The sequence below is a fragment of the Streptomyces sp. 3330 genome (assembly GCF_031456635.1).
GTDB lineage: Bacteria > Actinomycetota > Actinomycetes > Streptomycetales > Streptomycetaceae > Streptomyces.
Window position 1 is genome coordinate 1 of record NZ_JAVDVA010000041.1, and the last position, 53,424, is coordinate 53,424.

Consider the following 53,424-nt stretch of genomic DNA (forward strand, 5'->3'; position numbering starts at 1 on the left):
ACGGCCGCGTACGAACCGGCGAAGCCGATCCCGGCGATGACCACGGCGCCGGTCACGACCACGCCGATGAGAACGCGGTGCGTCCGGGTCAGCTGAGGAATGTCGCCGTCAGCCACGCACCGCTCCCCTGCCGCATCTGAGTTCCTGAACAACCATCAGGCTTTCACGTGACTCGGGCCCCCGCGACACCCTTGGCGCCTCCGATCGCGGATTCAAAGGAGGCGCCTGCGGCCGCTCAGCCCGTCCGCTCAACGGTGAACTGCGCCATCGCCTCCGCGAACTTCACTGGATCGCGATCTTGGCCAACCTTGGCAAGGTGGCGCAGCAACTCGAAGAACGCCGGCTCCTCCATCTTCCGCTCAAGGTGCAGCGCGATGAACCACGGATCGTCGTAGGGCAGCGAGCGGGGCTGGCTGCCCTCCTTGTCCACCACCTTCTTGGCCGGTGCCGCTGGAGCGCTGCGCGGTTCCGGTACGCCCTGATCAGACTCCGGCCCGGATTCGGGCTCCTCGTGTGTCTGCTCCGCTTCCGCCGGCGTGGCCGGCACGACCGAGAGGCTGTCGGTTGGACGGTCGCTGATTACGCCGTGATCGTCGCCGCCGTCGCTGCCTGGGCTGTCTTCGGACCTCTCGTCTGCCTCTGCCGTCTGCACGGCCTCCTTACGGACCGGCTGCGAGGCGGCTGCCCGCAGCTGCTGCTCCTTGCGGGCCCGTTCCGCCTTCAGCTCCGCCAGAGCCGCCTCCTGCTGATCGGCCGGCTTGTTACCGACGGCGCGCAGCAGGTCGATGGGCTCCTGCCCGATCCGGGACTGCAGTTCGGGGGTGAGGTTGAGCAGGGCAACGCGCTGCGACACCCAGCCCTGCGAGCGGTGCAGGCGCTTGGCGAGAGCGCGCTGACTGCCATGAATGGCCAAGAGCCTCTGCAGGGCGCGCGCTTCATCGAGCTCTTCGAGGTCCTGGCGGTGGATGTTGGCGACAAGGGCGGACTCCAGGAGCTCCTCGCTGGTGCCGCCTTGCTCGTCACTGACCATGACCTTGAGGGTGGCGAGTCCGGCTTCGCGGGCGGCAGCGAGCCGGCTGCTGCCGTCGATGACCACGTGGGTGACGTCGTGCTCGAGATCGCCTGCCCGGTCGGGGTTGGCCTTGATGTAGGCGTCCCGGTTCATGACCGTGATGGCTTGCTTCTGGCCATGGGTCTTGAGGCTGCCCGCGAGGTCGGTGAGGTCACCGAGGCTGGAACGGGGGTTGTCGGGGTTCGGGCTGATGCGGTGGACGGGGAGTTCCGTCGGAGGCGCGACTCCGTCGGTCGGGACCCCTGTGGCGGCGGCGACGGCTTGCCGGCGTGCGCTGACGCTGCGGGCTGCCCCGCCGAACCTGCCGCTGCCCAGCTGGTCGGCCTTGCTCACAGCACCTCCCTGGCGAGTGCGCGCATGCCGACGGCCTGCTGCGACTTGGGCGCGTAAGACAGCAGGGGCTTCTTCACGCGGACTGCTTCCTTCTGTTCCTTGAGGTCTCCGATGAGGCCGACTACCCGCGGATCCTTTATGTCGACCCAGCCCTGCAAGGACGACGTCGCGATGTAGCCGCGGCGGGAGTCGTAGAGGTTGACGACGATGCCGAGGTAGTCGATGTCGATCTGGAGGTCGTTACGCAGGTCTTCGATCTGGGTGGTGAGGAGCTCGTAGGCGTCGGCGGAGCTGTCCTCGGCTTGGACGACGATGAGCGCCCCGGACTGTCCTGGATTTTCAGTGTCACGGCGGCGGCCGTAGTAGGCAGCGGCGTCCATGCTGAGGCCGAGACTCGGCGGGCAGTCGACGATGATTACGTCGTAATCACCCTCGAGCGGAGCGAGAGCCCGCTCGAGAGCAGCTTCGCGGGCGCGCACGGCGGACAGGCGCACGTCGAGGAGGAAGGCGTCGTTGCATGCGGGCAGCAGGTGAAGGCGACCGTCGAAGCTTTCGTCGTCGACGGCGACGATCAGGTCGCGCAGGTCGCCCTTGGGGTCGCCGGCCATGTGATTGGTGAGGCTGTCGCCGTTGAGCGGCAGCGGGCTGGCGCCGAGCTGGTTGGTGAGGTGGCACTGCGGGTCGAAGTCGACGAGCAGAACGCGCTGTCCGGGCCCGGGCAGGTTCTCGATGTCGAGGGCGCTGTCGTCCAGAACGGCTTCGCCGGCCTCCGTCTCGCTGGCGCGGAGGGCCTTGGTGAGGGCCTTGGCTACCCGCACGGGATGCAGGGAGTCCGCGTCTTCGGCGAGTGCCTCGCCCAGCCCGGCTGTGATGGCGGTCTTGCCGACTCCGCCTTTCTGGTTGCAGACCACGATGCGGCGGGTGATGGCGGGACGCCGGACGCCGGGGGCGGGGTTGGTGTCGAGCCAGAGCTGAACGGCCTGAGCCAGACCCTGGATGAGGGAGACGCCCCTCTCTCCGGCGCTCTCACGGAACTCGTTCCACTGCGCGGCCGGAATCCAGGTGGAGAAGGAGTCCGCGCCTGCGGTGTCGACGGTCGGGGGCGTCGAGGCCAGGGCGCACCAGTCTTTGATGCCCTGTTCGACGGCGCTTTGGATTTCGATACCGAGCTGCGCGGCTCTGATCTTGAGTTTCTGCCGGAGCTGTCCCGGTAGTTTGGAGACGACCTTCTCGCGGTCGCTGGAGGTGGCTGCGGTGCTCATGGTGACACCATACTAACGTCGTAGATCATCTGCCTCAGCGACACGTTACCTAGACCAAGTTGATGCGCAGGCAGCTGCCCAGTGAGTGATTACGACGTAATCACTCCCCCGTCACCACTCCCCCGCCCACAAATGATTACGACGTAATCACCCAGCAGCTCCTCCCACCCCCGCCGCGGCCCCCCGCCGCCAACCCACGCGGCTCGCGCCTGCCCCTCTCTCGCTCCACAGCCCTCAAGGGCGGCGGCAGGCAGCGCTCACGGACCGCAGCACCCTGCGGTCATCAGGAACGGTGCCAGGGCTGGACGCGATGTGAACGAGGCACGGAACCCCGCGCAGGCAACTGCGCAACTCAGAAGAGAGCGGACCGATGAGGCGACTCACGCATGAACAGATGCTCTGGGACGCCTCCCCACGGGCGGACCGTCGACCTGCGCCCCCACTCCCCCGAGCACTCCCCCACCCAGCGGCAGGTTCGGGCCAGCGTCAATCTCCCGGCTCCTGCTGGGCGCACGGGAACCACCGCCCGGATACGTCCCGTCCCCTCCTCTGCGCGGCGCCACCGTGACCGGGATACCGGACTTGTCCGCATGCGAGGTCCCCTGCAGCCTGTTCCCGCAGGACTGCTCCTCTCAACACGCGCCCAGGCTCGAGGCAGCTTCAGGCTCGTCGACCTCAACAGCTACCGCTTCCCCGGCCTCGAACTCCACGGTGCTCGAGCCGACGGAGCTCTTCAGCTCCTCCGCTGCCGAAGCACCCGAACCCCGCTCCTCAGCCGCACCAGCGTGACCGGTACCGCCGACCTGTCCGCCCTCCACGCCTCCGGGACACCTGCCGTGCTGGCCCACAGCCTCACCGTGGACCAGGACCTGATTTCTCCGCGACGCCGACATCAGCGGAGAGGCCCTCATGTAGAGCGCCCGCATCGGCGGAACCTCCGTGATCGAAGGGAGCCGGATCGCCAACTCCCCCGGCGTCACCCTCAACGGCGACGGAATCACCATCGGCAACGAGCTCTTCGGCGGCACCCTAGACGCACCGGCCACCGGACAATTCACCTCGTACGGTCAACTCAGGCTGCAAGACGCCAGGATCTTCCGCTGCTGCGCCCTCAGCGGAAGCCGCCTGCACGACCCCCACGGCTGCGCCCTGCACGCGGACCGCCTCCACGTCGACGGGCCACTCGCCCTCGACGCAGGCTTCACCGCCGAAGCACCGCCCAGCTCGCCGGCGCACTCGTCCAAGGCCCGCTCCTCCTCCAGGACGCCAACCTCTGCGCCACCGGTCGGCCGGCCCTCGACATCTCGCTGGCACGGATCGCCGGAGACCTGCACGCCCGCTCCAGCCTGACGATCCGCGGCCACGCTCTGCTGGAAGAAGCACACATCGACGGCTCCGCCGACCTCACGCAGGCCACGCTGCACCACCCCAGAGACGAAATCCTCTCCGCACGACGCCTGCACGTCAGCGGCCGCCTCTTCAGGGGAACTCTCACCTCCACCGGTCACATCGTCCTTTCCAACGCCCGGATCGGTGGCCAGCCTCGATCTGCCCGGCGCCCAGCGCACACACCCCGGCGCCGAAACCCTGACCGCCTGGGGCACACCGTCGGCGGCACTGTCGACTGCTGCGATGCTTCGTCTCCCAATGCCGCATGTCCTTCACCAACAGCACCATCGCCAGCACGCTCTGCCTTGCCGGAACAACCATCGCCGACGGCCTATCCCTGCGAAGCCTGCCAGCCGGCTCGGTACGCACCGACAGCACATCCCAGCTCCGCGGCCCCATCGATCTCCGGCACGCCCATCTCGACGTCCTCACAGACGCCCCAGCCCGGTAGCCCGGCATCACAAGCCTGGACGGCCTCACCTACACCCACTTGGAGACAGCACCCTTCGGCGACCGCCTGGCCTGGCTCACCCCCCCCGCCATGACTCGTCCCAGCTCTTCGAACAGCTCGCCGCCTTCCACTCAGGCCAGGAGCGCCACGCCGACGCACACGAAGTCCTCCTCGCCAGATGCCGACGACACCGCTCCAGCCAGCCGGCAGGCCTGCGCACGTGGGGCTACCTCCAGGACTGGACCGTCGGCTACGGCTACCGCCCGCTCAGGGCAGCAGCGTGGCTGATCATCCTGCGCACCACTGCCACCCTGGCCTTCGGCATACGCAACCCTCCGGCGCCAAAGCCCGCAGAAGCCCCGCCCTTCAACCCGGTGCTCTACACCCTCGATCTGCTGCTGCCCGCCGTGGACTTCGGACAGCAGAACGCCTTTCACCCCACCGGCTGGCAGCAGTGGCTCGCCGCCTCACTCACCGCCGCAGAATGGTTCCTCGCCACCACCATCGCCGCGGGCCTCACCCGCAGACTCTCCCGCCGGTAGCGCGGGCTGGGCGAGCAGAAGCGTAGGTCCGGCTGCTGGGGTGATTACGGCGTAATCACCCCAGCAGTCCCGCCACCGTCAGCCGCCCGAGACCAGTGCTGCAGCGGCTGCCAGCGCCGCAAGCGCACCCTCACCCATCTCAGCCGTCCGCGCTGCGCGGTCGGCCTTCCTCAGCTCACGCACCACGGCCTCCACGTAGATGCCGAGGCTGACGAACTGAGTGGGCGTCTCGCAGTGGGGGAGTACTGCCTCGATCTGGTCCAGCCAGAACGTCACGTCATCGTCGTCATCCCAAACCGCCCGGTGCTCGAGGAGTCCATGCGCGACGGGAGCCATCAAGGCATGCCGACGGGAAGCTTCGTCTTCCGCACGGCGTTGTGCCGCCGCCTGAGCTGACGCCTGACGCTCGGCGAGCTGAACCGCCTCAGGAGTGCGGCGGACGGGCAGGTCCGGGTCTGCGGGATTGGCCAGGACAGCAGCGCGCAGCCTCAGTGCCTTGTTGTAGGCAGCGCTGGGCGCGTTGACCGCAAGCGCGGAAGCAAGCTGTGCCCACTGCGCTCCTGCGGCCCGCGCGTCGTCAATGGCCCGGGACTGATGGACGTCCGCTTGCTGGCGAAGGTACTCCCACAGCCGGGTGCGGTCGATAGCCGATGCACGCCGTGCAGCCACGCTCTTCAGAGCCCCGGCACGAGCCTCGAGATAGAGGAGGGCACCGAACAGTTCGCCATCCGCTGGCATGCGGTCGACGTCCTCGTCCTCGGCCTCCTCATGCAACTTACGCAACTGCCCGACGACCGCCGCGGTATCGATACGACGGACCCTGACAGGGGGTCTGAGCAGCGGTTTTGTCGGATCCTTCGATCTACGTGCTGTTCGAGCCATACGCTAAAGTGTGCCTCACACAGGGGGATTCACATTCTGTGAAACGGCATCTGACGGCCCTTCTCCCCGTGCATGACCGAGCACCCCACGAGGCAGATGAGCCCGTCGGCATCGCACATGATTACTCGCCCACGCCCGACTCACATTCGGCATCGCCCATCACGCGTTCGACTGCCGGTCGATGAGCCAACGCGTCGAGGCTGCGTTGCCGCTGTCCACGCATCCAGCCAAGGGTCTGGCGTACCCGCTGGCTGTCGCCGTCGCATCGAAGTTGGTCGTACGGCCGTGGACACAAATGCCTCGGTGATCTTGGGCGTCCGCGCTGGCGTCTTCGACCGCCCCGACGCCGCCCAGATCACCGCGCGCCTAGGCACCGGCCTCACCGACGCGATCACGCGTGTCATCGGCGATGACCTCCGCGCCGGCACCATGGTCGAACTCGTGGCGTCGCCGCCAGAGCGTACCTTCGTCGGCGGCAATCTCACCGTGTGACCTTCCATCTGGGCCACTTCACCTCGGGACTGTCGTAGGTGCTGTGCTCTTGCGGATCTCGTCGATCACCGGGCGGACAACCGCATGCTCGATGAACGGCACCGCGTGATCTACCCCAGCCGGTACAGCCATCCAGCCCCCCAGCGCACCCAACCGCGCGACTAGTTCGCTGGACAGAAACCCGAACGACGCGGTTCGGGACGATCAGAACCACGTCGGGAGAGACCGCCAGATTGCTTGGGTGATTACGGCGTAATCAGAGTCGTCCTGACCGTCACCCAAGCACAGCTCCGCATAGCGCTCTGCCCTGTCTCATCCAAGCGAGTCGTCTTCGCCGCACGGAGCCGTCCGACTTTACGTCCCACCGAAATAGGGCGCGTGCCCCCGAGTGTGCCTGCGGCAGCATGGCTGCACCGAACGGGGTGGAGCACGCGGAGTCGGGCGCTGAGGTGTCGCACGTGGACGCGGTTGCCTTTCCGCACACGCACATGACCTATCGAGGTTCGGTGAGGCGGGACAACACGCGAGGCGGGCGCCACCAAGTGATTACGCCGTAATCGCGAAGGACGCTGCGAGCCATCGCCGACAGCGTGGCTCCGTAATGCCTGCGGGCTGCGGACGGCCAACGAGCCTGGACGTAGCCCGAGATCCTCGGCTTCCGATGGTGTGGGAGGCCCCGGGGTTCTGGTGTCGGTGGCTCCGCGTACGGTCTGCGCATCCATGATCGGGTGCATCCTCTAGCCGCGAGGTGATTACGGCGTAATCACCTCGGGCCCCAGGACACGAGTGCGCACGGCGCAAAGTGAATCCCCTGGCCGAGCCCATCGTTACCCCGCACTCCCGTGACTGCTGCTGTGTTTCTCACTCGCCGCACGGAAGGCTCTGAGATCATTCAGCTGTCTCGAGTTTCCAGGCCTCTGCGACGCCGCCCTGCGGACTCCAGCCGTAGCGCTCAAGCTGACCAGCCTCTGCGTCCCGCCCAAGCTCTTGCAGACTCACCACGGCAAGGTGCGCGGCGAGTTCACTGCCCACCGCTACGGCACGCTGGCACCAGGAGAACGCTTCCTCCCAAGCGCCGCGGTCTGCAAGGCGCTGGGCGGCTCACATCAGAGCGCTGGCTTCCCCTTCGCCTGCGGCCTGTTCGGCCAAGGCGAGGGCTTCGGGCAGATGCCCGTCGGTCGCTGCGCGCCGTGCCTTGGCCATCAAGCTGTCGGTGTCCTTCTTCTCTCTGCGCGCCGCCCACGCAGAAACCTCTCCGAGAGGCCCGGTAGGCCCATTGGCCCGTGCAGGGTGTGAGGAATTCCCGTCACCGCGCTCAAGCCATACAGCGGCCTGCCATCCACCAGCGAAGAGGGCCTCACTGCCTTTATGGTGCGCGCGCTCATGCCGGGTAAGGGCGTTCTGACTACGCCAGGCCCTTCTCGCTCGGCTCGCTTCCCCCAGGCGAAGGCTTCATCGACGCGGCCGGCGTCCTGAAGGTACTCGGCCGCCTCGGCGAGCGCGTCCTCGTTGCCGGCAGCGGCAGCCTGGTCGAACCAGGGGAGAGCCTGCGTCAAGCGGCCGCCGTCGGCCAATGCCTCGGCTGCTGCCACCAGGCTGCTGTCGTCACCTGCTCGTGCCGCGGTCTCGAACCAGGCCATCGCTTCATCGAGGTGGCCTTCCTGGGCCATGGTCTCGGCGGTGTGCCGCATGGCCTGTGGCCTGGCCCGGGCGGGCGCGCGCATCAGCCACGGCGACGTCTCGTCCAGCTGGCCTGCTCGGATCAGCCTCTGGACAGCTGTGCGTGCCGCTTCGTCATCCCCTGACTTCTGAGCGCGCTCATACCAAGGCAGTGCTTGGTCCAGCCGACGCGAGAGCCCGGGCCGCCTCGCCGTGGCTGTGTTCCACGGCTGCCTGCCAGAAGAGGTCTGGGACGGGTTGCGCTTGTCGGACGGTGCGGAAGTAGTCGACAAGGAAGTCGGCCAGCAGGTAGGTCGGTTCCGGCGGCTGCGCTGCGGGCAGGGCACCGCCGCGGGGCCGCTTGTTGCGGTGCAGGAGACCGCGGGCGCCCGTCATGGGCCTGATGAGGCGTTTCACTGCCTGCTCGAGCCAATCGTCTTCCAGCAGGTCCCACTCCGTGTGTCGGTGAGGTATCCCTCGGCGGCTGCAGCGAGGAAGGAGAGAGGCAAGCGCGGGGGGTGGCCGAGACCGCGCGCGTCGATGGCGGCGTCGAGGAGCGCCTTCTGTCCAGGCAGAGCGGTGGTGTAGGAGGCAACGAGGTCGAATCCAGCAGCCAGGTATTGGGTGACCATGCCGTCCTTGGCCAAGTGCGCAGCTGCAGCCAGACGTGGGTCGTGCGACCTCCTGCTCACCTCGACTTCGCGGGGTGTGAAGGCGGTGGGTACATGCAGGATCCGCCCGGCCAGCAGATATCGTGCCTGTCCGCGGCAGGTCAGGGCTCTTGGGTTGGTGTGCCGTGGCGGTCAAATCTCCGTGTTCGGAGCTGGCCCGTGGGGGAGTGGTCAGCAGTTCGTCGAAGTATCCGGGTCCCGGCCACATGGTGCCGAGAACCAGAATGGGACCGCGGGTTGTGTCGGTCAGGAGAGTCCGCAGGCTGGCGGCGATCTGTTCACCATGGTCGGGGTGCAGCAGGTAGTGGTGGGCCTCGTTGAGCCAGATGACCGTTTTGGGTCCGACGCTGCCGAGGTGGGCGAGGGCGGCCTGTGGGCGCCCCGGATCGATGGGGTGCCACAGTCGCCAGTCGTCGGGCAGGGCTTTCACGGCTTCGTAGCAGGCTCGGGTCTTGCCCGAGGAGGAGGGGCCGACCAGCATCACCAGGTGACTGGATCCGCCTGCTGCCTCGGTGATGCGGCGCTGCAGCCCGAGGTCGTGATGGCGGCTGATGTAACTCGTCAGCCCTGTGACGTTGCGCCAGGTGATCTCGTGGTGGACCTCAAGGTCATAGGCGTTGATCTCTCTGACGGGCCTTCCGAGGGGCTCGGCGAGTTGGATCTGCCGCCATAGGGCGGCGACTTCGTGTCCAGCCTGCTGGCCGTCGGCACCGGCCATGCGGGCCAGCATGGTCACCACCGCGACCGCGTCGGCCTGTTTTGCAGGGACGGCAGGCTCGCCGATGACGCGCTGAATCGTGTCGCGGGAAGGACTGGCCGTCAGGTCGTCGTCTGCGGCGATGGCCGTCGCCAGCGCGTCGAGAGTGGGGGCGACGGCGTCTACGTAGGTCTCGTAGATCATTGTTTTCAGCGCGCGCAGTGGCCCTGGAGGCAGCTTCGGGCGGGCGATCAGCCTCGACCCGCGCGAGGCTCTGCCCTCGCTGGGCACCTCTCCGTCGCGTCTCATCGCATCATCGTGCCCGCGAGGGACCCTCCACGTCCTTGAACCGCGCTGTTGAGCACAGGAGTTGCCCTGGCGTCGCAGTTCGTAGATCGGCACCCCAAGCCACGGAGAGTGGATAGCGAGCTGGCCAGCCTGCCTCAGTCCACCTCAACCGCTTTGGAGACCACCATGCCGTGCCATCGCGCGCCGCGGTCCAACCGTCGCCGTGACACCGACCTGCGAGACGTCTTGATCGGCTCAGTCGTCTCAGGCGTCGTCCGCTTCTTGCTTGAGCAACTGCGAGGCCTCGTGTGAGTGAGGTATGCAGCCGGGACCGTTCTCTTCGGGCAACGACGACTGTGACGCCGTTCCAACCGAAGCTTCGTCGACCTGGGCGACGCCCTCGGCAGCGGCGGAGGTTCGACCGGGTCGCTGAGAGCGGCCGTGGCCTGACCTTCATTGGGCAAAGCCATCTCGCCGCGACTGGCGCCGCACAGCTGCCGCCGATGCGAACGGGAGAGCCGAGCATAGATCACCTGACCGACGCCGGCCACAAACCGGGCTTGCGTTGCAATCACCATATAAGCGACTCCCAGAAAGGGGTCTCCAGCGGCCGACCTCCGAGGCGGCAATGCGATCCACCTTGAGCCTTGCGGTCGGCCGTTAGAAGGCCGTACAGACCTTTTCGGGCCATCTACGGCAGCCCGAAGTGCTGTGACCGCGAAGGTTCGAGCGCCGGGACCGGGCTGGTGGTGGTGACCGCCGTCGTGCTCTTGTGCAGGATCGATACCTGCGGGGCGTGGCCGTACCGGGCCAGGCAGGCGGCGACGACCGGGCGCGGGTGGAGTCCAAGTGGGGGGCAGCTTCTCGCGGCCCGGCCGCCCGTCACCGATGCGCTGGCCGGGCAGAGACCATTCGATGACGTTGCTGATGGGCTTGGTGACGGGGCCGACGAGGAGGTGCTGCACTGCCGGTGGGGGCAGCAGTACTCGTACTGCACTCCCCACCTCCGACCTTGCGGCGGCGTGGGTTGCGCCAGACCTGGCAGGCTTGGACGGGCCCGCACTCGGGGCACAGGGCCGCCCGGCGGACCTCGAGGTCGTGCAGGTCGCACCCCGAGTGCTTCCAGGCGTCAATGGGTTGCGCCTCTTGCTGTGATCACGTGTGAATTCGAGTCGTGTCGGAGGTCTGGCACGCTGGAGGGTGCCCGCCCCTCGTGACGGAGAAGTGCTGAGGGGCGAGCTCCGCTTCTTACGGTCGTGCCTGCGACCGACCAACGCGGCGACCGCCTCGGAAAACCCGCTATCGCGGGCCGTCCAGCGCACTTGCGGCCGGGACGCTGTGGCAGTCGGCCGTGGTGTCGTCGTGTACCGACCGGCCGTGCGTCGGCGCGAATTGCGCGAGCATTTCGAGCAGCATCTCTTCGCCGTCGAGCGTGATGTCGGTGTAGCGGCCGCAGGTGCACGGCACGATCAGCGTGAGGACGTCGGTGGCGCCGTCGTGCTCGGTGATGCGCAGGGTGTGATGCAGCCACAGGCCGCCGTCCAGCGACGCCGCCGCCGACGGCTTGAAGTGTTGGCCTCCCCGCTCCGTGGCCGGCGATGCCTGCCAGTCTGCGGCCTCCACGGCCTGCGCGAGGGTGTGCGGGTATGCGGCGTAGACGTGGTGGGCGGCGGCGGTCTCCGCGTCGTTGCGCTGCTTGGTCTCGTTGGGACCGTACGCGTCGACGGCCATCTCCAGCAGGAACGCGAGCGGGGAGCCGGGCAGGTACGGGCGGGCCGTGATGGTGTCGGGCATGGGTCAGACCTCCAGGTTCGCTGGTAGTACTCGAAGGGGGCGGGGTCCGGTTCACGTGGCCAGCCGGTGCCCTGCCGGACGCCGGGGGCAGGTAGCTGCTTGGGGTCCACAGGAGGCCCGTCGTGGCACTCCAGGCGGCTTCTCCGAACTACTGGTGAAGCGGCCCTGCCCTGCATGGGTGGCATGCCGTTTACAAAGGCTCCGGCGGTGTGGAGACCGCGGTAGCACGAGCAGCGATCTCGTGGAACATAGGAATTCCCACGTCGACAGACTCCTGCTTCCGGGAGACCTCGGCGTCGAATTGGGCTAACTTGATCTTTAACCTGTGCGGCGGGGTCGTGGGGTGGTCGACTGCTTGGCCCGGGACGTGGTGGTGCCGGTCTTGCGGGGGGTGTGGACGTCGTGGCGTGGGGTGGGCCGGGTGTTCTTTCGGCCGGGTGGCCGTCCCGGTCCGGGGCGGGTGAGTTTCGGTGCTCCGGCCGGGCAGACGGCCGTCGGGCGGATGTGCCGGAAGTCGCGGCGGACACGTGCCGGGGTCAGCCTGTCCGAGGAGACGGGCCTCTCCCACGGACGACGCCGGTCTGCTGCCAGTGGCCGGGCCAGTCGCAGTTGGGTATAGGCCGCCAGGATCAGCCAGGTCCAGCGGTCGGCCGCCTCGGGGGTGCGAATCTTCGGGCAGGTCCACCCGAGGGTCTGTTTGAACAGGCGGAAGGTGTGCTCGATGTCGAAGCGACGCAAGTATGCCTGCCAGAGCCGGCCCGTATCGGCTTCGCCGGCGTCGGTGCCCGACCACCACAGCCAGACCGGCTTCGGGGTCGCTCCGCTGGGCAGGTGATCGATCTCCAGGCGGATCACGGTCCCCTCGACGATCGGGAGGGTGCCGTCGGCCGCAGCCCAGGAAGAACGGTGGGTGAGCTTGGGGTGGAGCCGGTCCCACGAGCGTGCTCGGGCGGTTCCGTAGAGGCGGGTGTCGGTGACGGTTTCGGTGTCCGGGGTGCCCCAGGTGTCGGGCGGCCCGAAGACGAACTCGCCGCCGTGCCGCGGCGGACGGCCCATGGTGTGAGGCTGCCGAGGCGGGACGGCCCGCCGTAGTACTCGGTCCGAACGCATCCGGGCCAGGACCTGCACCGGTAGGTCCCGCAGGAGGTGGGCCAGGCGGGGCGCGTCGTATCCGGCGTCCGCGATGACCAGGACGTCCAGGTCACCGGTCCGCCACTGGCCTGCGGTGATCAGCCGCTCGACCAAATCGCGCAATTGCCGGGCGGTGACGGTGGCGGTGTCGTCCCCAGGCGCCAGGCGCAGAGCGTCCAGCGGGGCGGTCCACGAGCTGCGGCCCGGCTCCAGCGCGCAGACGATCGAGTACGGCCAGCCCGGCACGGGGATGTGCTGGTCCTTGCCCCGGCCGTAGGTGTGACACAGGATCCGATCCGGTGAGGTATGGGCGTCCGGCCGCAGCCAGCAGGTGACATCGACGGCCAGGACCAGCCGCCCGTCGACTGCCCGCGGCAGCGGCACGGAGGCCAGAGCCTGGCGTATCCGGTCCGCGTCGACCCGGCCCTGGGCGAGAGCTGCGTAGAGTCCTCCGTGCCCGCGGCGGTGTTCGCCCACCAGCGACAGCTCGGCCAGCGATCTCACCGGTCCGTCACCGCACAACACCGCGTCGGCAAGCTCGAACAGGGCGTCCGAACGGGCGGCCAGGCAGGAGTAGAACTCGCCCCGGAAGCGTGACAGTTCGGTCAGCGGCTCTCGCCGGGCATCGTGATGCTGCAGACTCATCCTTACGGCCTTCGCACTGGACGTGTGTGTTCCTTGGTCGGAGCACATGTTCAGACGAAGGCCGCTTCCGTGTACGGCGGATACCGGACCGGGTGATCAAGTACGACGCACCGTTCGAGGAGCGGCTTCTACCGGCGCTGCCGGGATCCGGGCCCGCAACGAGTAGACCAGTTGCCGGCCGGTGACAGCCGCTCTCCACTGGCCCGCACGACGACAAGCCTGTCGCCTTCGAAAGCGATTTGATCACCGGCAGCCAGGAAGAACGGGCTCTCCAGCTCGAAGGCGTACCCGTCGTCGGTTTCGAGGTCCTTGACCAGCGTCAACCGCGAGGTCGGCGTGGCTCCGTCAGCTACCAGGCGCATGCTGAGATGGTCCCACGCGGCCTGAGATCACCTCGACCCAATTCAGCGGCTGACCGACGGCCCAGATGTTAAAGAGCAAGCTAAAGCGTGTTGCAGAAAGCCGGAGTGAGCTCGACCGGAGTTGCAGGTCGTCGGAGCGCGGTTCTGCCGGCAGAGGCCACAGTCGGGTAGTTGGGCGTCGTGCGAACGCAGAGCTGCGGAGACTTGTTGAGCCCTGAAAGAATCTATGGAACGAGTGGGCTAAAAGCGACACACAGAAGGGCGCCTCTGGGGCGCTTTCGTAAGAGGGCTGGTGTGATTGGACCTTGGAGCTCTCGAGAGGCCGCCGAGGAGCCGTACAGCCGTTTTCTTCGGCTTGCGACGAGCCCCACCTCCTCCATATGGGCGAAACCAGGCGTGTGACGGCACTCAAAACGCGTCGCGAACCGATTGTCACCCAGCACGAGAAGCACCGCGCAGTGGGCGCTGGCGGCGGCCTGGGCCTGCGACGGAGAAGGATACGGCCACGGGGCTAGTGGTCCTGAGGGGTGAGCAATCTCCAACAGGCGGGCCACGAGCCGAAGAACTTGGAGACGGAGCGTTCAGGATTCCAAGCGCCCAGCGAGTTGAGCCAGGAGCGGATCGGCGGCAAGGCGTTGGCGCGCCCGGTAGAGATGGACCCGCGCCGTGCTAGGGCTGATATGCATCTACTGCGCGATGCGGGCTGGGGGGCGAGTGCCCATAGCCAGGCGGCCTGCCTCATGCGGCGGGGGAGTCGGGCGAGCGCCTCGACCAAGCTGCTGTTGCGGTGGCTGCCGATGGTGATGTCTTCGGGAGCTTCGCTTGTTCCTTACTGCCTAGAAGCTCGCCGGTCGATATCTCAAGCCGGAAGCGCGCTGAGGCGAAGTGGTCGGCCACAGGATTGCGGGCAACGGTGATCAGTCAGGCGCCGAAGTTCCGTCCTTGCCAAGCGAAGGTGTGCAGGTGCGCGAACGCACGGACGAAGACTTCGCTGCACAGGTCCTCGGCCGTCGCTTTGCCTCCGACCCGGTAGAAGACATACCGGTACATCGTTTCGATGTAGACAGAGTAGAGCTGCGTCGAGGCTGCACTGTCGCCAGCCACAACGCTCGACGCCTTGCGAGAAAGACTGACCACGAGTCTGGCGACTGCGTCCCGCGCGAGCTCATGTACGTGAGGTCAATGAGCACCAATCCCGGGATTGGTGCTCATTGACCTCACGTACATGAGCTCTGCTCCCTGGGACTGTTCAGGTTGCGCGACGCAGAGGGACGACAACGTCCTCGCCGGTGCACTTCTCGCTGAGCCGGTAATAGCTGATGTGTGCCAGCCGCTCGGATTCTTCTAGCCACCCGGCTTCCACGACCTGGCGCCGGGTGCGGGAGAACACCGTCGGAGACATGCCCACGAGCCGGGCGAGGTTGGCGCCGGTCTCAACGACGGCGCCGGCCCGCTCGGTGGGGTGCATCGCGTAGAGCATGACGACCAAGCGTTGGTTGGCGGTCATGCCAGCGGTGCGGTGGAGGACATCCAGAAGCTTTCGCTTTTCGTCGTTGTTCGAGAAGGCGCCGAAACCCCCTCGTCCTGGAAGCCGCCGATCATCGTGACACCGAGGCCCCCTACCGCCTGATCATGATGCGGGAGGAAGCCGACGACAGCGAAGGGGCACAGCGCCTCCTCCGGCAGCCGTGGACCACGGCAGCAGGGACGAGATTTTCGAAACACTGTGGCCGCACGGGCTGGACCCGGACGGCACACCGACACCCCCCATGGCAACCGTCGGAATACGCTCCGCCCGAACACCTTGTATCGCCCAGCGCGTCGTAGCGGCCGTCGCAGCGGCACCGGACAGCACAGGCCGAGCGTTGCAGGCGTCAGAGATCCAGGAGGGCCGGGGCATCGATCAACTCCGGCCCTTCTGGCGCGGGGTGTCCTTCTTATCCCTGGTGGCCCAGGCGCACTTACAGCGGCTAACACGATGACGCGGATGGCTTCTTGTGGGCACACCTGCAGGACGAGTTGAGGGTTCGGCTGGAAGTGCGACGACGCCAGTCGGGGACCACTATCCCTCTTCTACGCTCCGCGCCCCGCCATGCCACGGAACTCGTCCATGAGGGAAAAGAACAACTCCATCGGTTGAGTTCCGGCTGCCTCGGCTGCTCGTTCGATCTCGACAGCCCAGCCCAGAGCGCTGGGAACTGCATGCTCAGTCACTTCCACAGCCACTGGGAGAAGGGGCCGCCGTTTCAGAAGTCGAAACGCTCATCGATGTCATGGATCTCGGAGGCGACTGCGTAGCCGATGAGCATGGAGTCCCGATGCTGAAGTGAGCTACGGCGCACCCACATTCCTGGGCGGAGCCTCACCTCGTCGAGGAACTCGTGGACATTGTTGAGCTCTCTCGGCCTCCGCGGCCCTGGCCTGCCGATCACCGGTGCAGTCACACCTGCAGCGTACTGAGATCAGGTAGCACAGGGACTGAATCGGCCGGTGGGTGATGAGGCGGCAGGCGGGCTTGAGAAATGCTTTGTGGATGTCGGCCCTGCGTTCCCAGCGGATCCGAAGACGTCGGAACCCCGTGGAGCCAGGCGAAGGACCGCTCGACCACGCACCGGTAGGTGCCAAGTCCGGTGCCGTGCAGGGTGCCACGGCGGGCGATCGCGGGCACGATGCCGCGGGCCCGGACCTGGTCGCGGTAGATGTCGCGGTCGTAGCCGCGGTCGGCGAAGAGCGAGTAAGGCTTGCGGCGGGGCCGGCCGACCCGGCCGGGGACCGGCGGGATCGAGTCGAGCAGCGGAAGCAGCTGGGTAACGTTGTTGCGGTTGCCGCCGGTCAGCAGGACTGCGAGCGGTGTGACGTGCCCGTCAGTGATCAAGTGGTGCTTCGAGCCTGCCCGCCCCCGGTCGACCGGCGACGGGCCTGTTTGGCTCCCCCTAGGCGTTCTCGGCGTGCTGCTCCACCCCGGGCATGGCGTTCGGCGACAGTTTCACGTCCGTCCAACGATTCCCGGGCGGAAAGGATCACCAACAGTGCCGGCGGTTTCTGCTGGAGTCAGCGGGCTCGGACGACTTCGATGACCGTGTCTGGGCAGTCGTCGAGGAGTTCGGTGAGCACGGCCTGTTCTGCAGGGTCTACGGCAAGCCCCCAGCGGATTTTCACGGTGATCCAGTCGGCGGTGTACGTGCAGCGGTAGTCCTGGGCGGGCGGCTGCCAGGTGGCGGGGTCCTGGTCGGCTTTCGACCGGTTGCTGGTGGCGGAGACGGCGATGAGGGCGCGGGGGTCGTCGAGGTCGTTGGCGTAGGCCTGGCGTTCGGCTGGCGTCCATGCGGAGGCGCCGGAGTCCCATGATTCGGCGAGCGGGACGAGGTGGTCGATGTCGAGGGCGCGGGCCTGGGTGAAGGCGGTGTCGTCGTAGGGCGAGTACCAGGTGCCGCCGCTCAGCGTGCAGTTGGCTCCCTGTTCGGGGGCGGTGAGGGCTTCTTCCAGGAGGACTTCGTTGCGGGTGCTGCAGCCGTCGCGGTCGGCGTCGATCCAGTGCCGGAACTTGGTGCGTTCGTAGCCGGTGCGGTTCTCGTCCTGCACGGTGAGCGCGGCCAGGGCGTCGCGGACCGGGAGGGTGAGGGTGTCACCAGGGGCATGCCGGTGTGATGCCGGAGCGCGGGAGACAGCGTGGGCGGCGGGGGAGAGCAGGGCGGCGAGCGCGGACAGCGCGGCGGCCATGACGCTGGCGGTGCGGGGGTGGCGCACGGAGACGGGTCCTTTCGAAGATCACAAACGGTTGGTGATCTTCGTAGTGGCCGGGTCGGCGTCGTGACGGCTGTTCGGCTCGGGGTTCACCCGCGCGGTGGGCAAGTCACACGATCGCATGAGATCGACAGCGAACACCTCGAGCACTTTCGGGTGGTGCGGCACGCTCGTGTCGGCCGTAAGGCCGGCCGTATGGCTGCTGTCGATGACACGTATGGGGTGGCGAGGTGCAGGGAGACAGGACGCTCGAGGCGCTCAGGGCAGTCCGGGCGGCAGCGAAAGAGGCCGAGCACGGCTGGGTACTGGACACCGTGGCCCCGTCGCCGCAGCGCAGTGCGCGTGCTTTGGCGGGGGAGGGGCTGGTGGAGACGGCCGACCGGGAGACGCGTGCGGAGCTGTCGGCGTGGGAGGGCCGTCCGGTGCGCTGGGCGGTCCGCTTGTCGGCGGCCGGGCACGACCTGCTCGCCTACGCCGGGGTCCGGCCGGCTCCGACGCCCCTGGGGCCGGGGCCGGGGGAGCAGTTGGTGGAGCTGGCGCCGTCCCAGATGACAGCGCTGCGGGTGTTCGTCGGCCTGGCCGGCGAGCTGAAGTCACCGCCGGCGCCAGGCCTTGCCGAGCAAGTCCGTACGGCCGTGTACGACCGGGGCGCAAGGCGGTGGCAGCTGCATCTGACGCAGGAGCAGATGGAGTCGGCGGCATACGGATTCTGGCTTCACCGCCTGACCGGGTCCGCTGCGGAGGCCAACCGCTTCGGCCGCGATTACAAAGTCCAGTTCAACGCCCACCCGGGCCGCAGAGCAACGGGTGGGCTGCCATCTTGTGACAGTGCAGGTGCCGTGACGGCGGAGAGGGTGTCGGAGGCGAGCGCTAGGGTGCGTGGCCGTGGACGCTACTGATCTTGAATACGGGCCCGGACGCGGTCCGGGTGCATCCCGCCCGAGCTGGTCTCGCGGCTACTCGAACGCGGCTACGCCGACGTGGTGGAGCTGTACGCCGGACGCGGGCAGTGGTTCTGCGCGCTGGCGTGGGCGCAGTTGCTGGGGGAGCAGGGCCGGCAAGCCGACGCGTTGGAGGTGCTCACCCGTATCTGGCGACCGGCTGGTGGACGGCTGTCGCAGCCGCGGCCGAGCTGCTGGAGAGCTGGGGCCGCGTCGACGAGGCGATCGAGATGACCCGGGTCCGCATGGAGGCCGGACATCCGATGGCGATGGAGTTCAACGCTCGCCTGCTCGCGCGGCACGGCTGTGCCGAGGAGGCGTTCACTCTGCTGCGCCGGCACATCGGTGAACTGCCCCTCGGCATCTTGGTCGACGTTTCGGGAGCCGCCGGCCGCGACGAGGAAGCCGCCGTGCTGGTCGCCGCCCGGACCGAGCACCGGTGTTCCGACTTCCCGTGGTGCTGCAAAGGCGGCGATCGCGACACGGCATTCGGGTACCTGGCCGTGATCCGCGAGCGCCAGGGCCGCACCGACGAGGCGATCGCCCTGCTGCGCGCCCACAGCATCAGCCTGCTCAGCAACCGTGAGCAGCTGGCCGCGGCCCTGGCGCGGGACGAGCGGCTCGACGAGCTTCGGGCCATGGCGGCGACTGACGACTCTGGGAGCGCAGTTCGGCAGCTCGCGCGGTTGCTGGAGGAGCGCGGCGACGTGGAAGGGGCGATCGCGGCATACCGGCAGGCCGGCGAGGCGGTGGGCGGCACATGTTCGGCGTTCGAGCTTGCGCAGCTTCTGGCCCGGCACGGCCGGGGGAGCGAAGCGATCGACGTGATGCGGGTCCAGGCAGACATCCACAACGGGTACGACTGGGTCCTCCATGCTCTGGCCGAGCTGTGCCTCGATCAGGGCCGCCCGGAGGAAGGCCTGGCACACCTCGATGCCCTCGCCGCCGCTCGCGGGGGCGAGGAGGAGTGGGACCTGTACTGGCTACGGCTGCCGCTGATCGCCGCCCGCGACGGCGTCGACGAAGCGGTCGCACAGGCCCGCTCCCATATCGAGGGCGCCACCCGGTACGCGGCACCGCACATCGCCGAGCTCCTCGCCAGCGCCGGACGTACCGAGGAAGCCGTCGCCGTCCTGGAACAGCACTCCTCCTCGAACTGCTCTGACCTGGCCGGGTATCTCATCGACCTCGGTCGCGTCGAGGACGCGATGGCCATCCTCTTGCAGCCTGCACCCAGCCGGCGCAACCGCGGGCGGCCTCTGGCACGACGAGCCCCCGTTCTGTGACTCAGCCCGCTGTCCGGCTTGCCATGCGGCACCGTTCCGCAGCCGGTGCGGCTGCCACCCTGCCCTCGGTGGATGACGTGAGTTCGGGTACGTGAGGCACGTATGTGCCGCGAAAGGCCGGGGCTTGGCGTGGCCGTTGGACTGAGCGCTTGTGGGATGGCCGGGGGCGCTGCGCGAGCTCAAGGAACTGCTGTACGAGGTGTACCTGGCAGCGGGCGCCCCCAGCCTGGATGCGATCACTGAGGACATCGTCGCCCACCAAGAACTGGAGGGGGCGCCGAGCTGGGACACGGTCCATCGCATCATCACCGACGGCGAACGTCCTGGCCAACAAGCCAACAGGCCGCCGTGGCCAAGGTGCTGGCCCGCCGCGCCGCCTGGCACGCACCAGCTCTGGCGGGGCGCCCTGTGGGGTCTACTGATGCAGATCTTGACGGCGCAGGGCGCGGGATGCCCGATCAGCGAACTCCGCGGCGATGTCCGGCTCGTCTGGCACAGCGGCCAGCGGGTCCACCCGACGGAGCCCGCGACCGATTCGGGATCCTGCCCGCCTACGTCCCCCGGGAGCACGACGCTCGCCTGAAGACGGTGGTCGACGCGGCGAAAGCCGGGTGCAGCTGGTGCTTGCCCCACCCGGCCGAACGTATGGCAAAAGGCCCGGTCAGCACACAAGTTACTGTCCTGCCTCAGCCACGGCGAGACGTTCACGGCCAGAATCAGACGACTGTCCGTCGCCATCGGCCTTCTGTCCGCTGTCCGGCGAACAACTCGACTTCACCCGATCAAGTCAATCGCCGAAGATCCTTCCATCGAGCGGACCACAATCTTTGAACTCGACCAAGCCAAGACTGTCAACCGCAGGCTTCCGCGGTCGTCCCGGTCGAACACCAGGACCATGGGTCCTCGTCGTCAACGACACCTGTCTGACAGCCCCAGCCTTCAATTCTGCGGACTGGATCTGCGGACACACCGTGGCTGACACCACCACGTAGGACTGACGCCACCAAGCTTCCACTCCTCGCCGTCGCTACTGCGGGCGGTCGGACAATCTCAGCTATCGCCGCCTAGAAGCCACTACAGGCTGACCGGGCACAGGCTGACCGGGCACAGGCTGACCGGGCACAGGCTGACCGGGCACAGGTTCTGCAACAGCAGCTATTGCCGCCGCCGCAGCAGCAACCCGTACCGCAGCCCTGTGCTGCTCGATCGAACCATACGGAGACATCAACTGGGGACGAAGGTCTGGCACCGACGCCACGGGGCCATACATCATGCGAGAGATCCCATGAACTCCAGCTTCGACCTCATCAACCCGCTGCTCCAACCGCTTGACCTCATCAGCAACCAGGTCTGCGCTCATGAGATGCCCTCCGTTCAAGGACGACATGATGCGGAACTCAAGCTGCTCGCGCGGGGTCAGCTTATTCCACGCCCCCGTATTGTCCGTCCTTTGATCGCTAAGATAATTAGAGGACTTTCCGTTTCTCGAGGAAAAAACCGAAGCTGCAATTGGCTTTATCTTGTATTCCTGTATGTACCCCCTCAGCAACCGAAGGGCTTCGGCGGTAAGTTCGGCGCGATTGGGCATAGTCGATCTCCCAGGTGTGATGGCAGGGGCCGTCGGGGCGGGCCGGGACGCGGGAGCGTGCCCGGATGAGCCGGCGCCCGGCGTCGGCGCCGCGCTGGACTTCTGTGCCCGGACTGTGGAGACGGATTGCGAGTGGGGAGGGCCGGACGGTGCGGTCCCAGCCGAAGCAGAGGGCCGGGGCCCAGGCAAGGAGGAGCTCGCCGGACCTACGGCCTGGGTGAACCGTGTTGCGGTCGTAGGCGTGTGCGGCGACAACGCCCTCGCGCCACCGACGTTGTCCCAGACATCAAATCCCTTTTTCTTCAAAGCCTGAGCTGCCGCAAGACCCAGCTCACCAGCAGGTCGAGATCCCCCGATGGAGCGCATCCTATGCAGGATCTCTCCAAATTTCATATTGTTGACAATTGTGCTTTGGGTTGGCAGTACAGGGCTTCCCTTAAGATCTGTTTCGAACTGATAATCACGCACGATGGCCGCGACCGCGATATCCTGCTCATCGCGTCTGAACTCGCCTTCCGTCCTCGTGTCGCGCGACAGAGCGTATTGCGTGCCATATCTCACAACGGAAAAACTTCGCCGGGTAAGGGAATTCGCCCGCTCCTCGTCAAGTGTTCTCCTGACGTGACCTTGATCGTCGACCCGGGCGGCGAGCAGGACCTGTGAAAGACCGCTATCGCGGTTTCGGCCTGGTATAAGGGGTCTATTTTGAGAATCTCTTTCGAATTCGAACTCCATTATGAGTTTCGGATAATCTGTCATTGTTGCTCCTTTGCTTTTGGTGATGAGGTTAAAAGGGAGCCGCCCTGGGGAAACCTGCGGCTACGGGACTGGCAGGTTCATCCGGAGACTCGCTAGTGCTACGGGATGCAGCTGGGGTCAAGTTCAATTCGACTGCCCTCTCCTGCGCCAGGGCTTCGACGTAGTCGGGTGATGTCTTATTTGTAATCAAATGAGGCCGGGGGGCGCGGTTGGCGGTTCGTGACAGGTCATGAGGTGAGGCCCGACCGCAGCCGCGCCAGGCCGCGGTGCGAGGCACCGGGCGTACGCAGCGCCGGGCATGATCAGCGCTGGCGCCAGGAACGCAGCCTCTCAGCGATGCCGGACGAGTCTGGACGCGGGTGATGGCGGTGTGCAGGCCCTGCCGGTTTGCGGCCGCGTGCTCAAGTCGGCACCGGTCGCGGTACCGCGGTGCGGGGACGGGCAGGCTCCGGCGTTCACAGATCCGGATGATGGGGTGGGCGCGGGCTGTGGTCGGGTCGCGGGTGCGGCTGGGCAGGGCGGGCGAGGTGTACGGCAGGTTGCCTGCGGGATTCGGCGGTGACCTGCACGGTCACGCCGTGGCGGCGGTGCTGGTGGGAGAAGTCGGCCCGGATGTCGCCGACGCCGTCGCACGCGGCAGGGGTTCCGTCGGGCAGGACGTGCTCAAGATCGGTCTCCCGCAGGAGCCGCGGCAGGCCGGGGACCCGGCGGGCGAGGCGGCCGGCCGCGGCGGTGACGTTCGCGTGGGCGGTGCCGACGGATATCCCGAAGCCGGCGGCGATCTGCGTGAGCGGGTCGTGCCGGCGCTGGCAGACCAGCACGCAGAGAGCACGCTGGTGCGGCCGGAGCGTGCAGCCACGGTCACCCTCCAGGGCGACGATGAGCATCGTGCCACCCGATCAGGACGTGAGGCAGGCCGAGTGAGGCAGGAGGCTCCTGCGCTGATGAGTTGAGACGTCGAAACACCTCCTCCACGGCACAGGAGCTTCATGCGCTGCGGAACACCAGCCAGCCATCCGATCAGTGGCCACACTGACAGTGCTCAGTAAGCGAGATCATGGCCTGGATCGACGGTGACCCTGGACTGCCGAATGATCGAGCTGTGCGGTAGTAGTGGATGACGCTCCAGCTCGGCCCGGATTCGAGGGCACCGGGTGGGCCGTAGCTGCGCCAGCAACCGCCGCGATGGCCGACTGCGGAGCTCGTGGGTCACGAAGCCTTAAATTGGCGTTGTCGTCGAATGTCAACGCCGATTTCGTCACGTCGCGAACTGTTTGGAGCATTCGTCCGTCGGCGCCCAGCAGGTTGACCCTCTGGAGATTCTGCCTATCCACTAGGGGGATATTAGTGACATTTATGTTGTCCTGGGCGGCTTCGGCGAGGTACATCAGGGAGAATGGGGGAACCTGCTTGAAGGCTGAGATGATTGCCTTTACTTCGTCTTCATCCACCGTGGCGCCATTTCCGAGCGTGACAGTCGTGCCCATTTACATCCTTTTCAGGTTCTTGTAAATTTGATAACGCGCAGAGCTGGAGGGGTGAACCTCCATCAATGACACTACGGCAGCGTTCGCGGGAAGGTTCAAAGGCACTGCCATGCGGTTTCGGCCTGGCGTTCTGCGAGTACCGCCCCTTTTGGCGCCGGGACCGGCGGTGGGTCAGTGAGAGCGCCAGCCGCATGCTGATGCGCATGGACGATGGTGGAGTCCACCGCGATGTCCCAGTCGATCTCACCCGCGGCATCGGCCGTGGCCTGGACCTGCTGCAGCAGACGCTCCCACGTGTCGTCCGCCGACCATAGCCGCTGCCGTTCATAGACCGTCTTCCACGGCCCGAACGGTTCCGGCGGATCACGCCACTGCACCCCGGTCCGCACCCGGCGCAGAATGCCGTCGATCACCTGCCGGTGATTCCGCCAACGGCCATAATGCTCGTTGCTGACCGGCAGGGACGGACGCAGCCGTTCCCACTCTGCGTCGCATAGGTCGCCCCGCCCCATGTCCGCATCAACGACCCGAACACGATGCTGTCACGCAATCCGACCCGGCGAGCTCTAGTCGCCCGAGAAGCCGAAGATGCCCAGGTGGGTGGGCCTGTCATCGGAGTAGAGGACGACGTCATTGCCGGTCCACCGAAGCCGGCACTGGCCGAGCAGGCTCCGCCGGTGCTCCTCGTGGCTCGCAGCCTCATTGGCAGCGGTGATGAGCTCCTTGTACTGCTCGACCGTGGGGTGGTCGGTAGCGAAGTGGTGAACCACCCGGCTGAGTGCCAGAGGGCGCAGCGTGCCGTAGTCAGAGGCATGAGACCGGACCGGCGGGTCATCTGTGGCAACGATCCTGTCGATGTCGAGGATCGTATGGGTGCCCTCTGTCCCCATGAACTCCTCATCCTCGTACAGGCCCTCGAGGCTGCGGTAACTCACACCGTCGCTGTACTCCTCCTGAATACGGCGGGCAAGGCCACCGTATTCTCGCTGACCGACTCTGGAGGTGGCGGCAATTCATGTGTTCGTCGGTCAGGCGCTGGTGGGCCGCAAACGCGCGGTTCAGGAAGTGCGGGCGGGGCGTCGCACCTGCAGGGCCCAGTCCAAGACATCGTCCGCAACAGTCTCCCAGCCTATGTGGAGGCAAGTGCCGTGGTCGCGGCCTGCATACTCCTTGTAGTCAGTGAGCGCCTTGGAGCGTCGATAGCGGCGGTGGGTCTCACGGACGACCGCTGCCGGCACGATGTGGTCGGCTGTCCCACCCACCAACAAAAGGGGTGCACGCTCACAGTTGTCGAATCGGACGGCGGTGGCCGCACGGTCGGCGGGGGTGAAGTTGGCGAATCCGGCTTGGAACAGGGGCCTGCCCACGCCGGGCACAGCCCAGCGGGCGCGCTCGGCGACGGCCTGCTCCGGGGTGACGGTGTTGGCGAAGGCATAGTGGAATTGGCGGTCGGTCAGCTCGACGGTGCGGCGGAGGTTGGCGGGATTGCCAAGGACCGGCCAGCTGGCGCGCAGGGTGGACAGCGGAAGACGCAGGACACCCCTGGCCGGAGCGGGGTGCACGGCAACGCCTGCGGCCGCAAGACCGCGATCGAGGAGAACCTGTGTGACCAGACCGCCGAAAGAGTGGCCGATGATGATGGGCTCCTCTCCCAACGTGCGCACGAAGCGCTCGTAATGGTCGGCGATCTCCCGAACGCCCAGGCCAACAGGAACCCGGTCACGGTCGAGCGGCTCGTGCAGTTCCGAGATGCCGGGCCATGCCGGGGCATGGACGGTGTGGCCCTGGGCGCTGTATCGGTCGATCCAGGGCTGCCAGCTGTGCGGGGTGAGCCACAGGCCGTGGATCAGGACGATGGGTTTGGTGGACATGGTCACCACTGCTCTCCCTAAGAGACAGACAGTTCTGTCTCTTAGTAGATGAGCACCTGAACGACGCGCCTGTCAAGACAGACCTGTCTGTTACTTTTGAAGGCATGAACGCCGTGCACGGCATCGCCGCTTCAACGTCCCGGCCGCGGGAGCGGCTGCTTGAAACCGCCTCGCGGCTCTTCTATGCCGAGGGCATCCAGGCTGTCGGGGTAGATCGGCTGATCGCCGAGGGGGGAGTGACCAAGGCAACGTTCTACCGTCACTTCCCCAGCAAGGACGATCTGGTGCTGGCCTACCTCCGCGGCCGCGATGGTGCCATCCGTGCCCAGTTCGCCGCCGGCACCGCGATCGCCGGGTCCCCCGAGCAGATGCTCGACCTGCTCATCGCCGGGATCTCCGACGATGCCTGCGGCGAAGGCTTCAGGGGCTGTCCGTTCATCAACGCCGCCGCCGAATACCCCGACCCAGACCACAACGTCCGCCGGGCGATCGGCGAACACCGGACCTGGTTCCGCCAGGCCCTCACCTCCCTGGCAGCCGCCTGCGGGCATCCTGACCCGCGCGGGGCCGCTGCGACGCTGGTCCTCCTGCGCGACGGTGCCATGGTCGGTGGTTACCTCGATGGGCCAGGCGTCTCGGATGCACTCGCGCGTGCCGCACGCGCAGTCCTGGGGGAGTGCGGGTCCGCTCACTAGTCCTTGAGTCGTCGAAGCCATCCCAAGGTGTCAAGTGTCGGTAGGCAGGTGCACGTCAATGTAGGAAGTTCCGTCGGCGTTCGGTCAGCGACTGAAGACCAAGCTACCCAAAGCCCGTTGAGTCGCTGCTGTCTGTGGGCGAGAACATGCAGGTCAGAGCGATATCCAGGAGCATTCAGCGACTCAAGCGACTCACGTTCGGAGTATATGAACCACCTCGAGACTATTCCTGTGCGTCATACATAGAACCCTTCAGTCGCTTCAGTCGCTGTTCTGTGCCGTGACGGCTCGTCATCTGCGGTTTTCTCAAGCTCAAGCAACAGCGACTGCAGCTATTCAGTCGCTGCCCCGGACTTTTGGCCGCTCCTTGCATCCCTACGATCCCACTAACGCCACGGCAGCAGCGTTCCTTCGCATGTGCTCCACGACCTCGTACCCAACCTTCGCTAGGCCGTGTCCATCGTTGAGTCGCTTGGGTCGCTGATAGGCGGTGCGAATGCCTGTTGAGCTGGGCTTTTACGACAGCGACTCACGGCACCCCGCTCTTGAGTCTCCAGGCGCTGCCACTTTGACCACCGCAAGCTGGTGCGCGCGCCGCGGCTGGCCCGTGCATCCGCTTACTGCCGGCCGCAAGACCCCGGCAGCGAACTGCACCCGCTGCCGAACAGATCCCCACCCTGCCGCGCAGTGCCCCTGCCTTCCGGCAGGACGTTGGTGCCACGGCTTCCACTCTGCCACTCTTGACCAGCGACGAATTACACAGTGGTGGAGTGCCCACCCCGAGTTGGCTGTCGGAGTCGCCTGCGGTCCAGCCGGACTGGTCGTCATCGACATCGATGCCCACCCCGCGCAACCTCCCTCCCGGGAACGGATCCTGCCGGGAATCCCGATCGGCGACCATGTCGATCTGACCGGCCTGGCCAACGGCTTCCACACCCTGGCAGTCCTGGCCGCTCTGCGCGGCGAGCGCTGCCCCGCGGAAGACAACACCACCCTGCGCGTCCGCACCCCCTCCGGCGGCCTGCACGTCTGGTACCGCGCCGTGGACAGGCCACGCTGGCGCTGCTCGGCAGGCTCGAGCCAGGGAGCCGCACTCGCCTGGCAGGTCGACGTCCGTGCCCACGGCGGCTACATCGTCGCTCCAGGCACCACCACCCGCGACGGCACGTGCATCCCGGTTGACCATATCCGTGAGCCGGCCGCTCTCCCCACCTGGCTTGCCCAAGAACTCGAGCGCACCGGCCACCTGCCCGCTCCCAGCATTCCCGCGCCCAGACCGGTCCCACCACGCGCGCACCAAGCCGTGCTCGCCGCAGGCGGAGGGCACGACAGCACCTTCCGCCTGATCGCCAGAGTCCTTGCCCCCGTTGAGACCTGCGGCCAAGTCACCGAAGGCGCAGGGTTCTCCGACACCCTCAACCGCGCCGCCTACACTCTCGGCGGCCTCGTCGCCGCCGGCCGGCTTTTACCGAGGAAGAAGCTCAGCACGCCCTCACTCAGGCCGCTGCGACAGCCCGACCAGGCCAGGAGCGCCGCGCCGCCCAGATCATCAGCAGCGGCCTGGCGGCCGGCCGCCGACAGCCCCTCCACACGCGAAGGGGCCCCGATGACGTCACACGGCAACGAGGCTGAGGCCCTCTTCGACTTCGATCCCGAAGCCGTCGCTGGCCAGATCCGCAAACAGGCACGCCCTGCCCCGGCCACTACCGTGGCTCTGCCCGCCCAAGCCGCCACTTCCCGCGCAGCCGCCGGAGAGGCGACCTCGGCCGGACTGTTGCCCGACACGCTCACCGACCGCGGCAACGCCAAACTGTTCGTCAAGCTGTACGCCAACGACTACCGTCACGTCCCCGGAATCGGCTGGTACCGGTGGGACACCACCCGCTGGCAGATCGACGAGGACGACACCGTCTTGTGGGCAGCCGGCGACCTTGCCGAAGCCATCGCCGTGTACGACCCGCGCGGCCTGTTCACCAGTCAAGCCCTGCAGTCACACCGCCGCCGCGCCTTGTCCACCACCGGCATCAACGCCATGCTCACCCAGGCCAAGTCCGCCCCCGGCATGGTCCTCAACGCAGCGCTCCTGGACGCAGATCCCTACGCCCTGTGCACCCCCGACGGCATCGTCGACCTGCGCACAGGCCTGATCAATGTCCCCGACCCCAACAAACACTTCCACTCCCGCTCCACCACGGTAGGGCCCCAGCCCCTTCCCACTCCTCGATGGCAGCGCTTTCTGACCGACACTTTCGGCGCCGATGCCGAAGACCGGCAGATGATCGCCTACCTCCAGCTGCTACTTGGGTACTCCGTCACCGGCGACGTCGGAGGCCAGGTCCTGCCCTTCCTCTTCGGCTCCGGAAAGAACGGCAAATCCGTTCTCCTCGACGTCCTCATGAAGCTCCTCGGCGACTACGCCGACGCAGCTCCCCCCGGCTTCCTGATGGCTCGCCCCTACGAAGGCCACCCCACCGACCTGGCAGAACTCCACGGCCGGCGAGTCATCGTCTGCTCCGAGGTCAAACACGGCGACAAGTTCTACGATGCCCGTGTGAAGCTGCTCACCGGCGGTGACCGCATCAAGGCACGCCGCATGCGACAAGACTTCTTCAGCTTCGAACCCACCCACAAACTCTGGCTGCTCGGCAATCACCGCCCCGAAGTCGGCACGGGAGGATTCGCCTTCTGGCGCCGCATGCGGCTCATCCCCTTCGAGCGGATCGTCCCCGACCACCGTAAGATCGACAATCTGGCGGACATCCTCGTCACCGAAGAGGGACCAGGCATCCTGGGCTGGCTCATCGACGGCGCCCGCCGCTACCTCGCCGGAGACCGCGACCTCACAGGGCCCGAGCGCGTCCGGATCGCTACCACCGCGTATGCAGAGACCGAAGACCACACCGGCCGCTTCTACGAAGAATGCTGCACACTTGGCCTCGAGCTTCGCGCCGAGCAGACAGCGCTCTACGCCGTCTACCGGACCTGGTGCCAGAATGAAGGTGCACCCGTCATGTCCTCGCGGGCATTCGCCGCCCGCACCCGCGAAGTCGTCGGCCTGGCCTCGCCCAAGCAGATGATCCTGTCCAACCAGCGCAAGCACTACCCCGGCATCGGACTGCTCGCCGAGCAGGAGAGGGACCCCAGCACATGAGCTCCCTGATCGAAGAAGCCGAAATCAGCCACGAAGCCGAGCTGGTCTGGCTCGAGAACGTCGATGGCCTTGATTACGTCCGCCAGAGCCTGGACCGGCTACCCACTCGCAAGGGACGCCCGGCATACCACCGCGACGGGCGCATGGTCGGCTACGCCCTGCTGGCACCCACGGCGAAACCGTCTCGAGCTTCCGGTACCTTCCGCCGCCGCGTCTTCTGGCTGCTGCCTCACGACCGTGACACCAAGCCCGACGGTCTGTATGCGCGGGAGCGCACCCGCTGAAGCCGTGGGCCCGCTCACCCTCGAACCTCGTGTCAAGGGCTATAAGACCGAACGTTCCGAAGGTGGCCCACCCTCCACAGCCATGCAGGAACTCGGCATAACCCTGCCGCTTTGACCAGGAGAACAAGCTGGAAGAGGCTGGGCGGCGGCGGTTGAAGCGGAGGCCTACCATCCTGCTGCTTGACGTGGAGCATTGACGAAGTCACTAGACGACGTAGGACAGTCCGAAGATCAGCCCGTGCCGTCGGCGATGCCGGGTCGCTGCTTCAGCCGGTTGATGTGCGACTCGACCGTATTGCGCTGCTTGTGGGTCTCTCGGTCGATGGCCAGAGGCGGGCCTGCGGCATCCATTGCCCCGTCGCAGCCGATAGCCCCGCTGGTCTGCCGGGCCCGGTATCGCCGCCCGGATGCCGCGCCTGCGCACATGTCCGCGGATCGCGGGCGGAACAGGCCTTGCCGGCAGGGACCATGTCAGCCCGATGCGGGGGCGCCCGCGCGGTCGGGGAATGCGCGAGCGGGCCATGACGCCGGAGGTTCGGGCCAAGCGGGACGAACTCGCTGTCGCCGAAAGGGTCCTTGAGCGGGTGAGCGAGCAACTCGCCGACGAGCGCGCCTCGGCCGCGCCGATGCCCGGGCAGGTGGGCGGACGGGCCGTGATGCCGATCCCGCACCGCGAGCCGGGCGTGGGGGAGACCACTGTCCGCAGTTGGCGCGACGAGCTGATCAACCGCTCGCAGCACTGGCCCCGCGCATGGACCGTGCCCTGAAAAAGGTCGCCAGGCAGGGCGGGGAGGTGGTCCTGATCGACGGCACCCTCATCCCCACCCAGCGCCGCACTAGAAGGGCCAATCGGCGGAACCACTCCGGCAAACACCACCATCACGGCCTTCAGTTCCTCGTTCTCACCGATGAGAAAGGCCACCTGATCTGGATATCAGCCGCCCGTCCCGGCCGCATGCCGTGGGGCCGGGACGGGCGTTTGGGTCAGTGGTCGTGCCGGGCAGCTGTGATGTCGTGGGTCTGGCACGGACAGGAGTCCAGGACCTGCGGAGGTTGGCGCTGGCGCTGGCGCTGCTCAAGAGGCGGCAGGAGGGGAGTACCTGCTTTCGGGGCAACAACCCGGATTGCTCAGAGCCGGAGGAGCTGTGCCCGCCCAGCCGGAGCCTCGGACCCGCGCCAACCGGTTCGAAAGGTCAGTGGGGCGGAGCCGCTCGAGCTCCTCTGCACGCGGCATCCCGTCAGCCTTGCTCACCCCACCCTGGTGGAAATACTTCTGAGTCCTGCCGGTGCCGCTGGAGCGCTGCTCCACCCTTCAGAACTACCGCCCGGACTTCGGTCTCTTCGGTCCCACAGGTTGTATGCCCAGGTCAGGGAGGTAAATCAGTGAACCACGGGACTGACGGGACCGAGAACCCAAGTTGCCTGCTGCGTGGACGGCAGGATTCTTCCGCGCGCGCGACTGCGGAGACGACATCGGCAAGTGATAACTGCAACATTGAGTCCCGTCAGTCCCGCCCTTGGCAGCCCATACGGGCTGACCTGCGCTTTTGTATACGGGACTGAGGACTCGTCCTGGGCAGCGCAAGATCACCGACTGCTCAGAGACTCCCCCGTCAATCGAACCAGCTCGGGGTAGGCCCCACACCGATCGGCGACCTCTCGCACGCTCGCCCCCGTGAGCAGTCGGCCAGTCCGTTGCCTACCCGGCGGGCGAGCGCAGGCTGGTGGCCGACGACACCCCAGAGCAGCGTGGTCGAGACGTCAGACATCTCAATCAACGGCTCGGAGCCCTCATGCGTTGCGCTTCCTCAACCGTCACGTCGTCGGTGGCCAGGGCGAAGAATCGGTCAGACCCCGCCGCTTGCACTCGCATCACACTCTTCCACGGCGGCGCGCAATCAGCGGTCCATCGGCTGAGTAACCGCATTCCGCATGGTCGTCGGGTCGTCAAGGACAGATGTCTGTCTGCCCTGGTACTGACACTCAAAGAAGCGGTCCGTAAGGCATCGACGCAAGCGTTAGTGCCGCCGAAGGAACACTGTTACCGAGCGACCCTATTTCCGCCGACCGCCCTTCTGCGGGCAAGCGCTGGAAGTACGGCCTGGGCCCACTGCGTCTTCGGCACGAAGTTGGCCGACGACGCTATCCCGCAGGTCTGCACGACTGAGGGCTACCGCCGTGGAGCCGACCGGCTGACCTCCGCCATCTGTCAGATCCTGCTGCTCAACCGTAAGTCCCTCCGTCAGGACTTGTCCGGCGAGGTTCTGTCCGCCATCCGCACGCCTCTGACCATGCTCGGACAGTGGGGCAACGATCTCCACGGCATCCACCGAGTGGTCGCCGTCCATGGGTAAGCGGACCCGCCGCCGCGACCCCGCCGCGAGTTCTCTCAACAGACCGACGGCCTCCGCCTTCAGGACCAGATCGGCAAGCTGCTGACGCCCGAGTCGTAGCCCCGCTTCTTGAAGGTGCTACGGGCGTCCTGTATCGACCTCATGGGAGTGGATTCGCGTCGGTTCGATCCCGCTCACGCGCTGCGGCCTGATCAGGTTCAGCGTCCGCTGGATACGGTCCGGCCCGGCATGGCCGGCCTTCTCCGCCAGCGTCCAGCCGTTCTTCCGCAGCAACGCAGCGATCGGGCCCCGCACATAGGCAAGTGCTGACTCCCGAGGTTCCGACCGGCCGAACCGGTGCATGAACCGCCCATGCCCCGAATCCAGTTCACTCGCCCACACCCGTACGTCAACAAGGTCTCCACCCATAACCACACCAACGACCGACCTGGCCAGCAGCCACGGTAGACACCGTTGCGGTATCAATGCCGGATTCCGCTTTGGCTGGACATACGTCCTGGTGGCGGGGTAGTTGCGGGTGCTCGAGGGCGGGTCCTGGGCGTTGGGCTCTGGGCACGGCCGGAGTGTGACGACGACGAGCGGGCCGTCGTTTGCCAGCTGGGGCGGGCGCGGAAGGCGCCTTGGGATGTGGCGACGCGGGCCCGGATGATCGAGTGGAGCTGGACTGCTGCCAGAGAACGGTCCGATCGATGCCGGAGCTGCGCCGCTCCCAACGATCCGGCTTGCAGGGACTCGACGATCTGGGCGGGCAGGGCCGCAAGCGGCGGATCACCGAGGAGGAACGATCTCGGATCATCTCCCTAGTCAAGACCGTGCCGTCGTGGCGGCTGCGGTCGAAGCCCGTCGGGGAACCGTGGGCCTTCGACGAGTCGGGACCCGCCGAGTGGACGCCGTCGGCCGGTCGCAGGCCACTGTAGACTCAATAGCACCGTCGACCGGTCCCTGCGGCGCCGAAACGTGTACCTCGTGTGAGGAATCCAGCACCAGGTACGACGCCAGCGTTCAACCAAATATTTGAAGCCGTTGCGCAGCTGGCGAAGCTCGGACGGTTTCAGCCGCATCTGTTGGCGGCTGTCGGCCCACCAGATCTCGAAGTCGGCAGCGGGCAGCGGTGCGTCCCGCCGGCCAGTCCTCGCTCCCCTCCGGCGGAATCCAGGATTCGCAGCCCGCGGCCGTGCGGCTGAAGGTATGAATAGCCGTGTGTGCACTGGCGTGGCCCGGGGCTCTTGGGGGGATACCGGGCCACGCCATCTACTGGTCTCGACCATGGGCGCCGAGGCCAGCGGGATGCCGCATGAGCTGCCTCCTGTCTGACGGGGGATCGTATAGTCGGCCGCTCACGCTGCACCCACTCATAGCTACGTGGGGCTGCCCTGGATGGTTCTAGTTTTTTGAGATCCGTGGACGATTCGTCATAGGGTCGGCAATCGCCACCGGCGGAGGCGGCCGTCGCTGTGCAGACGTACCGCTGTCGACCTTCGCGCCGCCCGTCGCAGGGACTCCCGCGTCGGGGGTGCTGTCGGCATGCAGACGGACAGTGGGCTTGCAGGTTGCGTAGCGGGAGATCATCTCTGTGTCCTGGCCGGCCGATCCTTTCCCGCAGCGCCCAGGGTATCGCCACCTCTCGCCGCGATTGCCTGACCGCTGTCCCCCTGATCGGCAGCCTGTTGTGGGGTTTCTCGGGTCTGCCAGGGCACGGAGTCTCTCTCAAGGGTGCCGAGGTCACGTCAGTCGCGACATCGTGGGCTTGACCTGCACTCCCGGAAGTTCAGGTGGATCTTGAACGCTTTGCCGGGCAAGCGGCGTCTTTCAGAAAGGAGATGAAACAAGACAAGAGGTAGGTACCTGTGCCCACTGACCGCAGCCAAAGCCAACCCGCGGATGCGTCTCGCGAAGATCTTGAATGGTGGACGACCGCTTTTGAGCAACCACCACGTGCCGCTCCGATCCCACCGTCTCTCAGTCTCGACGCCACAGCAGTGGCTGCGCGACCGACTCCTATCAGGAGCCTTGACGACCTGCCTGCCACGCCGGGCAGCTATGAGAGTGGGCTCCGAAACCGGCTGAGTGACATGCAGAACGCTTCGCTTGCGGCTGCGGCACGTATGAGAGTTCCAGGGACAAGGCCAGGCTCTCGCTGGAGTACAGAGTCGATGGAGGTAGCCCATGTACCCAACGTCCTACGGAAGTCGAGACCGCAGGGCCAGTCGATGTGAACATTTGATCGAATTCTGCCAATGGGGCCTGTACCGTGACCGTGTCGGTACCAGCTCTGCCTGGCAGGCGCAGGACGGGCGGTCGTTCTTCGTCCACTAGGGATCGGGATCGGGTCCTCGCCGGCTGAGTCTGGGGACATGAGCGAGTTGTGCCTCGGAGCGTTGGGGAAGGCATTCGAAGTCCGGGACGTTTCGTCGGCGTTCGTGATCCGGCCCAGGGTGCGTTCGGCTTACCGTCTCCGTGGCAGGACGACGAGATCCTTGGCTACGCGTGGTTAGCGGACCTTCTGACAGACATGTGCAGAGAGTCGCCGGACCAGGCGGTGAGCTGGCCGGCGTAGGCGGAGTCGGCCTGGACCTAGGTGATTTCGGCCGCATGAGGCGACGCCGAGGGGCACGTGTTGCTCTGCAGCCCGGCCCGGCCGGGCAGTTGCGCCGACATCACCCAGACCGACAGTCCGGACAGGCCCGGTTCCTGGCCGACGGCCCGTTCATGGAGATGGAGATCTTTACGGACGCCTGCTACCGGGGCTTGCGCTCTCGGAGCGGCGGCCGCGTGATGACACCACCACATCGCAAGTTCAATCTCACACCTGGTACGGGGAACGGCGCAAGTTCCAGGCCGCAGTGCACCTCTCACGGCGCATCGACATCGTCCAGGCAGTCGCCGGACCGCTCTCACACCACCGGACCGTCACCCGGCCCAGCAGCTCTCGGGTGTGAACCGGGTGGCGGATCCGCGTCCTTCGACGCGACACGGCCAACCGCGCACGAGGTCTTTCGCTGGACGACCGAGGTGATCGGCGGACGGCTGCGCAGGCGGCGCCCGCGTGATGCCCTGTTTTCCTGAACCGTGAACTATCTCTCCGTAGTTTGAGTGGGGGCCGCTGTGGTTGGTTGCGCAACGGTGTGGACGGCCGGCCCTGCAAAGCGCCTTGGACTTTCAGCATGATCTAGCGCGGAACCCTGGGCGTTCACGCCCAGGAGGAAGCGCTTCTCAAGATAGGGGTGACCTGCCCTGGTGTACGGGTCCGCACTGTGGGCCTCAGTCGGGACGCTTCTGGTTCTCGATGTACTCCTTGATGATCGCCAGCGGTGCGCCTCCGCAGGACGCGGCGAAGTAGGACGGGGACCAGAAGTGGTCGCCCCACAGGTACTTGCGGATGTGACCGGGGAACTCCTGGCGGAGCCTGCGGGCTGAGACGCCCTTGAGGGAGCCGACGAGCCGGGAGATGGCGACCTTGGGCGGGTAGTGCACGAGCAGGTGAACGTGATCGCGCTCGCCGTTGAACTCCACCAGCTCGGTTTCGAAGTCGGCACACACGGCCCGCATGATCTCTTCGCAGCGCGTGAGGATCTCGTCGGTGAACGGGCCGCGCCGGTACTTGGGTGTAAAGACCAAGTGGGCATGGAGGGCATAGACGACCGTTCGGCCCCTGTAGATGTTGGGGTCTGGTTCCCAGCGTGGTGACATAGACCAACCGTAGTACGATGTCCGTCATGAAGATCGTGACGCAGGTGAAGCTGATGCCGCAGGCCGACCAGGCCGCCGCGCTGTCGGCGACCCTGCGCACGGTCAACGACCTGGCGTGCTGGGTCTCCGAGGTGGCCATCGCCCATGGTGTGCCGCGTGAATACGAGCTGCGCAAACACACCTACCCGCGCCTCAAGGCTGAAGGGCTCGGGGCGCAGGCGGCGCAACACGTGATCAAGAAGGTGCGCGATGCGTACACGACGCTGCACGCCAACATCCGCGCAGGGAACCTTGGCAAGCCGACGTCGAAGCGCCGGATCAAGGCTGAGTCGAAGCCGATCACGTTCCGTCCCCAGGCCGCGCAGCCGTATGACGACCGGTGTTTGAGCTGGCAGTACGACGCACAGACCGTGTCCATCTGGACAATCGCCGGGCGCCTGAAGAACGTGCCGTTCGTGTGCTCTGCCGACGCGCTCAAGGCACTGCGCGAGTACCGCAAGGGCGAGGCAGACTTGATCGAGCGTGACGGGGTTTTCTATCTGATCGCCACTTGCGAGGTCGCCGAGGCCGAGACGTACGCGCCGGACGACTTCATCGGTGTGGACCTCGGCATCGTCAACATCGCCACTACGTCCGTCGGCTATCAGGCGGCCGGGCGCCAACTCAACCGCTACCGCCAGCATCAGCTTGCCCTGCGGGCAAAGCTCCAGAAGAAGCGCACCAAGTCCGCCAAGCGGCGGCTGAAGGAGCGCTCCCGCCGCGAAGCGCGGCACGTCAAGAACACCAACCACATCATCGCCAAGACGATCGTGACCGAGGCTGAACGCACCTCGGCCGGGATCTCCCTGGAAGAACTCAAGGGAATCCGGCAGAGGGTACGGCTCCGCAAGCCCCAACGGGTCGCGCTCCACTCCTGGGCATTCGCCCAGCTCGCAGACTTCATCATCTACAAGGCCAAGCGGGCCGGCGTGCCCCTGGTCTTCATCGATCCCGCGTACACGTCCCAAACATGTGCCGAGTGCGGCCACGTCGACCAGCGCAACCGTCTTGACCAGAGACGTTTCCTCTGCCGGGGGTGCGGGGTCGTTGCCCACGCTGACCGGAATGCTTCCCACAACATCGCCACCCGTGGCAAGAGCGTGTGGAATGCGGGGCGTGAGTCACGCGTCCCTGCCACCCCATAAGGGTGTTTGGACGGAGGAGCCAACCCAGCAGCCAGTCGGACGCTACCTCCAAGCCCGGTCCTTTAGGGCCGGGTCAAGTTGACGGCTGTTGAATGCCAGCTGGGCAGGGTGCGCTGCCGCTGCTTGGCCAGGATTCTCAGCCGGTCGCGTAGCACCGGCTCTCGCATCCACTCGCCGAGCGCGTCACCCCAGGCCGTGGTGTCGCTCTGCGGAATGAGACGTCCAGGGCGCTTCGGCTCGCTCTCGCCGGGGAAGGCGGCGTGGCCCACCGCTTTCGGAATCCCACCGACACCTGACGCGTAGACGGGCAGTCCATGCGCGAGTGCCTCGGTGATGCACATGCCGTACGGCTCGTTGTCGGACGCCAGCACCAGCAGACCGGTCCATGTGTACTCGGCGTCCAGTTCGGTGCTGGTCAGTGGGCCGAGCAGGGACATCCGGTCGACGAGTCCGGTCTCGGCAATCGAGGCCCGCAGCCGAGCGGCGTATGCGGGGTCCGGCTCCGCACCGGCCACCTTCAGGTGCCACGGCAGATCACGCGGAAGGGTGGCGAGCGCGCTCACGAGCGTGGTGTGTCCCTTGCGCTCGGTGGTACTGGCCACGCAGAGCAGATGTCGGCCACCGCTGAGGGTGCCGCCCGACGCGAGGGGAGAGGGATGAACGCCAGGCACGGCGACATGCACGCGAGCACCCGGCAAGCCATGGCGCTCGGTGAGTTGTAAGGCCGTTCAGTGGCTGGTCGCGACAGCCGCAGACGCGTATCCCAGTGCCTCGCGCTCGGCGCGATCGAGGGCTGGGCTACCTGTGGGTCCAGCCCGGTCTCGTCGGCGAGCGGCAGATGGACCAGGACCACTAGGCGCTGCCGCTCACAGTGGGTGGCCATGATGTCCGGGACCCCGCAGGCGATCAACCCGTCCAACAGCACCACCGAGTGATCGGGTATCGCCTCCAGGATGGAGGACAGCTCGCGCAGGCTGTCGGGAGCCGCGCGGGGCCAGGAGCCGGCCACGGGCCGCACCTGCACGTTCCAGCCAAGCCCATCGCTCAACTCCCGGGCCAGCTCACGGTCGTACCGGTTGCCGCCCGACGGGCTGCGTTCGTCGTTCAACCCGGCTGGTACGACGAAGTACACAGCAGTCACCCTTGCTTACTCCTTCACCTTTGTTGTTACAGAGCGTATGGGTACCGTTGCCATCATGGTGATCTTGGTCAAACTTCGGTGAGATCGCCCAAAGTCCAATGAGACGGGACACGCGATGTTGCCCCGTTCCTGAACTGCAAGACACGTGGGCTGGAGAGGGCGTAGCGCAAGCGGCCATCCCTGGGCAGGGACTTGGAAACTCGGACGAACCTGCCAGGTACCTCCTCAATCGCTGTTGCTCTTTCCGATATTTACGGCGCGGAAGGTGATCGGGTGTGCTCGGGGCCGTCGGAGACTGCGCTCACGAAGGCCACTCTGGAGCTGCCCGAGGCATGCCCAGCGCCGGTGAGGCAGGCTGTAGGAGCCCGTTGAGACTGGGCAAAGCGGATTTCCAGGAGCGGATTTCGCCGGGCACCGCAGCACCGCGCCCTTGAGTTCGTCCGCGAGCCGCGGCCGCGTCTAGGGGGTGTCTGACATATGGGTGTGGTGAGCGGGCGTGCCAGGCGTCGCGACGCCGCGGGCATTTCCGGCGCAATCGCCATTCCTGGCCGTAGGCGGCGATGTCTGGTCCGCGGAGTGGGAAGAAGTACTCGTGCGGGTCGGCCACCGGTTCGTCGGGTGAATCCGCGGCTGAGGGGTGCGCGCCCACGTGCACGGCCTGATCGGTCCGGTGGGCCGGATGAACAGCCGGCAGCCAAGGAGTGGCCCGGCAACCGCGACCGGCCCGGCCGCACCTGGCGACCGGGCGGAAGCCCGGTCGAAGTGGACTGCCACACCTTCATCACCAGAGACCAACCGGTGGTCATCCCTTTCGGGATCTACGACGTCGCCCGCAACTTCCACAGCCTGACGTGACGTCAGCCGAGTACCCTCAGGAAAACGGCTCTGACCAGCAGCGATAGCGAACTGCGACGGGAGTACCAGGCCCGGCGCGGCGGTATCCGCATGCTTTTTGGCGACTTGACGGCATCACCAAAAAGCACGAGGCCGACACCCTGCGTGACAGTACCGTATACATCTATGCGCGGTCGCCGAGATAACGTTCGAGTAACGGACTGCGAGATTTAGAACTCCAGAAGAGAGCAGAGCCGTGTCCGGGGTGTCAAAACGTTCTGGGTACTACCAGGGCGGCATCTTCTTCGGAGGTTCAGTGTCTCGCACTCGTAGCACCCTTTTCGCAGCGGTCGTCGTGGCCGGTGCTCTAACGCTTACCGCTTGTGGTGGTGACGAAAGCAGCAACGGAGCCTCGGATGCTGCCGCTGCATCCGAGGAAGTCAGCTTCAAGAGCGGTACTGCTGAACAGAATAAGGCCGATCTGAGTACCGGCGACTTTGCAGCCAACGCAGCCCCCGCGAAGCAGGCCAAGGAATCCGGGCCAGTGATCCGCAACTGGGTTCAGCTTTCGGCAGGTGCGGCCGGGGACCTGGACCCCGTTGTGACAAACGCTGCGGGGTTTGTCCTGTACCGGTTCGACAAGGATGCGCCCTCCCAGTCCAACTGCTTCGATCAGTGTGAAAAGACATGGCCGCCGTATGTCGTGAAGCCTGGCGGCAAGGTTTTCATTGACGGAATCAACAAGGCTGATGTGGGCTTCATCAAGCGGGACAAGGGGTTCCAGGTGACCATCGGAAAGGCTCCGGTGTACCTGTTCAGCAAGGATCTCGCCCCGGGCGACACCAACGGCCAGGGTGTTGGCGGTACCTGGTTCGGTGTCACGCCCGACGGCCAGAAGGCGGGCACGGACGCCGACGCACCTGAGCCCGATGTCGAGGAGCCCGCGGCCGGGTCAGGCGATAGTGACAGCGACTCGACCGCATCCGAGCTGGTCAAGCGTTCGGTTGAAGGCTTCTACAAGTACGCCGAGGACGCCACGGACAGCGAAAGTGCGGTGGGGACCGTCAAGGGCACTGGTTGCCAGAATGTTCCCTCGCTGGGCGGAGCAATCTCCACTATCGGTCCCGAGGATGCGGCATCGGGTGGAAAGCCCATCAAGCTGTGGTCCGGACGCGACTGCACCGGCGAATCCCTTCTGCTCCGGAACGGAAACGCTGCAGACCTTGCAGACATGAACTTCGACAACAAGACCCGCTCCATCTTCATCGGAGAGTTCAAGGACGCCAGTTAGTAGGACCCCCTGCCTTTGAGCGACAGAAAAATTGCGCCGGTATGGCGACCGAACTGCCACTCCTGCCAGATTTCACGATCTTCTGGCAGGAGTGGCTTTGCGTTCCCAATCATCCGCTCAGGATCTACGTGCTCTCCGTGCATCAAGCGGCCTGCGGACACTCCAGGCCTGCCTGTGCCGCCGTTAGCGCCCGGAATACCTGAAAGATTCCGGCCAGGTATCGGCAGAAGGGCAGACGGCTGAGCACACGAGGGCTCACAGACCCTTCCGTACCCGGAAACACACTCCTGAACGGAGGCGAAGGCGTTCCGCACATGTCGGCCCGTTCGCCGGCACGTAACGCCCGCTCCATACCCGAGGAGGTTCATGAGCGCCGAACCTGTCCACTTCGACGCCGCAGCCGTCGCCGCGCAGATTCGTCAGCAGGCGTTTGGCTTTGCACCGTCCAAGCCGGTTCCTGGCCCAAGTCTGCCCGTACAGCAGACCAGCCTTCGCTGCCCACCGCGCGCCGCTGAGCCGTTGACACGCTTCCTTCCGGATTCACTCACCGACCGCGGCAATGCGAAGCTGTTCGCCCGCCTCTACAACGATCAGTTCCGATATGTGATCGGCATGGGCTGGCACTCGTGGGACGCCTATCGTTGGAAACTCACAGGTGGCGACGAAGCCGCCCGATGGGCAGCCGGAGAGCTTGCCGAGCAGATCCCCGAGCGCGATCCCGAAGGCCGCTTCACCGACCGCCAGCTCGCATCACACCGCCGACACTCCGAATCATCCTCCGGAATAAAGGCACTTCTGTACCAAGCGCAGGCATCCCCTGCATTGCGCCTGGCCCCCGACATTCTCGACGGTGATATCTACGCTCTGTGCACCCCCTCCGGTGTCGTCGACCTGCGCACTGGGGAGCTGCGCAAGCCCGACCCTCTCACCGACATGCACTCCCGCGCCACCACCGTCGCACCGCAGAAGATTCCCATCCCTCGGTGGAACAGCTTCCTGCGTGACACCTTCGGAGACGACCACAGAGGACTGGAGACCATCCGGTTTTTGCACCTGCTGCTCGGCTACTCCATCACCGGTGACGTCGGCGCCCAAGTGATGCCGTTCCTCTATGGCTCCGGTGCCAACGGCAAGTCCGTTCTGCTCGAAGTCACCATGCAGATTCTGGGAGACTACGCGAACGCCGCCCCTCCCGGATTCCTCATGGAAAAGGGAAAGTTCACTGAGCACTCCACCGAACTCACCGAACTCCACGGCAGACGCATCGTGGTGTGCAGTGAGCTGAAGCCGAACGACAAGTTCAACGAAGGCCGCGTGAAGCTTCTCACCGGCGGTGACACCATTACTGCCCGGCGCATGAGGCAGAACTTCTTTACCTTCACACCCACGCACAAGCTCTGGCTGTTGGGCAACCATCGCCCCGAAGTGGGAACCGGTGGATACGCCTTCTGGCGTCGTATGCGCATCATCCCCTTCGAACGACGTGTGCCCGACGAACGCAAGGTCGACAACCTGGCAGCCGAACTCGTGACCGACGAAGGTCCCGGGATTCTGCAATGGCTCATCGAGGGAGCAATACAATACCTGTCCACCCGGGACCCGCTCACCGGTCCGCCTTCCGTCCGTATCGCCACCGCCGCATACGAGACCACGGAGGATCACATAGGTCGCTTCATCACAGAACGCTGCGTCAGGAACGAGGCCGGCCGCACCGACCCGGATCTGCGGGTCGAACAGAAGTTGCTCTACGAAGCCTATGGCCACTGGTGCTCCGACGAAGGCATCCGCGCCTCCACACCGCGTGCCTTCGCCAGCCGAATCCGCCAGGAACTCGGGCTGTCCTCACCCTCGGACATGATCAAAAGCAATGCGACCAAGTTCTATCCCGGCTTGGGCCTGCTTCCCGACGGAGCCGTCCCGGACGGGGGGAGGAGGAGCGTATGACGACATGCTCCCAGGAAAAGCTGATCGAGCGACCGTACGATGGATCATGCTTCGCCCCCCACCGGTCGAGGTGCGGCAAGCCAGCCAACGCAATGACCGGTCCCGGCGAGGCCGGCGGCATACAGGAGACCCGATGAGCGCGATGCCGCAGAAAGGCGATCTCGCCCAGGAGACCGAGATCGTCTGGCTCGAAGACCCCATGCGCCTCGACTACGTCCGGCAGGCTCTCGACAAGGTCAACACACGCAGGGGAAAGCCCCGTTACGAGCGTGACGGCCGGCTGATCGGCTACAGCAACCTCGAACCCGAGGCGCCTCGGCGTATCGACAGTGGCCTGTTTGCCCGGCGCATCTTCTATCTGCTGCCCCACGACCGGCCCAACCGCCCTGGTGACCCTGATTGCCCGTACAACGTGGGATCCCCCCTTGAAGCAGTCGACCCCAGGACTGTGGGGGCAGGGCAGGTCGGACGGAAGACCGCTCGTTCACAAGGCACTCCGGATTCGGTGCCCGCGGGATCTTGAGCACGGTGCGTGTCGCCTGGTGAGGGCCGAAGCACCATGTGATGCCTTACCGGCGGTAGCCGATGTCGGCTGGGGTCGGCGGGCGTTCGTTCCCAACCGCCTCGCGCCCTGCCACCTCGGCGGCCGGCAGCTCCCACCATACCCAGCACTCCGATGACAGCGTCGTTAGACAGACCCCGCCGTTAGACTCTGGAAGCCGTCCGCGCGGCCAACCCGGTCAGTGGCCCTCATTGTCGCCTTGGCTGCAAGTTCACTGAGGAGGAGGCCGGTGGAAAAGCGGTTGCGGTTCTCGGTTCTGGGGCCGGTCAGGGCGTGGCGTGGTGAAGCCGAGGTCGAACTCGGGCCGCCTCAGCAGCGGGCGGTACTGGCCGTGCTGCTGCTGGCGGACGGTGCGCAGGTGTCGGCGGTGCGGTTAATCAATGCGGTGTGGGGGACCGCGGCACCGGCCTCGGCGTCCACGATTGTGCGAGGTTATGTCCACCGGTTGAGGAAGTCACTCGAGTCCGGCGGGAACGCCTCGTCGCCCGTAATCCGCTCCGCCGGTGACGGCTATCAGCTTCGTGTGACGCCGGATGAGCTGGATCTGGGCATCTTCCAGGAACGGCTGGTTCAGGCTGAGCGGGCACGCAGCGCCGGGGACACCAAGGGCGTGCTGACGCACCTGCGTGATGCCCTTGGCCTGTGGCAGGGGGCAGCACTGGCTGGCATCCGGGGTGCGTACGCGCAGAGCCAGCGGCAGCGGCTGGGGGAGCTGCGCCGGTCCGCGCAGGTGGCCCGCTTTACGGCCGAACTCGACCTGGGCGCCCACGCGCACGTAACTGGAGAGCTGGCCGGGCTGGTTGCCGAGGACCCGCTGGATGAGCGGCTCAGAGAACTGCTGATGCTTGCCCTGTACCGGTCAGGGCGGCAGGCGGCGGCTCTTGCCGTCTACCGCGAGGCACAGATGCTGCTCGCGGATGAGCTGGGGGTCGATCCCGGTCCGGAACTGCAGACGATGTACCAGCGGGTCCTGCGAGCCGACGCCGGGCTGCTGGCTCCGTCCGCCCCCGCTGAGCCCGCCCCCGCTGAGCCCGCCCCCGCCGAGCCCGCCCCGGCTCCTGCGCAGGCTCCAGCTGTCCCAGCCCAACTCCCCGCCGATCTGGCGGCCTTCGTCGGCAGGGAAGCGGAACTGGCCGAGGTAGCCCGACTGCCTGCAGCCGGTGCCGTCGTGATCAGCGCCATCGCGGGCATGGCGGGCGTCGGCAAGACCACCTTCGCGGTGCACTGGGCGCGGCAGGTCGCCGACCGCTTCCCCGATGGTCAGCTGTACCTGAATCTGCGAGGCTTCGACCCGATCGGGCTTCCGGTCCTGCCCCAGCACGCCCTGCGGACACTGCTGGAGTCGCTCGGCACGGAGACCAAAGGGATGACGCAGGACATCCACACGCTCGCGGTCCGGTATCGCACCCAGCTCGCCGGCAAGCGCGTACTTCTGCTGCTGGACAACGCCCGCGATGCCGCCCAGGTGCGGCCGCTGCTGCCCGGTGCGCCCGGCTGTCTGGTCATCGTCACCAGCCGCAACCGGCTTGCCGGTCTGGTCGCTGTCGATGGCGCCTACGCCTTGAACCTCGACGTGCTCTCCCCGTCGGAGGCCCGCGAACTGCTCGCCCGCCGCCTCGGGCAGCAGCGCGTGACAGCCGAACCGGAAGCGGTCCACGAGATCATCGCCCAGTGTGCCCGGCTGCCGCTGGCTCTGGCCATCACTGCGGCCCGCGCCGCAACCCGGCCGGCTATCTCCCTGACATCGATCGCGGACGAACTGCGCAACAGCGCCGACAGCCTGGACGCATTCAACGGCGGCGACACCGCGGCCGACGTGCGTGCCGTCTTCTCCTGGTCCTACCACACCCTTACCCCCGACGCCGCCCGCCTCTTCCGGCTGCTCGCGCTGCACCCGGGCCCCGACATCACGCTGCCCGCCGCCACCAGCCTGGCGGGCCTCACCGTCCCCCGCACCCGGCAGCTGCTCGGAGAACTCACCCAGGCCCACCTCGTGGACGAGGCCGTCCCCGGCCGCTACGTCTCGCACGACCTGCTGCGCGCCTACGCCACCGAGCTGATCGAGACCGTCGAAGCACCCCAGCAAGTGCAAGCTGCCCGACTGAGGATGTTCGACCACTACCTCCACACCGCCCACGAGGCCGCCGCACTGACGACCTCACGTGCACTGATCTCCCTGGCGTCCGCAGCCGAGGGGGTGCAGCCCGAAAAGCTCACCGGAGACACAGGCAAGGCGACGGCCTGGTTCGCCGCCGAGCAGGCGGTGTTGCTGGCAGTCCGTGAAGAGGCCGCCAACCGCCGATACGACACCCACACGTGGCAACTCGCCTGGGCCATCGGCCATTACCTGCACCTCCGAGGCCTATGGCGCGAGCAAGAAGCTGTACACCGTGCCGCCATGGATGCGGCGTGTCGGCTGGGCGACCGGACCGCCCAGGCCCATGTGCACAACGGTCTCACCCTTGCCACGGGGAACCTGGGCCGCTTCGACGACGCACGCATTCATGCCGAGCGGGCCGTCGAACTGTTCACACAATCAGGCGACATGAGAGCCTACGCAGACAGCTATTACAACCTGGCCTGGGTACGGGTTCGCCAGGGCCATCCGGAAGCCGCGCTCGGCGCCGTTCAGCAGTCCCTCATGCTTTTCCGGGCCTGTGACAGCGGCTCTGGCGACGACCGCCGCGGCCAGCGGGCCATAGCTACCGCGCTCAACGCGGTCGGCTGGTGCCACACCCTCCTCGGGCAGCACCAACAAGCCCTCGACTACTGCCGGCAGGCACTGGCACTGCAACAAGAACTCGGCCACGACGCCGGCACGGCGGATACCTGGGACAGCATCGGCCACGCTCTCCACCATCTGGGACAGTACGACGAAGCCGTAGCCGCCTACGGCAACGCCCTCGCCCTCTACCGGCAGCTCGATGCTCCCAGACTCAGAGCCATCACTCTCATGCACCTAGGGGACACCCACCTCAGCGCCGCCCACCCCGAGGCGGCCCGCGCCGCGTGGAGCGAGGCACTGGACGCCATGAACGAGCTCGGCGACGCCGACGCCGAGCAACTTGCCGGGCCCCTCCGCGACCGATGGCGCCGGCTCGACGAGCCGAATGAGCCTCCAGACACGGGCGCGGATCTCACCGGTTCGTAGCCTGCCTTCGCACCCGTACCGCGAGTGGCGCTGAAGCGCCGGTCGGATCAGCCTTACGCTGCCCCCGCTCGCACAGTCTTCCAGGACATGGACACGAGCTGTTTCGGGAGGCACCGGCCGAAGAGGACCTGGGCGGCCGTCGGTCCGTCCCGGAGGAAATCGCTGGGGACCGCGCTGTGTGATGCCGCATCAGGAGACTGCGGCCGGACTCGGGCCTGGACGCGCAGACCGGCGGCCGGGTGATCACACCACCACACCGCAAGGTAAAGAGGAACGCCCCGGACTGGTAGGAAGAGGTTCACAAACGCTAGCGCAGGGCGCACGCCTCGGGCCGCATCCGGGCCGGACACCGCATCGCTCACCTGAAGAGGTGGCGGGCCCCGGCCCGCCACCCCAGGCGCCGCGAGCACATGAGCAACACTGTCCAGGGCGTCGTCGGCCTGCCGTCCCGTCAACAACGGCGGCCCTGACATCAGTACGACCTGTGTGAACGCCGGTCCCCGCCGCGACTTTCGAGGCCCACCGCCTACCTTGCACGAACTCGTCAGGAAGATGTCGTTCGGTTGAGGCGTTGGAGGTGGTCCCGTCAAGCTCAGTGTAGGAGTGGCCACGGTTCTGGGGTTGTGTCGACGTCTGACTGTCCCCGCCGGCCCTCGAACGCGGCCCGGTGAACTCTTTTTATCGTCAGCGCGAAGTAGCTATTAACCCGTGATGGACCGGATGAAGAATCATCTGGTCCACCAGAGAATTCCTCCGGTATCGTTTAGGGGCAAGTTATGGCTGCTACTGTAGATAGTGTGGCTGCAGAGGCTGTGAAGTTCGCGAGAATGGCGATTCATCCTGAATCGCCGAGCCTGGAGCAAGATCTGCTGTGTTACCGCAATATCGCCCGGGCGTCGGTTTTGAATTTGATATACAACGGAGACCCTCGAGCGTACGCCGCACACCTGCCTCTCGGAGGCAGTCTGGGCTGGTCAGCGCGGTGGTTGTCCTTGCTGCGAACACCAGGGACAAGGACGCGGACATCATCCTGACCGACCGGGTCGCCAAGGACACCGACGCAGCCGTCCGCCTGCCCCTGGCTGACTGGAGCCTCCTGTGGTGTCGGTCACATCCGCAGGGCCACGGCAGGACCACGCGCCCTGACGGTCGCACGGGGTGACCGCCACCTCGCGGCACAGCAAGCTCAGGAATGGGACCCGAAAGCCTTCACTGTGCATTCCGAGTTGATCCCCGCCGGCACGCCGACCGCGAAGGAGGCGATGACGCCCAGGCTGAGCGTGTCGAGAGGGATGACGACTGGCCAGTCCCGCAGCACGGCGTAACCCGCGGTGCACAGCGCCCCGACGACGGCGCCTCCGGACGCGCCCAGCAGCGACAACACCTCCGACTCGGTGAGGAACTGCCCCCGGATTGTCCGCGGCCGGCGCCCAGGCTCCGCCGCAGGCCGACCTCACGGCGCCCCTCGAGGACCGAAATGTACATGGTGTGGCCACACCCATCCCGCCCCCTGCGAGCGCGATGCCGGCCAGCGACAGGAACAGCGTCGAAGAGGCGCTTTGGATGGCGCGTTTGGCCGCGAGCGCGTCGGCGGGATCGGTGAGGCGCACGGACTGGTGGGTGTCGGCGACTGCGCCGGTGGCCGTGACGGGCCCGATGCGGGCGGCCATCTCGGCGGCCTGCGGCGGCAACTTGATCTGTTCCTGACCCTGGGGGACCAGGGGCTGGGCCTTGAGCCGGTCGATGCCCAGCGCGGTCACCTGGTGCAGTAGTGCCTGCTGGCTGGGGGCCGGTACGCCAGTGACGAGGATCATCGTGGCGATGCCTACGGAAATGCCGAGTGCCGAGAGCACAGCACGCATCTGCGCATACGTAGTCCCAGCACACCTTCCGGCGACCCGGCCGGTGAGGTACGGGGGCGGAGATGCGGTGCGCCAACGGTCCGCCGACCGCGTCCGAATCACGATGGCTGCCAGTCCGAGCAAGTCCAGGTGGTTGCGGGGATCTCGCTCGCATGCACGCGCGCCTCACCCGCGGCCGTCAGGTACGCGAAACCTTCCCGCTGGCCGCCTACGAGCGGCGGGAGTACGAGCTGCGGGATAGGGAGCCAACGAAGCTCCTGCGCTGATGAGTTGAGACGTGGAACGCCTCTCTCGACAGTTCAGGAGCCCTCTGCGTTGTGGATGTAAGCCTCGTCCCCCGATCGACGCGCCGGAGGACATGGGCGAGGGCCGAGCCGTCCCCCGAGTCCGGGTAGAGCACGGGTGCCGCCCTGAAAACGCTTCACGGTCTACGGCACTTCGCCACGACCATTCACCCGCCCAGTCCTCGGCATGCCCCGTTCAACGAGTCACTCGGGGACGAGCCAGGCCAACCATGCACGGGGTCGCTATCCGTTGACGACTGAACAGGCGAACGTTGCTTGATGCGGCACTGCACCGAGTGCATCGCCGCGCCCTACTAAAACGGCACGGCTGGTTCATCGGCGCTTCTGCGGCGCACTTGACTGCGCGCGAGCAACACCTCCCCAATCGAAAACGGGCAGCAGAATGCCCGTGCCGCGTTCCGGTCCAGTTGGAACTGGCTTGGACGCCGCAACAGCGGAGATCTCGGGGGGTGTGTGAGAAGGGGCGGGTGACTGCTGGGCTGCCTCCTCGAAATAACTTGGGGTAAGTCGACTAAGGGTGTACCGCCCCGCTATGTTTGAATGAGGAAGGAGGAATGTACCCAGCCTGTATTTCCTGGCCTCGCTGGCTTCTGACTCATTCATCCATCCATTCTCATTACGCAAAGAAATAAACCATTGGTAAATCGGATATCCCGGCTCTGGGCATTTCCCATGCCGCTCCGGCCTGCCGTGGTAGTAATTTTTGATTGCAGCGGTTTGGTCTGCGTTCTTGTAAGGCATATTGTCGCGTCCTGTCTCACTCTGATTTTTTAGTGCTGCATTCGCTCTCTACGACGTGCGCATTGGCCTAAGGGTTCAGGGGTCACTTCATCAAGCTTTTTAACCATTTATGCGACTCTAGCGGTCAGATCCGGGCGATCGGGAAGAGATTCGCTTCCGTGGAGCCGAGTGGGCAGCCAGGCGGTAGGCGACGCTCCCGAGCACCTGTGTCGATGCACGGCACGGCATCCCATCCGCGACAGATGGGGTGCCGGATTCCTGGCTTCTGTGCCCCCCGCGACGATCGGCCGTAGTGCTGGGGTGTCGAAGGTTGCGCAGGAGGGTGGTTCGGCTCCGTGCGCTCCCTGCGGCGGTCACCTGCGGCGAAAGCTCGTCGGCAGTTCACTCCTGGATCCCGATCGATGGAAATTGAACTGCGCGGCGGTCGGAGCCGTTGCCGAGCACGAACGAGCAGATCGCTTGCCCCACCCCTCAGTCACGGGAGTGTGCCGGATCCGGTCGGGCGAGCCGCGTGGGACGGCTGTTGGGAGAGGTGAGAGCGGTGAGCGAGAGGGCGGGTGATCCCTCAAGGCCACGGGCGGCGAGGGCATGGGGACTGCCGTGAAGGCCGGTGCGCCGCGAGGTCGCCTGGTGAGCCTGCCTCGCAAGGCCGAAGACGCAGGGGCGGACGCCGTGCTGCTTGGTTGTCGCGCACGTTGGCCGGTGGCCTGTCCAGAGCACGTTCTGGCGATCCAGGCCAGGGCCCCTCGGGGGCCCGACGGCGTTGGCTTCGGTGCTTCCACCCGCATTCGCGGAATCTCTGAGAGGCATTCACTGAACCGTCGGACAGCCATCCACCACGAGATATGAAGCCTTCGATGATTTACCAGATGGGCTTCGTGTGTGAATTCCATAAACTAGAGGAAGTGACGATGATATACACCCAAACGGAAGCGCGCGCGGCGGAAATTGAACAGGCGGCCCTCAAAATGCCCTCGCGGGCCTGTTCGTCGCGTGTGAACCCGGACGGACGCGGGTGTGGAGCCCCGGATGGCAGGATCGAAGAAAGGTTCTCCTATTGGCAGCCCGAGACGAGCGGCGACGTCGCACCGCAGTATCCGAACTAAGCCGCAACTTCCGGAGTTTTCTGTGGAGTATTTCAGGCAGCCCGTCAAGCCCGAACTTTCACCCGACCGAGACGATGGTAGGGACCCGGATTTTGATCCGGATGCAGATTTCGGGGCACCGGAACGCTCACGCTTTCGCCTGCGCTTCCGTCTCCCGCGCACCGCACGGACTCCTCCCCTTCGAAGCGGTCCCCGCATACCTGGCGTCGCGCGCTCCTCGCTCCTTGCCGGTCTCGACAGGAAGGCTCGGATAATCCTTGCCGTCGGTCTTCTTTTCGCCGTCGGATCGGTGGCAGCGTTCGCCTTCTCGGGCAATGAGCGGGACGTCGCCGGGGACACCCCGGCGCCGTTGACCGTCACCACCTTCCCCGCGTTTCCGACCGCGAGCGTGATGCCGCCGGCTGCTGAGGAGCAGCCCGATGGCGGAGTGATCGTCGCACCGGAGCTGCCCGAGGACGAGGACGAGGACGCGAACGCGAACGCGAACGCCGGGTCCGACTCGGACTCCGGGTCCAACGCGAACTCCGACTCGGTCGCGGCGCCGCCGGAGGAGGAACCGGGCGGAGAGGTTCCGGAGGTGTCCGAGCAGTCGCCGAGCGCCGAGCAGCGCCAGGGCGCGGGTTCGGAGGAGGGCCGGACGGCCGGCGCGGCCACCGCTCCGGTCCGGGGATACGTGATCACCTCGACGTACGCCCAGGCAGGGAACTGGTCAACGGGTCATCACACCGGGGTCGATCTGGCGGTCCAGGTCGGCACGCCTGTCGTGAGCGTGCTGCCCGGAATGGTGCTGATGTCGGCCACCGACGCCAGCTATGGCCACTACATTCTGATCCGGCACGCCGAACACGAGTACAGCCTGTACGCGCATCTCTCCCGCCTGGACGTCCGGCAGGGGGCGACCGTGTCGGCAGCGCAGCAGATCGGGCTGTCCGGAGCCACCGGCAATGTGACCGGCCCTCATCTGCACTTCGAGGTACGGACCGAACCGGTCTTCGGCTCGGACATCGACCCGGTCGCCTATCTGGCCGACCACGGGGTGCGCCTCTGACCGCCCGGGTCCGTCCCGCAACTCCACCCCGCGCCCCGTCACCGCGTGCTTTCCCACCTTCCCGCACCCCTTGCCGGCGGAGCACGCGGCGACCGGGCTTGTCCGCCGCTGGCGCTGCCAGGAGCGGTCTCATTCCTCCATTTGTCACAGTTGGATAACGTGCGCTCCTTTTTAGAACCCCACACGCCGTGGCAGCCGTGTCGGGTGTGCCAGCCGATCTGAAAAGACCAGAACGTCAATGCCACCATTTTTCGGGGGTTCTCCCATGTATCGCACCCGTATTGCCACCGTCGCGGCGACCTTGATGGCCGGGACTCTTCTCCTTACCGCTTGCGGTGGTGGGGACGAGCAGGCCGCGAAGAATTCGGAGACGTCGGTCGCCGCGGACGAGGTCAACTTCAAGGACGGTACGGCCAAGCAGAACAAGGCTGATCTGAGCACCGGCGACTTCGCCGCCAACGCGGCCCCTGCCAAGAAGCAGTCGAGTCCGGTCATTCGCAACTGGGTTCAGCTGTCGGCCGCCTCGGCTGGAGATCTGGATCCCGTGGTGACGAACGCTGCCGGTTTCGTTCTCTACCGGTTCGACAAGGACACGCCAGGCAAGTCCAACTGCTTCGACGCGTGCGAACAGACCTGGCCGCCGTATCTCGTGAAGCCGGGCGGCAAGGTCTTCATCGACGGCATCAAGAAGTCGGACGTCGGCTTTATCAGGCGAAGCAAGGGCTTTCAGCTCACCCTCGGCAAGGCGCCGCTGTACCTGTTCAGCAAGGATCTGCAGCCCGGTGACACCAACGGCCAGGGCGTCGGCGGCACCTGGTTCGGTGTGACCCCTGACGGCAAGCGGTCCGGCGAGGACGGTGGCGAAGTGGCCGAGCCCGAGATCGAGGAGTCCGGCAACGGCGGCGCCACGGGCGGAAACGGCTCCGCCGGAGGCGAGACAAAGGGCACCAAGTTGGTCGCACGCTCCCAGGACGGACTCTACAAGTTCGCCGACGACCCCAACGACTCCGAGAGCGCGGTCGGCACCGTCTCCGGCCGGGGTTGCAAGAACACCTCTCTGGGCGGCGCCATCTCCTCGATCAGCCCGGACGACGACCAGTCGGTCGGCAAGCCGATCAAGTTGTGGGACGGCCCCGACTGCACCGGGAAGTCTCTCCTCCTGGAGAGTGGTGTCTCCGCGAACCTCGCCGCGCAGAACTTCGACAACAAGACCCGCTCGGTCTTCATCGGGGAGTTCGCCACCGGCACTCAGTGACCACTCGGCGACCCCCGTTCTCTGCCGGCACCGCCCGCGCATCAGGCCACCTCTGCCGCGACGCTCTCCCTTTCGGCAGAGGTGGCCGCGCGCGGATGAGCCGGCAGAGAGACGGCGATTCACCGGTTCATGACGGACGGCTTCACAGCACAGGAAGGGGCGGCGGCACGCGATGGGTAATGAGATGAAGGGCCGCAGCGGCCGGAGGGGAAAACCGTTCGGAATGCTCCTGTGGGTGACGGCCTCACTGCTGTTCACGGTCACAGGCTGCCAGAGTCCGCCATCCCAAGACCAGCAAACAGTGCGCCAGTTCACCGAGCCCAAGACCTGGTCGTCGTCGGACATGGCCGAGGCCGTCCCCTACGACATGGCGATGCAGGACGGCACACAAATCGACTCGCGCGTCTCCGACCCCGAGCCGAAGCCCGTCGTGGCACAGCCCGAACAGGCACCCTATGTCGAGAATGCGGCCGTCCTGGGAAAGGTTTTTTTCGACACCCCCGAAGGCCGCCGGGTCTGCTCCGGTACCGCCGTCACAGATCCCGCAGACCCCGGTGCCTCAAGCTTGGTATGGACTGCGGGCCACTGCGTGCACACCGGCCGGACCGGTTCCTTCTACCGCAACATCGTTTTCGTGCCGTCCTACAACAACGAGGCGCTGCCCGGCGTGAGCAGCGCGGACACCGACACGCGCCAGATCTCCCCGCTGGGCGTCTGGTGGGCCGACAGGGCGGCCGTCTCCCCCGGCTGGGCGCGGGAGGGCGAGGAGGTCGGTGGCGCGGGCGCGGCCCATGACTTCGCCGTCCTGCACGTCCGCCGCTCGGGCGATCCCACCGCGTCATTGGAGGCGGCCATCGGGTATGCGATCCCGGTGGCGTTCGACGCGCCAGCCATCACCGCGATCCCCACCCTCAAGATCTGGGGGTACCCGGCGGAGGCACCGTTCGACGGCAATCTGCTGTTCTCCTGCCAGGACCGGCCCGGCAGGCTGTCCATCGACACGAAAGACCCCACTCTCTACCGGATCGGCTGCACGATGAACGGTGGAGCTTCCGGAGGCGGCTGGTTCATGGCCCGACAGGACGGCACATTGGTACTCGTCAGCAACACCTCGGTTGGACCAAGCGAAGCGCAGTGGCTCGCCGGGCCCCGACTCGGTTCCGAGGCACGGGAGCTATTCACCGCCGTAGGGGCTGACACGGGCACGGGCTGAGCACGCTTCCCGGATATAGGGGCCGTTGCCGTGCTTCGCGAATCCCGCATCGTCTGTTCCAGGAGTGGTAGCAAGGGGGGGCGTGGTGGGGGTTCGAAACATGTACGGATGACGTCTGTGCGCCGCCGGTGCACCCCCTTGGCCAGCAGGATCCGACGTACCTGGGGGCGGCTGTCGGCGACCAAGAATTTCCCCACGAACCGAGGTTTCGTGTCGGCGTAATTCCCCACCCCTGCGGTCACGAGTCCCCATGGGGATGGTGACCGT

At 66.3% G+C, this 53,424-nt stretch carries 39 protein-coding genes and 8 pseudogenes; 23 read left to right on the top strand and 24 right to left on the bottom strand.

The genetic code is table 11. The annotated features are described in order from the left end of the window. Positions 1 to 235: 235 nt before the first annotated feature. From J2X68_RS37565 to J2X68_RS37575, 3 genes are all read right to left on the bottom strand, one after another. On the bottom strand, positions 236 to 1,405 hold the full coding sequence (locus tag J2X68_RS37565) for a ParB/RepB/Spo0J family partition protein (RefSeq protein ID WP_310437106.1): 1,170 nt from the start codon (positions 1,403 to 1,405) through the stop codon (positions 236 to 238). Further along, on the bottom strand, positions 1,402 to 2,667 hold the full coding sequence (locus tag J2X68_RS37570; protein WP_310437107.1) for an AAA family ATPase: 1,266 nt from the start codon (positions 2,665 to 2,667) through the stop codon (positions 1,402 to 1,404). Before J2X68_RS37570 ends, J2X68_RS37565 begins: the two co-directional genes overlap by 4 nt. 632 nt (positions 2,668 to 3,299) lie before the next feature. Next, complete coding sequence (locus J2X68_RS37575) at positions 3,300 to 3,671, bottom strand: hypothetical protein (protein ID WP_310437108.1); 372 nt, start codon at positions 3,669 to 3,671, stop codon at positions 3,300 to 3,302. Positions 3,672 to 4,881: 1,210 nt separating this feature from the next. On the opposite strand from J2X68_RS37575, the gene J2X68_RS37580 reads away from it, so the two are divergent. Further along, the gene (locus J2X68_RS37580; RefSeq protein WP_310437109.1) at positions 4,882 to 5,049 is read left to right on the top strand and encodes a hypothetical protein; all 168 of its coding nucleotides are present in this window, start codon (positions 4,882 to 4,884) and stop codon (positions 5,047 to 5,049) included. 78 nt (positions 5,050 to 5,127) lie between these two features. Here the strand turns inward: J2X68_RS37580 and J2X68_RS37585 are convergent, their stop codons facing one another. After that, positions 5,128 to 5,931: a hypothetical protein gene (locus tag J2X68_RS37585; protein ID WP_310437110.1), complete on the bottom strand. Its 804-nt coding sequence runs from the start codon at positions 5,929 to 5,931 to the stop codon at positions 5,128 to 5,130. Positions 5,932 to 6,234: 303 nt separating this feature from the next. On the opposite strand from J2X68_RS37585, the gene J2X68_RS37590 reads away from it, so the two are divergent. Next, the gene (locus J2X68_RS37590) at positions 6,235 to 6,423 is read left to right on the top strand and encodes a hypothetical protein (protein ID WP_310437111.1); all 189 of its coding nucleotides are present in this window, start codon (positions 6,235 to 6,237) and stop codon (positions 6,421 to 6,423) included. A 1,202-nt stretch (positions 6,424 to 7,625) separates the two neighbouring features. Here J2X68_RS37590 and J2X68_RS37595 read toward each other — a convergent pair. The 9 genes and pseudogenes from J2X68_RS37595 to J2X68_RS37635 all read right to left on the bottom strand — a co-directional run bounded on the left by J2X68_RS37595 (position 7,626) and on the right by J2X68_RS37635 (position 17,390). Beyond that, a complete protein-coding gene (locus tag J2X68_RS37595; protein WP_310437112.1) occupies positions 7,626 to 8,114 on the bottom strand; it encodes a hypothetical protein in 489 nt (162 codons plus the stop codon). A 127-nt stretch (positions 8,115 to 8,241) separates the two neighbouring features. Beyond that, positions 8,242 to 9,654: a hypothetical protein gene (locus J2X68_RS37600; RefSeq protein WP_310437113.1), complete on the bottom strand. Its 1,413-nt coding sequence runs from the start codon at positions 9,652 to 9,654 to the stop codon at positions 8,242 to 8,244. 1,383 nt (positions 9,655 to 11,037) lie between these two features. After that, positions 11,038 to 11,532, bottom strand: a complete 495-nt coding sequence (locus tag J2X68_RS37605) for a hypothetical protein (RefSeq protein ID WP_310437114.1) — start codon at positions 11,530 to 11,532, stop codon at positions 11,038 to 11,040. 318 nt (positions 11,533 to 11,850) lie between these two features. Further along, positions 11,851 to 13,308, bottom strand: coding sequence for an NF041680 family putative transposase (locus J2X68_RS37610; protein ID WP_310437115.1), 1,458 nt, complete (start codon positions 13,306 to 13,308; stop codon positions 11,851 to 11,853). A 128-nt stretch (positions 13,309 to 13,436) separates the two neighbouring features. Beyond that, a complete protein-coding gene (locus tag J2X68_RS37615; protein ID WP_310437116.1) occupies positions 13,437 to 13,670 on the bottom strand; it encodes a hypothetical protein in 234 nt (77 codons plus the stop codon). Positions 13,671 to 14,591: 921 nt separating this feature from the next. After that, on the bottom strand, positions 14,592 to 14,774 hold the full coding sequence (locus tag J2X68_RS37620) for a sigma factor (RefSeq protein WP_310437117.1): 183 nt from the start codon (positions 14,772 to 14,774) through the stop codon (positions 14,592 to 14,594). A 145-nt stretch (positions 14,775 to 14,919) separates the two neighbouring features. Beyond that, on the bottom strand, positions 14,920 to 15,177 hold the full coding sequence (locus tag J2X68_RS37625) for a replication initiation protein, RepL2 (RefSeq protein WP_310437118.1): 258 nt from the start codon (positions 15,175 to 15,177) through the stop codon (positions 14,920 to 14,922). Between the two features lie 989 nt (positions 15,178 to 16,166). Beyond that, positions 16,167 to 16,602, bottom strand: a pseudogene (locus J2X68_RS37630) (IS5 family transposase); the annotation flags it as partial. A 119-nt stretch (positions 16,603 to 16,721) separates the two neighbouring features. Next, positions 16,722 to 17,390 carry an HNH endonuclease family protein gene (locus tag J2X68_RS37635; RefSeq protein WP_310437141.1) on the bottom strand — a complete coding sequence of 223 codons (669 nt, stop codon included), beginning with the start codon at positions 17,388 to 17,390 and terminating at the stop codon, positions 16,722 to 16,724. A gap of 254 nt (positions 17,391 to 17,644) precedes the next feature. On the opposite strand from J2X68_RS37635, the gene J2X68_RS37640 reads away from it, so the two are divergent. The 3 genes from J2X68_RS37640 (at position 17,645) to J2X68_RS37650 (ending at position 21,892) form a co-directional block, all read left to right on the top strand. Then, positions 17,645 to 18,313: a DUF6417 family protein gene (locus J2X68_RS37640; protein WP_310437119.1), complete on the top strand. Its 669-nt coding sequence runs from the start codon at positions 17,645 to 17,647 to the stop codon at positions 18,311 to 18,313. A gap of 305 nt (positions 18,314 to 18,618) precedes the next feature. Continuing rightward, on the top strand, positions 18,619 to 19,641 hold the full coding sequence (locus tag J2X68_RS37645) for a hypothetical protein (RefSeq protein WP_310437120.1): 1,023 nt from the start codon (positions 18,619 to 18,621) through the stop codon (positions 19,639 to 19,641). Between the two features lie 1,957 nt (positions 19,642 to 21,598). Beyond that, on the top strand, positions 21,599 to 21,892 hold the full coding sequence (locus J2X68_RS37650; protein ID WP_310437121.1) for a hypothetical protein: 294 nt from the start codon (positions 21,599 to 21,601) through the stop codon (positions 21,890 to 21,892). Between the two features lie 520 nt (positions 21,893 to 22,412). On the opposite strand, the pseudogene J2X68_RS37655 reads toward J2X68_RS37650, so the two are convergent. The 5 genes and pseudogenes from J2X68_RS37655 to J2X68_RS37675 all read right to left on the bottom strand — a co-directional run. Continuing rightward, positions 22,413 to 22,954, bottom strand: a pseudogene (locus J2X68_RS37655) (transposase family protein); the annotation flags it as partial. Positions 22,955 to 23,043: 89 nt separating this feature from the next. Next, the gene (locus J2X68_RS37660; protein WP_310437122.1) at positions 23,044 to 23,475 is read right to left on the bottom strand and encodes a hypothetical protein; all 432 of its coding nucleotides are present in this window, start codon (positions 23,473 to 23,475) and stop codon (positions 23,044 to 23,046) included. 155 nt (positions 23,476 to 23,630) lie between these two features. After that, positions 23,631 to 23,987, bottom strand: a pseudogene (locus J2X68_RS37665) (transposase); the annotation flags it as partial. 54 nt (positions 23,988 to 24,041) lie between these two features. Beyond that, on the bottom strand, positions 24,042 to 24,410 hold the full coding sequence (locus J2X68_RS37670) for a hypothetical protein (protein WP_310437123.1): 369 nt from the start codon (positions 24,408 to 24,410) through the stop codon (positions 24,042 to 24,044). A gap of 123 nt (positions 24,411 to 24,533) precedes the next feature. Then, complete coding sequence (locus J2X68_RS37675) at positions 24,534 to 25,346, bottom strand: alpha/beta hydrolase (protein ID WP_310437142.1); 813 nt, start codon at positions 25,344 to 25,346, stop codon at positions 24,534 to 24,536. A gap of 104 nt (positions 25,347 to 25,450) precedes the next feature. On the opposite strand from J2X68_RS37675, the gene J2X68_RS37680 reads away from it, so the two are divergent. From J2X68_RS37680 to J2X68_RS37695, 4 genes and pseudogenes are all read left to right on the top strand, one after another. Next, positions 25,451 to 26,041 carry a TetR/AcrR family transcriptional regulator gene (locus J2X68_RS37680; RefSeq protein WP_310437124.1) on the top strand — a complete coding sequence of 197 codons (591 nt, stop codon included), beginning with the start codon at positions 25,451 to 25,453 and terminating at the stop codon, positions 26,039 to 26,041. A 496-nt stretch (positions 26,042 to 26,537) separates the two neighbouring features. Next, a pseudogene (locus J2X68_RS37685) lies at positions 26,538 to 27,197 on the top strand (bifunctional DNA primase/polymerase); the annotation flags it as partial. 450 nt (positions 27,198 to 27,647) lie between these two features. Further along, positions 27,648 to 29,192, top strand: coding sequence for a phage/plasmid primase, P4 family (locus J2X68_RS37690; protein ID WP_310437143.1), 1,545 nt, complete (start codon positions 27,648 to 27,650; stop codon positions 29,190 to 29,192). Further along, a pseudogene (locus J2X68_RS37695) lies at positions 29,189 to 29,591 on the top strand (DUF6009 family protein). The gene J2X68_RS37690 and the pseudogene J2X68_RS37695 overlap by 4 nt, the downstream one beginning before the upstream one ends. Positions 29,592 to 29,722: 131 nt before the next feature. Here the strand turns inward: J2X68_RS37695 and J2X68_RS40405 are convergent. Then, a pseudogene (locus J2X68_RS40405) lies at positions 29,723 to 30,002 on the bottom strand (IS5/IS1182 family transposase); the annotation flags it as partial. Between J2X68_RS40405 and J2X68_RS37705 the strand changes: the two are divergent. Both J2X68_RS37705 and J2X68_RS37710 read left to right on the top strand, forming a co-directional pair. Then, positions 29,998 to 30,243 carry a hypothetical protein gene (locus J2X68_RS37705; RefSeq protein ID WP_310437125.1) on the top strand — a complete coding sequence of 82 codons (246 nt, stop codon included), beginning with the start codon at positions 29,998 to 30,000 and terminating at the stop codon, positions 30,241 to 30,243. The pseudogene J2X68_RS40405 and the gene J2X68_RS37705 overlap by 5 nt on opposite strands. Next, positions 30,228 to 30,863, top strand: coding sequence for a transposase family protein (locus J2X68_RS37710; RefSeq protein ID WP_310437126.1), 636 nt, complete (start codon positions 30,228 to 30,230; stop codon positions 30,861 to 30,863). The genes J2X68_RS37705 and J2X68_RS37710 overlap by 16 nt, the downstream gene beginning before the upstream one ends. A gap of 1,156 nt (positions 30,864 to 32,019) precedes the next feature. Here J2X68_RS37710 and J2X68_RS37715 read toward each other — a convergent pair. After that, positions 32,020 to 32,238 (bottom strand): annotated as a pseudogene (locus J2X68_RS37715) (IS701 family transposase); the annotation flags it as partial. A 281-nt stretch (positions 32,239 to 32,519) separates the two neighbouring features. Between J2X68_RS37715 and J2X68_RS37720 the strand changes: the two are divergent. After that, entirely contained in the window at positions 32,520 to 32,747 is a 228-nt protein-coding gene (locus J2X68_RS37720; protein ID WP_310437127.1) for a helix-turn-helix domain-containing protein, read from the top strand. A 2,344-nt stretch (positions 32,748 to 35,091) separates the two neighbouring features. Here the strand turns inward: J2X68_RS37720 and tnpA are convergent. Next, a complete protein-coding gene (tnpA, locus tag J2X68_RS37725; protein WP_310437128.1) occupies positions 35,092 to 35,520 on the bottom strand; it encodes an IS200/IS605 family transposase in 429 nt (142 codons plus the stop codon). Between the two features lie 26 nt (positions 35,521 to 35,546). Here tnpA and J2X68_RS37730 point away from each other — a divergent pair, with 26 nt between their 5' ends. Further along, positions 35,547 to 36,704: a transposase gene (locus tag J2X68_RS37730; protein WP_310437129.1), complete on the top strand. Its 1,158-nt coding sequence runs from the start codon at positions 35,547 to 35,549 to the stop codon at positions 36,702 to 36,704. 62 nt (positions 36,705 to 36,766) lie between these two features. Here J2X68_RS37730 and J2X68_RS37735 read toward each other — a convergent pair whose 3' ends face one another. Both J2X68_RS37735 and J2X68_RS37740 read right to left on the bottom strand, forming a co-directional pair. Next, entirely contained in the window at positions 36,767 to 37,375 is a 609-nt protein-coding gene (locus J2X68_RS37735; protein WP_399041786.1) for a glycosyltransferase family 4 protein, read from the bottom strand. Continuing rightward, positions 37,264 to 37,845 carry a hypothetical protein gene (locus tag J2X68_RS37740; protein ID WP_310437131.1) on the bottom strand — a complete coding sequence of 194 codons (582 nt, stop codon included), beginning with the start codon at positions 37,843 to 37,845 and terminating at the stop codon, positions 37,264 to 37,266. The genes J2X68_RS37735 and J2X68_RS37740 overlap by 112 nt, the downstream gene beginning before the upstream one ends. 693 nt (positions 37,846 to 38,538) lie before the next feature. On the opposite strand from J2X68_RS37740, the pseudogene J2X68_RS40410 reads away from it, so the two are divergent. From J2X68_RS40410 to J2X68_RS37760, 5 genes and pseudogenes are all read left to right on the top strand, one after another. Continuing rightward, positions 38,539 to 38,682: pseudogene (locus J2X68_RS40410) on the top strand (ISAzo13 family transposase); the annotation flags it as partial. Positions 38,683 to 38,995: 313 nt separating this feature from the next. Continuing rightward, on the top strand, positions 38,996 to 39,970 hold the full coding sequence (locus tag J2X68_RS37745) for a hypothetical protein (protein WP_310437132.1): 975 nt from the start codon (positions 38,996 to 38,998) through the stop codon (positions 39,968 to 39,970). Between the two features lie 366 nt (positions 39,971 to 40,336). After that, positions 40,337 to 41,914, top strand: coding sequence for a phage/plasmid primase, P4 family (locus J2X68_RS37750; RefSeq protein ID WP_310437133.1), 1,578 nt, complete (start codon positions 40,337 to 40,339; stop codon positions 41,912 to 41,914). Between the two features lie 133 nt (positions 41,915 to 42,047). Continuing rightward, positions 42,048 to 42,437 carry a DUF6009 family protein gene (locus tag J2X68_RS37755; protein WP_310437134.1) on the top strand — a complete coding sequence of 130 codons (390 nt, stop codon included), beginning with the start codon at positions 42,048 to 42,050 and terminating at the stop codon, positions 42,435 to 42,437. A gap of 268 nt (positions 42,438 to 42,705) precedes the next feature. After that, positions 42,706 to 45,627 carry a BTAD domain-containing putative transcriptional regulator gene (locus J2X68_RS37760; protein WP_310437135.1) on the top strand — a complete coding sequence of 974 codons (2,922 nt, stop codon included), beginning with the start codon at positions 42,706 to 42,708 and terminating at the stop codon, positions 45,625 to 45,627. 1,186 nt (positions 45,628 to 46,813) lie between these two features. Here J2X68_RS37760 and J2X68_RS37765 read toward each other — a convergent pair. Then, entirely contained in the window at positions 46,814 to 47,011 is a 198-nt protein-coding gene (locus J2X68_RS37765) for a hypothetical protein (RefSeq protein ID WP_307160958.1), read from the bottom strand. A gap of 175 nt (positions 47,012 to 47,186) precedes the next feature. On the opposite strand from J2X68_RS37765, the gene J2X68_RS37770 reads away from it, so the two are divergent. The 5 genes from J2X68_RS37770 (at position 47,187) to J2X68_RS37790 (ending at position 53,157) form a co-directional block, all read left to right on the top strand. Continuing rightward, complete coding sequence (locus tag J2X68_RS37770; protein ID WP_310437136.1) at positions 47,187 to 47,399, top strand: hypothetical protein; 213 nt, start codon at positions 47,187 to 47,189, stop codon at positions 47,397 to 47,399. Positions 47,400 to 49,392: 1,993 nt separating this feature from the next. Further along, on the top strand, positions 49,393 to 49,641 hold the full coding sequence (locus J2X68_RS37775) for a hypothetical protein (protein WP_310437137.1): 249 nt from the start codon (positions 49,393 to 49,395) through the stop codon (positions 49,639 to 49,641). Between the two features lie 289 nt (positions 49,642 to 49,930). Continuing rightward, entirely contained in the window at positions 49,931 to 50,689 is a 759-nt protein-coding gene (locus J2X68_RS37780) for a peptidoglycan DD-metalloendopeptidase family protein (RefSeq protein WP_310437138.1), read from the top strand. Between the two features lie 265 nt (positions 50,690 to 50,954). After that, complete coding sequence (locus tag J2X68_RS37785) at positions 50,955 to 51,944, top strand: hypothetical protein (protein ID WP_310437139.1); 990 nt, start codon at positions 50,955 to 50,957, stop codon at positions 51,942 to 51,944. A 172-nt stretch (positions 51,945 to 52,116) separates the two neighbouring features. Continuing rightward, positions 52,117 to 53,157: a hypothetical protein gene (locus tag J2X68_RS37790; RefSeq protein ID WP_310437140.1), complete on the top strand. Its 1,041-nt coding sequence runs from the start codon at positions 52,117 to 52,119 to the stop codon at positions 53,155 to 53,157. Positions 53,158 to 53,424 lie beyond the last annotated feature (267 nt).

Excerpts from the sequence above, each read along its gene's own strand:
- J2X68_RS37570 (WP_310437107.1), bottom strand. The coding sequence starts at position 2,667 with ATGAGCACCGCAGCCACCTCCAGCGACCGCGAGAAGGTCGTCTCCAAA.
- J2X68_RS37575 (WP_310437108.1), bottom strand. The coding sequence starts at position 3,671 with ATGGTGATTCCGTCGCCGTTGAGGGTGACGCCGGGGGAGTTGGCGATC.
- J2X68_RS37585 (WP_310437110.1), bottom strand. The coding sequence starts at position 5,931 with ATGGCTCGAACAGCACGTAGATCGAAGGATCCGACAAAACCGCTGCTC.
- J2X68_RS37595 (WP_310437112.1), bottom strand. The coding sequence starts at position 8,114 with ATGCGGCACACCGCCGAGACCATGGCCCAGGAAGGCCACCTCGATGAA.
- J2X68_RS37600 (WP_310437113.1), bottom strand. The coding sequence starts at position 9,654 with ATGATCTACGAGACCTACGTAGACGCCGTCGCCCCCACTCTCGACGCG.
- J2X68_RS37605 (WP_310437114.1), bottom strand. The coding sequence starts at position 11,532 with ATGCCCGACACCATCACGGCCCGCCCGTACCTGCCCGGCTCCCCGCTC.
- J2X68_RS37610 (WP_310437115.1), bottom strand. The coding sequence starts at position 13,308 with ATGAGTCTGCAGCATCACGATGCCCGGCGAGAGCCGCTGACCGAACTG.
- J2X68_RS37615 (WP_310437116.1), bottom strand. The coding sequence starts at position 13,670 with ATGCGCCTGGTAGCTGACGGAGCCACGCCGACCTCGCGGTTGACGCTG.
- J2X68_RS37625 (WP_310437118.1), bottom strand. The coding sequence starts at position 15,177 with ATGACCGCCAACCAACGCTTGGTCGTCATGCTCTACGCGATGCACCCC.
- J2X68_RS37635 (WP_310437141.1), bottom strand. The coding sequence starts at position 17,390 with ATGGCCGCCGCGCTGTCCGCGCTCGCCGCCCTGCTCTCCCCCGCCGCC.
- J2X68_RS37645 (WP_310437120.1), top strand. The coding sequence starts at position 18,619 with ATGGCGATGGAGTTCAACGCTCGCCTGCTCGCGCGGCACGGCTGTGCC.
- J2X68_RS37650 (WP_310437121.1), top strand. The coding sequence starts at position 21,599 with ATGCAGGATCTCTCCAAATTTCATATTGTTGACAATTGTGCTTTGGGT.
- J2X68_RS37660 (WP_310437122.1), bottom strand. The coding sequence starts at position 23,475 with ATGGGCACGACTGTCACGCTCGGAAATGGCGCCACGGTGGATGAAGAC.
- J2X68_RS37675 (WP_310437142.1), bottom strand. The coding sequence starts at position 25,346 with ATGTCCACCAAACCCATCGTCCTGATCCACGGCCTGTGGCTCACCCCG.
- J2X68_RS37680 (WP_310437124.1), top strand. The coding sequence starts at position 25,451 with ATGAACGCCGTGCACGGCATCGCCGCTTCAACGTCCCGGCCGCGGGAG.
- J2X68_RS37690 (WP_310437143.1), top strand. The coding sequence starts at position 27,648 with ATGACGTCACACGGCAACGAGGCTGAGGCCCTCTTCGACTTCGATCCC.
- J2X68_RS37705 (WP_310437125.1), top strand. The coding sequence starts at position 29,998 with ATGACGCCGGAGGTTCGGGCCAAGCGGGACGAACTCGCTGTCGCCGAA.
- J2X68_RS37710 (WP_310437126.1), top strand. The coding sequence starts at position 30,228 with ATGGACCGTGCCCTGAAAAAGGTCGCCAGGCAGGGCGGGGAGGTGGTC.
- J2X68_RS37720 (WP_310437127.1), top strand. The coding sequence starts at position 32,520 with ATGCCGGAGCTGCGCCGCTCCCAACGATCCGGCTTGCAGGGACTCGAC.
- tnpA (WP_310437128.1), bottom strand. The coding sequence starts at position 35,520 with ATGTCACCACGCTGGGAACCAGACCCCAACATCTACAGGGGCCGAACG.
- J2X68_RS37730 (WP_310437129.1), top strand. The coding sequence starts at position 35,547 with ATGAAGATCGTGACGCAGGTGAAGCTGATGCCGCAGGCCGACCAGGCC.
- J2X68_RS37750 (WP_310437133.1), top strand. The coding sequence starts at position 40,337 with ATGAGCGCCGAACCTGTCCACTTCGACGCCGCAGCCGTCGCCGCGCAG.
- J2X68_RS37755 (WP_310437134.1), top strand. The coding sequence starts at position 42,048 with ATGAGCGCGATGCCGCAGAAAGGCGATCTCGCCCAGGAGACCGAGATC.
- J2X68_RS37775 (WP_310437137.1), top strand. The coding sequence starts at position 49,393 with ATGATTTACCAGATGGGCTTCGTGTGTGAATTCCATAAACTAGAGGAA.
- J2X68_RS37785 (WP_310437139.1), top strand. The coding sequence starts at position 50,955 with ATGTATCGCACCCGTATTGCCACCGTCGCGGCGACCTTGATGGCCGGG.
- J2X68_RS37790 (WP_310437140.1), top strand. The coding sequence starts at position 52,117 with ATGGGTAATGAGATGAAGGGCCGCAGCGGCCGGAGGGGAAAACCGTTC.